This is a genomic window from Rhodococcus sp. DT1 (assembly GCF_049844875.1).
Classification (GTDB): domain Bacteria; phylum Actinomycetota; class Actinomycetes; order Mycobacteriales; family Mycobacteriaceae; genus Rhodococcus.
Map to the genome: position 1 here is coordinate 534290 of NZ_JBNCLW010000002.1, position 55095 is coordinate 589384.

At 67.9% G+C, this 55095-nt stretch carries 60 protein-coding genes and 1 pseudogene (1 of these 61 running past the window's edge); 43 read left to right on the forward strand and 18 right to left on the reverse strand.

Features of this window, described 5'->3' with window-relative positions:
- Together ACLQ3J_RS06725 and ACLQ3J_RS06730 are read left to right on the forward strand one after the other, a co-directional pair.
- The coding region (locus tag ACLQ3J_RS06725; RefSeq protein ID WP_425902627.1) for an NAD-dependent epimerase/dehydratase family protein at positions 1-1039 on the forward strand (1039 nt) is incomplete at its 5' end.
- A gap of 76 nt (positions 1040-1115) precedes the next feature.
- On the forward strand, positions 1116-1385 hold the full coding sequence (locus tag ACLQ3J_RS06730; protein ID WP_169619336.1) for a hypothetical protein: 270 nt from the start codon (positions 1116-1118) through the stop codon (positions 1383-1385).
- Between the two features lie 31 nt (positions 1386-1416).
- Here ACLQ3J_RS06730 and ACLQ3J_RS06735 read toward each other — a convergent pair whose 3' ends face one another.
- On the reverse strand, positions 1417-2457 hold the full coding sequence (locus ACLQ3J_RS06735; RefSeq protein ID WP_425902628.1) for an iron-containing redox enzyme family protein: 1041 nt from the start codon (positions 2455-2457) through the stop codon (positions 1417-1419).
- Positions 2458-2532: 75 nt separating this feature from the next.
- On the opposite strand from ACLQ3J_RS06735, the gene ACLQ3J_RS06740 reads away from it, so the two are divergent.
- The 3 genes from ACLQ3J_RS06740 to ACLQ3J_RS06750 all read left to right on the forward strand — a co-directional run bounded on the left by ACLQ3J_RS06740 (position 2533) and on the right by ACLQ3J_RS06750 (position 4985).
- A complete protein-coding gene (locus ACLQ3J_RS06740; RefSeq protein WP_425902629.1) occupies positions 2533-3390 on the forward strand; it encodes an SDR family oxidoreductase in 858 nt (285 codons plus the stop codon).
- Between the two features lie 63 nt (positions 3391-3453).
- Entirely contained in the window at positions 3454-4434 is a 981-nt protein-coding gene (locus tag ACLQ3J_RS06745; protein WP_296549641.1) for a helix-turn-helix domain-containing protein, read from the forward strand.
- Entirely contained in the window at positions 4431-4985 is a 555-nt protein-coding gene (locus ACLQ3J_RS06750) for a dihydrofolate reductase family protein (protein WP_296549642.1), read from the forward strand. The genes ACLQ3J_RS06745 and ACLQ3J_RS06750 overlap by 4 nt, the downstream gene beginning before the upstream one ends.
- A 40-nt stretch (positions 4986-5025) precedes the next feature.
- Here the strand turns inward: ACLQ3J_RS06750 and ACLQ3J_RS06755 are convergent, their stop codons facing one another.
- Positions 5026-5487, reverse strand: coding sequence for a DUF6328 family protein (locus ACLQ3J_RS06755; protein WP_296549649.1), 462 nt, complete (start codon positions 5485-5487; stop codon positions 5026-5028).
- Between the two features lie 213 nt (positions 5488-5700).
- Here ACLQ3J_RS06755 and ACLQ3J_RS06760 point away from each other — a divergent pair, with 213 nt between their 5' ends.
- Entirely contained in the window at positions 5701-5922 is a 222-nt protein-coding gene (locus tag ACLQ3J_RS06760; protein WP_169619340.1) for a hypothetical protein, read from the forward strand.
- 63 nt (positions 5923-5985) lie between these two features.
- Here the strand turns inward: ACLQ3J_RS06760 and ACLQ3J_RS06765 are convergent, their stop codons facing one another.
- The 3 genes from ACLQ3J_RS06765 to ACLQ3J_RS06775 are packed head-to-tail and all read right to left on the reverse strand — an operon-like array spanning position 5986 to position 7997.
- Positions 5986-6846, reverse strand: coding sequence for a polyphosphate kinase 2 family protein (locus ACLQ3J_RS06765; protein WP_425902631.1), 861 nt, complete (start codon positions 6844-6846; stop codon positions 5986-5988).
- A gap of 27 nt (positions 6847-6873) precedes the next feature.
- Positions 6874-7200: a DUF4873 domain-containing protein gene (locus ACLQ3J_RS06770; RefSeq protein ID WP_425902633.1), complete on the reverse strand. Its 327-nt coding sequence runs from the start codon at positions 7198-7200 to the stop codon at positions 6874-6876.
- Between the two features lie 56 nt (positions 7201-7256).
- Positions 7257-7997 carry a TetR/AcrR family transcriptional regulator gene (locus ACLQ3J_RS06775; protein WP_425902634.1) on the reverse strand — a complete coding sequence of 247 codons (741 nt, stop codon included), beginning with the start codon at positions 7995-7997 and terminating at the stop codon, positions 7257-7259.
- A 114-nt stretch (positions 7998-8111) separates the two neighbouring features.
- Between ACLQ3J_RS06775 and ACLQ3J_RS06780 the strand changes: the two genes are divergently transcribed.
- From ACLQ3J_RS06780 to ACLQ3J_RS06805, 6 genes are all read left to right on the forward strand, one after another.
- On the forward strand, positions 8112-9365 hold the full coding sequence (locus ACLQ3J_RS06780) for a DUF445 domain-containing protein (protein ID WP_206036429.1): 1254 nt from the start codon (positions 8112-8114) through the stop codon (positions 9363-9365).
- A gap of 124 nt (positions 9366-9489) precedes the next feature.
- Entirely contained in the window at positions 9490-9999 is a 510-nt protein-coding gene (locus ACLQ3J_RS06785; RefSeq protein WP_422424601.1) for a helix-turn-helix domain-containing protein, read from the forward strand.
- Position 10000: 1 nt separating this feature from the next.
- Complete coding sequence (locus tag ACLQ3J_RS06790) at positions 10001-10930, forward strand: heparin-binding hemagglutinin (protein WP_169619349.1); 930 nt, start codon at positions 10001-10003, stop codon at positions 10928-10930.
- A 67-nt stretch (positions 10931-10997) separates the two neighbouring features.
- A complete protein-coding gene (locus ACLQ3J_RS06795) occupies positions 10998-11288 on the forward strand; it encodes a DUF2516 family protein (RefSeq protein ID WP_169619351.1) in 291 nt (96 codons plus the stop codon).
- 111 nt (positions 11289-11399) lie between these two features.
- Positions 11400-12347, forward strand: coding sequence for an AurF N-oxygenase family protein (locus ACLQ3J_RS06800; protein ID WP_422424592.1), 948 nt, complete (start codon positions 11400-11402; stop codon positions 12345-12347).
- A 95-nt stretch (positions 12348-12442) separates the two neighbouring features.
- Positions 12443-13483 (forward strand): alpha/beta fold hydrolase, encoded by a 1041-nt coding sequence (locus ACLQ3J_RS06805; RefSeq protein WP_169619354.1) that lies wholly within the window; start codon positions 12443-12445, stop codon positions 13481-13483.
- A gap of 45 nt (positions 13484-13528) precedes the next feature.
- Here ACLQ3J_RS06805 and purU read toward each other — a convergent pair whose 3' ends face one another.
- The 3 genes from purU to ACLQ3J_RS06820 are packed head-to-tail and all read right to left on the reverse strand — an operon-like array spanning position 13529 to position 15906.
- The gene (gene purU, locus ACLQ3J_RS06810; protein ID WP_169619356.1) at positions 13529-14416 is read right to left on the reverse strand and encodes a formyltetrahydrofolate deformylase; all 888 of its coding nucleotides are present in this window, start codon (positions 14414-14416) and stop codon (positions 13529-13531) included.
- Positions 14417-14473: 57 nt separating this feature from the next.
- On the reverse strand, positions 14474-15373 hold the full coding sequence (locus tag ACLQ3J_RS06815) for a class I SAM-dependent methyltransferase (RefSeq protein ID WP_422424589.1): 900 nt from the start codon (positions 15371-15373) through the stop codon (positions 14474-14476).
- Positions 15370-15906, reverse strand: coding sequence for a GNAT family N-acetyltransferase (locus ACLQ3J_RS06820; protein ID WP_169619610.1), 537 nt, complete (start codon positions 15904-15906; stop codon positions 15370-15372). Before ACLQ3J_RS06820 ends, ACLQ3J_RS06815 begins: the two co-directional genes overlap by 4 nt.
- 64 nt (positions 15907-15970) lie before the next feature.
- Between ACLQ3J_RS06820 and deoC the strand changes: the two genes are divergently transcribed.
- Positions 15971-16636: a deoxyribose-phosphate aldolase gene (gene deoC / locus ACLQ3J_RS06825; RefSeq protein WP_169651287.1), complete on the forward strand. Its 666-nt coding sequence runs from the start codon at positions 15971-15973 to the stop codon at positions 16634-16636.
- A 7-nt stretch (positions 16637-16643) separates the two neighbouring features.
- On the opposite strand, the gene ACLQ3J_RS06830 is transcribed toward deoC, so the two are convergent.
- Positions 16644-17396: an LmeA family phospholipid-binding protein gene (locus tag ACLQ3J_RS06830; protein ID WP_169651286.1), complete on the reverse strand. Its 753-nt coding sequence runs from the start codon at positions 17394-17396 to the stop codon at positions 16644-16646.
- A 103-nt stretch (positions 17397-17499) separates the two neighbouring features.
- Here ACLQ3J_RS06830 and ACLQ3J_RS06835 point away from each other — a divergent pair, with 103 nt between their 5' ends.
- Positions 17500-18117, forward strand: a complete 618-nt coding sequence (locus ACLQ3J_RS06835; RefSeq protein WP_169619364.1) for a type IV toxin-antitoxin system AbiEi family antitoxin domain-containing protein — start codon at positions 17500-17502, stop codon at positions 18115-18117.
- 16 nt (positions 18118-18133) lie between these two features.
- Here ACLQ3J_RS06835 and ACLQ3J_RS06840 read toward each other — a convergent pair whose 3' ends face one another.
- The 3 genes from ACLQ3J_RS06840 to ACLQ3J_RS06850 are packed head-to-tail and all read right to left on the reverse strand — an operon-like array spanning position 18134 to position 19993.
- Positions 18134-18922 carry a class I SAM-dependent methyltransferase gene (locus ACLQ3J_RS06840; protein ID WP_169651285.1) on the reverse strand — a complete coding sequence of 263 codons (789 nt, stop codon included), beginning with the start codon at positions 18920-18922 and terminating at the stop codon, positions 18134-18136.
- A gap of 7 nt (positions 18923-18929) precedes the next feature.
- The gene (locus ACLQ3J_RS06845; protein ID WP_378528535.1) at positions 18930-19430 is read right to left on the reverse strand and encodes a DUF2505 domain-containing protein; all 501 of its coding nucleotides are present in this window, start codon (positions 19428-19430) and stop codon (positions 18930-18932) included.
- A 53-nt stretch (positions 19431-19483) separates the two neighbouring features.
- Entirely contained in the window at positions 19484-19993 is a 510-nt protein-coding gene (locus ACLQ3J_RS06850; RefSeq protein ID WP_169619370.1) for a DUF2505 domain-containing protein, read from the reverse strand.
- A 71-nt stretch (positions 19994-20064) separates the two neighbouring features.
- Here ACLQ3J_RS06850 and ACLQ3J_RS06855 point away from each other — a divergent pair, with 71 nt between their 5' ends.
- Complete coding sequence (locus ACLQ3J_RS06855) at positions 20065-21111, forward strand: UDP-N-acetylmuramate dehydrogenase (RefSeq protein ID WP_425902758.1); 1047 nt, start codon at positions 20065-20067, stop codon at positions 21109-21111.
- Positions 21112-21131: 20 nt separating this feature from the next.
- On the opposite strand, the gene ACLQ3J_RS06860 is transcribed toward ACLQ3J_RS06855, so the two are convergent.
- On the reverse strand, positions 21132-21881 hold the full coding sequence (locus ACLQ3J_RS06860; RefSeq protein ID WP_169619372.1) for an SDR family NAD(P)-dependent oxidoreductase: 750 nt from the start codon (positions 21879-21881) through the stop codon (positions 21132-21134).
- Between the two features lie 116 nt (positions 21882-21997).
- On the opposite strand from ACLQ3J_RS06860, the gene ACLQ3J_RS06865 reads away from it, so the two are divergent.
- From ACLQ3J_RS06865 to ACLQ3J_RS06875, 3 genes are all read left to right on the forward strand, one after another.
- Positions 21998-23191 carry an epoxide hydrolase family protein gene (locus tag ACLQ3J_RS06865; RefSeq protein WP_425902637.1) on the forward strand — a complete coding sequence of 398 codons (1194 nt, stop codon included), beginning with the start codon at positions 21998-22000 and terminating at the stop codon, positions 23189-23191.
- An 11-nt stretch (positions 23192-23202) separates the two neighbouring features.
- Entirely contained in the window at positions 23203-23856 is a 654-nt protein-coding gene (locus ACLQ3J_RS06870; protein WP_425902638.1) for a TetR/AcrR family transcriptional regulator, read from the forward strand.
- 305 nt (positions 23857-24161) lie between these two features.
- Positions 24162-25472, forward strand: coding sequence for an ROK family protein (locus tag ACLQ3J_RS06875; protein WP_425902639.1), 1311 nt, complete (start codon positions 24162-24164; stop codon positions 25470-25472).
- A gap of 26 nt (positions 25473-25498) precedes the next feature.
- Here the strand turns inward: ACLQ3J_RS06875 and ACLQ3J_RS06880 are convergent, their stop codons facing one another.
- Entirely contained in the window at positions 25499-26569 is a 1071-nt protein-coding gene (locus ACLQ3J_RS06880; protein ID WP_296549444.1) for a tocopherol cyclase family protein, read from the reverse strand.
- 36 nt (positions 26570-26605) lie between these two features.
- A complete protein-coding gene (locus tag ACLQ3J_RS06885) occupies positions 26606-27379 on the reverse strand; it encodes a PIG-L family deacetylase (protein ID WP_296549445.1) in 774 nt (257 codons plus the stop codon).
- A gap of 127 nt (positions 27380-27506) precedes the next feature.
- On the opposite strand from ACLQ3J_RS06885, the gene ACLQ3J_RS06890 reads away from it, so the two are divergent.
- The 6 genes and pseudogenes from ACLQ3J_RS06890 to ACLQ3J_RS06915 all read left to right on the forward strand — a co-directional run bounded on the left by ACLQ3J_RS06890 (position 27507) and on the right by ACLQ3J_RS06915 (position 33988).
- Positions 27507-28688 carry an MFS transporter gene (locus ACLQ3J_RS06890; RefSeq protein WP_240951929.1) on the forward strand — a complete coding sequence of 394 codons (1182 nt, stop codon included), beginning with the start codon at positions 27507-27509 and terminating at the stop codon, positions 28686-28688.
- Between the two features lie 5 nt (positions 28689-28693).
- The gene (locus ACLQ3J_RS06895) at positions 28694-29524 is read left to right on the forward strand and encodes an alpha/beta fold hydrolase (RefSeq protein ID WP_169619384.1); all 831 of its coding nucleotides are present in this window, start codon (positions 28694-28696) and stop codon (positions 29522-29524) included.
- An 82-nt stretch (positions 29525-29606) separates the two neighbouring features.
- A complete protein-coding gene (mshA, locus tag ACLQ3J_RS06900) occupies positions 29607-30941 on the forward strand; it encodes a D-inositol-3-phosphate glycosyltransferase (RefSeq protein ID WP_169651279.1) in 1335 nt (444 codons plus the stop codon).
- Positions 30938-31489, forward strand: coding sequence for a YbjN domain-containing protein (locus ACLQ3J_RS06905; RefSeq protein WP_422425178.1), 552 nt, complete (start codon positions 30938-30940; stop codon positions 31487-31489). Before mshA ends, ACLQ3J_RS06905 begins: the two co-directional genes overlap by 4 nt.
- Before the next feature lie 374 nt (positions 31490-31863).
- Positions 31864-32190, forward strand: a pseudogene (locus tag ACLQ3J_RS06910) (transglycosylase family protein); the annotation flags it as partial.
- A 211-nt stretch (positions 32191-32401) separates the two neighbouring features.
- Positions 32402-33988, forward strand: coding sequence for a 4-coumarate--CoA ligase family protein (locus tag ACLQ3J_RS06915; protein ID WP_169619392.1), 1587 nt, complete (start codon positions 32402-32404; stop codon positions 33986-33988).
- A 76-nt stretch (positions 33989-34064) separates the two neighbouring features.
- Here the strand turns inward: ACLQ3J_RS06915 and ACLQ3J_RS06920 are convergent, their stop codons facing one another.
- The gene (locus ACLQ3J_RS06920; RefSeq protein ID WP_425902641.1) at positions 34065-35870 is read right to left on the reverse strand and encodes a hydroxysqualene dehydroxylase; all 1806 of its coding nucleotides are present in this window, start codon (positions 35868-35870) and stop codon (positions 34065-34067) included.
- A 141-nt stretch (positions 35871-36011) separates the two neighbouring features.
- Here ACLQ3J_RS06920 and ACLQ3J_RS06925 point away from each other — a divergent pair, with 141 nt between their 5' ends.
- From ACLQ3J_RS06925 to ACLQ3J_RS06935, 3 genes are all read left to right on the forward strand, one after another.
- The gene (locus ACLQ3J_RS06925; protein WP_169619396.1) at positions 36012-36761 is read left to right on the forward strand and encodes a phosphoglyceromutase; all 750 of its coding nucleotides are present in this window, start codon (positions 36012-36014) and stop codon (positions 36759-36761) included.
- A 153-nt stretch (positions 36762-36914) separates the two neighbouring features.
- Positions 36915-38093: a sensor histidine kinase gene (locus ACLQ3J_RS06930; protein WP_296549448.1), complete on the forward strand. Its 1179-nt coding sequence runs from the start codon at positions 36915-36917 to the stop codon at positions 38091-38093.
- Between the two features lie 58 nt (positions 38094-38151).
- Positions 38152-38841 carry a response regulator transcription factor gene (locus ACLQ3J_RS06935; protein WP_169619400.1) on the forward strand — a complete coding sequence of 230 codons (690 nt, stop codon included), beginning with the start codon at positions 38152-38154 and terminating at the stop codon, positions 38839-38841.
- 18 nt (positions 38842-38859) lie between these two features.
- Here ACLQ3J_RS06935 and ACLQ3J_RS06940 read toward each other — a convergent pair whose 3' ends face one another.
- Positions 38860-39660, reverse strand: coding sequence for a hypothetical protein (locus ACLQ3J_RS06940; RefSeq protein WP_425902759.1), 801 nt, complete (start codon positions 39658-39660; stop codon positions 38860-38862).
- 45 nt (positions 39661-39705) lie between these two features.
- On the opposite strand from ACLQ3J_RS06940, the gene ACLQ3J_RS06945 reads away from it, so the two are divergent.
- The 10 genes from ACLQ3J_RS06945 to ACLQ3J_RS06990 all read left to right on the forward strand — a co-directional run bounded on the left by ACLQ3J_RS06945 (position 39706) and on the right by ACLQ3J_RS06990 (position 48362).
- Positions 39706-40659, forward strand: coding sequence for a Ppx/GppA phosphatase family protein (locus ACLQ3J_RS06945; protein WP_169619402.1), 954 nt, complete (start codon positions 39706-39708; stop codon positions 40657-40659).
- Positions 40656-41906, forward strand: coding sequence for a hypothetical protein (locus ACLQ3J_RS06950; protein ID WP_425902643.1), 1251 nt, complete (start codon positions 40656-40658; stop codon positions 41904-41906). Before ACLQ3J_RS06945 ends, ACLQ3J_RS06950 begins: the two co-directional genes overlap by 4 nt.
- Before the next feature lie 7 nt (positions 41907-41913).
- Complete coding sequence (locus ACLQ3J_RS06955) at positions 41914-42870, forward strand: sugar phosphate isomerase/epimerase family protein (protein ID WP_425902645.1); 957 nt, start codon at positions 41914-41916, stop codon at positions 42868-42870.
- Between the two features lie 92 nt (positions 42871-42962).
- Positions 42963-43655 (forward strand): MerR family transcriptional regulator, encoded by a 693-nt coding sequence (locus tag ACLQ3J_RS06960; protein WP_425902647.1) that lies wholly within the window; start codon positions 42963-42965, stop codon positions 43653-43655.
- A complete protein-coding gene (locus tag ACLQ3J_RS06965) occupies positions 43652-44494 on the forward strand; it encodes a thioesterase family protein (RefSeq protein ID WP_425902648.1) in 843 nt (280 codons plus the stop codon). The genes ACLQ3J_RS06960 and ACLQ3J_RS06965 overlap by 4 nt, the downstream gene beginning before the upstream one ends.
- Before the next feature lie 79 nt (positions 44495-44573).
- Complete coding sequence (gene proC / locus ACLQ3J_RS06970) at positions 44574-45410, forward strand: pyrroline-5-carboxylate reductase (protein ID WP_425902649.1); 837 nt, start codon at positions 44574-44576, stop codon at positions 45408-45410.
- Positions 45411-45566: 156 nt separating this feature from the next.
- On the forward strand, positions 45567-45806 hold the full coding sequence (locus tag ACLQ3J_RS06975; RefSeq protein ID WP_169619414.1) for a helix-turn-helix domain-containing protein: 240 nt from the start codon (positions 45567-45569) through the stop codon (positions 45804-45806).
- Positions 45807-46004: 198 nt separating this feature from the next.
- Positions 46005-46106 carry a 30S ribosomal protein bS22 gene (locus tag ACLQ3J_RS06980; RefSeq protein ID WP_003402602.1) on the forward strand — a complete coding sequence of 34 codons (102 nt, stop codon included), beginning with the start codon at positions 46005-46007 and terminating at the stop codon, positions 46104-46106.
- A 193-nt stretch (positions 46107-46299) separates the two neighbouring features.
- Positions 46300-47373, forward strand: a complete 1074-nt coding sequence (locus ACLQ3J_RS06985; RefSeq protein ID WP_425902671.1) for an NAD-dependent epimerase/dehydratase family protein — start codon at positions 46300-46302, stop codon at positions 47371-47373.
- Positions 47370-48362, forward strand: a complete 993-nt coding sequence (locus tag ACLQ3J_RS06990) for a lysophospholipid acyltransferase family protein (protein WP_425902673.1) — start codon at positions 47370-47372, stop codon at positions 48360-48362. The genes ACLQ3J_RS06985 and ACLQ3J_RS06990 overlap by 4 nt, the downstream gene beginning before the upstream one ends.
- Positions 48363-48398: 36 nt before the next feature.
- Here ACLQ3J_RS06990 and ACLQ3J_RS06995 read toward each other — a convergent pair whose 3' ends face one another.
- The gene (locus tag ACLQ3J_RS06995) at positions 48399-49352 is read right to left on the reverse strand and encodes an HAD family hydrolase (protein ID WP_378608299.1); all 954 of its coding nucleotides are present in this window, start codon (positions 49350-49352) and stop codon (positions 48399-48401) included.
- Between the two features lie 205 nt (positions 49353-49557).
- Here ACLQ3J_RS06995 and ACLQ3J_RS07000 point away from each other — a divergent pair, with 205 nt between their 5' ends.
- The 6 genes from ACLQ3J_RS07000 to hemB all read left to right on the forward strand — a co-directional run.
- A complete protein-coding gene (locus tag ACLQ3J_RS07000; RefSeq protein WP_425902674.1) occupies positions 49558-49848 on the forward strand; it encodes a glutaredoxin family protein in 291 nt (96 codons plus the stop codon).
- A gap of 158 nt (positions 49849-50006) precedes the next feature.
- Entirely contained in the window at positions 50007-50852 is an 846-nt protein-coding gene (locus tag ACLQ3J_RS07005; RefSeq protein WP_378608295.1) for a redox-sensing transcriptional repressor Rex, read from the forward strand.
- A complete protein-coding gene (locus ACLQ3J_RS07010; RefSeq protein WP_169619422.1) occupies positions 50849-52273 on the forward strand; it encodes a glutamyl-tRNA reductase in 1425 nt (474 codons plus the stop codon). Before ACLQ3J_RS07005 ends, ACLQ3J_RS07010 begins: the two co-directional genes overlap by 4 nt.
- Entirely contained in the window at positions 52270-53280 is a 1011-nt protein-coding gene (hemC, locus tag ACLQ3J_RS07015) for a hydroxymethylbilane synthase (RefSeq protein ID WP_296549449.1), read from the forward strand. The genes ACLQ3J_RS07010 and hemC overlap by 4 nt, the downstream gene beginning before the upstream one ends.
- A gap of 63 nt (positions 53281-53343) precedes the next feature.
- The gene (locus ACLQ3J_RS07020; protein ID WP_378608289.1) at positions 53344-54909 is read left to right on the forward strand and encodes a uroporphyrinogen-III synthase; all 1566 of its coding nucleotides are present in this window, start codon (positions 53344-53346) and stop codon (positions 54907-54909) included.
- A gap of 45 nt (positions 54910-54954) precedes the next feature.
- Positions 54955-55095: the beginning of a porphobilinogen synthase gene (gene hemB, locus ACLQ3J_RS07025; RefSeq protein WP_169619428.1), read on the forward strand. It continues 837 nt past the right edge of the window; 141 of the gene's 978 nt are visible here — the first part of the coding sequence; its start codon is at positions 54955-54957; its stop codon lies off the right edge, out of view.

The following is a 55095-nucleotide window of genomic DNA, read 5'->3' on the forward strand; positions in this document are numbered from 1 at the left end:
GGGGGGTCCCGGGGGGGGGGGGGGTCGCGCGCGGTGCCCCCACCCCCCCCACTCCAGGGGGGCGGCCCGCCGGATACCTCCGGCGCGCGGCCCCTATCTTTCTGCGCGCTGGTGTCGCGTCGACCTCGCGGAGCCCGAGTCGTACGGGGTGCTGCGGCGGCAGATGTCCGGCGCCGATGCCGTCGTCCACCTTGCCTGGGGATTCCAGCCGTCGCACCGGCGAGAATACTTGCGGCGCACCGCAGTCGAGGGAACACGCGCCGTGTATTCGGCGGCAGCGGACGCCGGCGTACCGCACGTGCTGCACATGTCCTCCGGCGCGGCGTACTCGCCGGGATCGTACGGCCGGCCCGTCGACGAGTCCTGGCCGACGACGGGAATACCCGGCTGTGCCTACAGCGTGGACAAGGTGGCGGCCGAAAGGGTGCTCGACGAATTGTCGGGTGCGCCCGGTGCGCCGGATCTGCTGCGGCTACGCCCGGGATTCATCGGGCAATACGCAGCGGGGTCGGGTCTCGCCCGATACGTGCTGCCGGACGCGGTGCCGTCCGCGATCACCCGCCACGTCCCGGTGCTGCCCGTCGACCGGAGGCTCACGATCCCCGCGGTGCATGCCGACGATGTGGCCGCGGCAATCGACTCGGCACTCCGACGTCGTGCTGTGGGCGCGGTCAACCTGGCCTCGCCGGTGCCCGTCGGCGCCGAGGACTTCGCCGCACCGTTCGGTTGCTCTACCGTCCACGTTCCCGCACGGCTGCTCTCCGCGGTGGCCGACGCCGGTTGGCACGCCCGGCTTCAGCCGGTTCAGGGAAGCTGGGTCGACCTGGCATACGCCACCCCCATGCTCGGATGCGAGCGGGCGTCCGCAGTGCTCGGCTGGGCGCCGCGGCATTCCGGTCCCGCCGTCTGGGCGGAGACGATCGCCGGCATGCGTGCGCGTGGTGGAACCTGCAGTCCGGTGTTGCGTGCGCGCTCCGCGCGGGAACTCCTCGCTGTGCTTCTCGGACGTGGTCCGATCGGACGCCGGATTCCGCCTTGACCGGATCACACTGCGGGGGAGCCTGTTTCTCGATTGCCCGAGTTTTGTCGGGCCGCACGAAGGGGTACAAACCACTATGACCAACACATCGAGGCACGAGCCGCCGACCACCGGCTCCCGGGTAGCGGGATGGATCGGCTACGCGTGCGTTCTTGCCAGCATTGCTGTCGTCGCCATGGCGCTCTTCGCTGCAGGAGACGGGTTCGCCGGCTGGACGGTGGTTGCCGTCGTCATCGCTGCGGCGCTCCTCTCGGCCGGCGCGGCGTTGATCACGATCAATTTCCGTCACCGCCGGCTCCACGGTTCGGGTGGAACCCCGACCCACGAGCCGGGCGTCCTCGACTGACGCGGCTTACCCGTCGGACCGCTCCGGTGGATCAGCTCACGGGCTGGTCCACCGGAGCGATGTCGTCGAGGGACGCACGAAGCGTCGTCGAACCCTTCGACCAGTTGTCCAGCAGGTGGTGTGCGAGGCGGCCTTCGAGGAACTCCGCGGCCTCCGCGCCGAACACGATGTCGCTCGCGCAGCGGGGGTCGGCCGCGATCATGTCACCCACCACGTCGTGCCGAAGCACCAGTTCGTGCACGGCATCCGCTTCGATGTGCTCGGTGTAGAACGTGACGCACGCGGGGTCTGCGCCGAGACGTTCCAGGGCCGACGCCATCCGCCGGGCACTCGGAGCCGTGGTGATCTCCGCAGCGGTGAACATCCCCACGAGCATCGGCATGTGCGCCCGGTGCAGCCCGCACAGCGACATGAAATTGACGGTCGCGAGGGTGACGGCCGGCACGGCGTCGAGATAGCCGAGGTAGCTCTCGTCGAGGTCGGCCGCTTTCAGCAGATCGGCGTACAGGCGGGAGTGCATCCTGTCGGCGCGACCACCGCCGTATTCGTCGAACTCGACCGCGACGAGTGCCGCTTTCGCACGTCCCCGCAGGCGAGGAATGGCGAACGCGTGCGGATCCGCTTCCTTCAGGTGGTAGATCGAGCGGTGTACGAAGAACTCGCGGATCTGGTCCCAGGTGCCGCGTTCCGCCAGTTCGTGCGACACGCCCCAGGCGTCCTTCGGCTCGCGGTAGAGCGCGTCGAACGTCGCGTCCGTGTCGTCGCCGACCGGGACGTCGGCGCGCAACTGTGCGAGGAACAGACGCTCGAGGTCGGCGCGCAGTCCCAGGGGTCCCGGCGCCCACTCCCACGACGCGTCGACACCGTCGAAACCGCGGTAGTGCAACTCGTAGAGCACGGTCAGGGCCAGTTGCACGTCGTCGCCGTACGGGTCGGGCTCACCGACTGCGATCTGCCAGGCCGCGGCGTCGGCGGGACGGGCCAGCCGTTCGACGACGGCGGCGGAGATCGGCCCCCGCGGGGTCGGCAGAGAAGCGGCGGACAGGTCACACGGCCGGATCACATCAGACATACGTGCCGGTTACCCCTGGCGGGCCCGGCGGAAACGGATACGTGTGCCCACCGGCGCAGGGGGTAACCGCTCGCTATGGCAGACGACAAGGAACGGAAACCGCACACCATCGACTATCCGGGCGATACGACCGACATGGCGGAACGCCCCCGCGACGAGATGCGCGACTATCGCGGCAGGGACTTGCTCGCCGGCCGGCGAGCGTTGATCACCGGTGGTGACTCCGGGATCGGCCGGGCGGTCGCGGTGGCCTTCGCGAAGGAAGGTGCGGACGTGGCGATCGCCTACCTGGAGGAACAGGAGGATGCCGAGCACACCGCCGCTCTCGTGGAGGCGGAAGGACGCGCATGTCACCTGTACCCGGGAGATCTCGCGGACCCGGCTCACTGCCGCACGGTTGTCGCCGAGGCCGCGGCCGCCATGGGCGGTCTGGAGATCGTCGTCAACAATGTCGGTACCCAGCAGCCGGTCGACGACTTCGCGGAACTCGACGACGAACAGTGGCGAAGGACCTTCGCCGTCAATATCGACAGCTTCTTCCATGTCACCAAGGCGGCGCTGCCGCACCTTCCCCGGGGCGGCGTCGTCATCAACACCGCCTCGATCAACGGGCTTCGCGGGAACAAGACACTGATCGACTACTCGGCGACCAAGGGCGCCGTGATCGCGTTGACCTATTCGCTCGCGCAGGCACTGAGCGACCGGGGGATCAGAGTCAACTGTGTCGCGCCGGGACCGGTGTGGACCCCGCTGATTCCCGCGACGATGGACGCGGAGAAGGTGTCCGAGTTCGGTCAGCAGGCACCGTACGGCAGGGCCGCGCAACCCGACGAGATCGCGCCGTCGTACGTCTTCTTCGCCTCGGCGACGATGTCCTCCTATTACAGCGGGGAAGTGCTGGCTCCTATCGGCGGTGAGACGCTGCCCGGGTGACTGTCGGCCGGATTCGGCAAGAACGGTCAAGCGCGACCGCACGAAGGTCGTCAGACTTGTCCTATGTCCGAAACCCGGCTGTCCGAGCCCCGGCGCGACCGCTTACGTGAACTCCTCGACGCGGTGCTCGACGAGAACAACGTCAACCTCGAACAGATGGCGCAGGGGGCGTACGCGTCCCCCTGGCACTTCACACGCCAGTTCGGTGTCGGTACCGGGGAGTCCCCGGTGGCCCTGCGGCGGAGAGTGATGCTCGAACGCGCGGCCTGGCAACTGGCCAACGGCGCCGGTGTCACCGATGCCGCGTTCGGGGCCGGTTACAGCAGCGTCGAAGGGTTCGGGCGCGCGTATGCACGCGCGTACGGATATCCGCCCAGTGCGACGACGAGGACGTCGTCGCAGGACGGTCGTGCTCATTGGCTCACGGCACCGAACGGAGTGCATTTCCACCCGCCCATGAACCTGTGGCTCGAGGACGGGACCGTCTCCGCCGGGAGGCATTCCGGCTCGGAGGTCGTGGCGCACCTCGTGCATCACGACCTCGACGACACGCGTGCGCTGCTCGAACTCGCCCGAGAACTCGACGAGCCGGAATACGAGCGCAATCGTTTTCCCGGACTCGTGGTGCTCGAATGGGACGGTCCGGAGGAGTCGATCGGACGCGTGCTCGGGAATCTCGTGTGGACCAAGGAGATCTGGCTCGCATCGATGGCGGGAGACGACCAACCCGACCGTGGTGGGCACGACCCGGAATCCCTCCTCCGCCGGTTCGACGAGGTCGCGACGAGATGGGCCGACGCCGTGCGGGACATCGACCGCCGCGGAGCATGGGGCGACCGGCTGATCGACGCACTCTGTGAACCGCCGCAGAGCTTCGTCCTCGGTGGAGTCGTCGCACACGTGCTCACGTTCTCGGCGCATCGGAGGCAACTCGTCCGTCACATGCTCCGCGCCGCCGGCCGCAGCGTCGACCACGGCGATCCCCTCGACTGGCACTTCACTTCTGCCGCCTTCGCACCCGGATCGGAAAGGACCATGCCATGACCCGCATGAGCTATTTCACCGCAAGTACTCTCGACGGTTTCCTTGCAACAGTGGATGATTCGCTCGACTGGCTGCTTTCACGAGAGACCGACGAGGGAGGCCCTGCCGGGTATCAGGAGTTCATCGCGGGGATCGGAGCGATGGTGACGGGATCCACGACCTATCGCTGGGTGCTCGACCACGAGGGAGTCGACAAATGGGAGTACGACATTCCGTGCTGGGTGTTCACGCACCGAGGTGACCTTCCCGTCGCGAGCGGACCGAACGGGCCGGGGGACATCCGCTTCACGCAGAGCGACGTCCGCGAGGTCTACGCCGAGATGGCCGACGCGGCCGGTGGGCGGGACCTGTGGATGGTCGGTGGCGGGGATCTGGCGGGCCAGTTCGCCGAGCACGGTCTGCTGGACGAAGTGATCGTCTCCATTGCTCCGGTGACGATCGGTGCGGGTAAACCCTTGCTGCCGCGGCACGTCGAGATGCGATTGAGAGAACTCGATCGCAACGGAGAGTTCGCGGTGCTTCGCTACGACGTGCTGCGCGACGCGGACTGACAGCGCTCACCAGGAACCGGCGCGCCGACGACAGCGAGGCTCAGGACCCGTCGATCGGGCTGTGTGGCCGGGAACGGACCCGGAACCGCCACGGGTACAGCAACCACGCCCATACGAACAGCAGGGTGGTCACTCCTCCGATGATGAGGGCGACGATGTCACCGAGAAGGATTCCGACCACGAGGACGACTGCGCCGGTGAGGGCAACACCGAGAAAGACGATGCCGGCGAGCGTGAACACGTGCGCGGTGGCAACGAGTCGCGGAAGTTGTCCGCGGCGAAACAGAATGCGATGCATCACGACGGGCGCGACGAGGAACACCGTAGCGAAGACGGAGGCGAGCAACGTCACGAGGTAGACGCCGTACTGATATGTGGACAGGTCGTCGAATCGGGCCTGGAACGGCAGGGTGAGCAGCAGGCCGGTGAGCACCTGGACGCCGGTCTGCACGACCCGCAGTTCCTGGAGGAGGTTCGACCAGTTCCGGTCGAGGCGTTCGATGGGCGTCTCGTTGCGCCCGTCCGGGCCTACCGCCTCGCGACCGAACCTGGAACCGGGGTCACCCGTGTCGTCCGGGGTGGTCACGGGGCGACCGGGGGGAGCGCAGAGCGCGGAGCGTACATACGATCGTATGGTGCCACCTTGTGACCTCGCTCACGCGCGGGTAGCGTCGGCGGGGACGGATGACACCACCCGCTGGGAGGGAGTTCGGCCATGAAGCTCAACCTTTTTGTCGCGTGGGTCGGATACGGATTGGTGCTGATCGCAGTACTGATGATCGCCCTGGCGCTGTTCGCCGCGGGCAGCGGCCACGAGGCAGGGGCTCTGGCCAGCACCGTCGCGGTGTTCGTGGCCTTGGCGCTGGCAGTCGGAATGATGGCCGGAACCGTCCGGCGAGACCGCAGGAAACACCTCGACACGCCACACCTCTTCTGACGGGCCTCCCTCTTCTGACAGGCCCACAGCTTCTGACGTGCAATCACAACTCGCGGTGGCCGGTCAGGCCTCCGCGAGTCGCCGTTTCTCGACCTCGATATCGAATGTCGGTTCGGGCCAGTCCAGGTCGAGCCGCTCGAACGCGTCGATCAGCAACTCTGTGACGGCAATACGGCTGTACCACTTGCGGTCGCACGGAATGACGTACCACGGCGCGAGGTCGGTGTTCGTCTTGTCGAGCATGTCCTGGTAGGCCTCTTGGTACTGCGGCCAGACGGCTCGTTCGGTCACGTCGGACGGGTCGTATTTCCAGTACTTGTCGGGTCGCTCGAGCCGTTCCGTGAGCCGCTTCTTCTGCTCGTCGAGCGAGACGAACAAGGCCACCTTCACGATGGTGGTTCCGGTGTCGGTGATCTCCCGCTCGAACTGGTTGATCTCGTCGTACCGCCTGCGCCAGACATTCTCGGGAACGAGGGATCGCACCCGCGCGACGAGTACGTCTTCGTAATGCGACCGGTCGAACACGCCGAGCTGGCCACCTCGGGGAAGGGCTTTGTTGATGCGCCACAGGAAATGGTGGCGCTTCTCTTCGGGTGTGGGGACTCCGAACGCGGTGTGGTCGACTCCCTGGGGATCGACGTGGCCGATGACGTGGCGCACCATGCCGCCTTTGCCTGCGGTGTCCATCCCCTGCAGGATCAGCAGCACCGACCGGGGGTCTCCGCCGCGTCCGTTGGCGAACAGCTTTCCTTGCAGGTCGGACAGGACCGCGCCGCGTTCCTCGAGGAGGCGTTCCCCGAGGGCCTTGTCACCGTCGAATCCCGGTGTGCTGTTCGTGTCGAGTTCGGCGACGCGGGTTCCGGGACCTGCTCGCAACGCCTCGACCACCGGAGTGTGCCAGGGCGCTTCGTTTTTCGTTCCCATGCGACGAGCCTGCCATACGGCGAGGGATCAGGCGGGATGGTCTCCGTAGGGCGGCCTGGAGATGCCGTCGACCATGTGACTGCCCCACAGGTCCGTTTCGGTGATGCGGGCGACTGCCGGCCCGTCGGATCCGGGCACCGTGATGGTCACCTCGGTTCCGGGACGGAGTTCGGTTCCGGGCGGGAGCGACACCGCGAGGCGTCGTAGCCTGCCGCGCCACACATGGCGGCCGAGCAGGGGATCGAAGCGGCCCGACAGTTGCACGTCGATCGTCGCACGCTCGTCGGCCACCACGACGTCGGCGGGCCCTCGGTAGCCGGCGGCGTCGTCGTGGTCGGTATCAGGCTCTGACATGCCCCGGACTATACGTGCAACTCTTGGTAACAGTAAAGCGGTTCGGGGATGTCCGTTCAGCGCGCCGGATCCTCGGGCAGCAGCGGATGGGGCTGGGATTTGAACCGCTTCGGCGAACCCGCCACTGCGGCAATTCCCGTGATGCCGCCCCACACCATCATCGTGAGGTAGTCGATCAGGTCCTCGGCTGTCATCGACTTGTTCGAAATCCACCAGTGCGTGGCGAGCTGGATCGAACCGACGATGCCGTACGCCCAGGGCACCGACCCGCCCGAGTCCATTTCGAGCAGACGAAGCCGCTCGCCCAGGACGGTCGCCACCAGTTCGGCGATCATCCGTTCGGAGTCGGCGACCACGTCACGGCTCGCCGACGAGCTGTTCGACATGACGTACAGGTAGACCTCGGGATCGGTGCCGACCGTTTCGACGTACGCCGAGATCGCCACTCGGGTCAGTGCGTATTCGTCGAGATCCTCGGCGACAGCGGCGTAGATGCGCGGGGCGAGAATCGTCTCGACGTACCGCATCATCGTCGCGCTCGTCAGGTCGTTCTTGTCGGCGAAGTACCGGTACAGAACGGTTTTGGAGACGCCGATCTCGGTCGCGATCTCGTCCATGCCGATGTCGTGCCCGCGCGCCCGGATGGCGTTGATGGTGCCGTCCACGAGCTCCTCGCGCCGGGCGATCTTGTGTTCGTGCCACCGGCGTTTACGGCCGTCCTGCTTCGTCGGTAGGTCCTCGGTGGTGCGGGAGGACGAAGGCGTCTGGGGCAGGTTGCTTGACACTGTGCGGCACATCCGTTCGGTTCGATCGTCGGCTCAGTCTACGGTGAGCGCCTCGCCCGCACCGGTCATGCGTCGCGCATTCGCGCCCGCAGGGCAGAACTTGGGCACAATCGAGGGGTGCAGTTCATGAATATCGATGATGACGTCAAACGCCGCGACCTCCGCCGGATGAAGACGGTCGCAACCGGGTTCCTGGTCGTGGCTGCCGTCATCTACCTGTTCTGTCGATGGCAGGAGACCCGCGGGGCGGGTCCGTGGGTGGGGTATGTGCGCGCCGCGTCGGAGGCCGGGATGGTCGGCGCGCTCGCCGACTGGTTCGCCGTCACCGCGCTGTTCCGGCATCCGATGCGCATTCCCGTCCCGCACACCGCGATCATCAAGAAGAAGAAGGATCAGCTCGGCGCGAGCCTGAGTTCGTTCGTCGGCACCAATTTCCTGGCGCCCGAGGTGGTCTCGGCGAAAGTCGAATCGGCGCAGATTCCCCTGCGTGTCGGGACATGGATGGCCGAACCGGCGCACGCGGAGCGCGTCGCGAAGGAAACCTCCACGGTCCTGCGTGGAGTGGTCGGTGTGCTGCGCGAGGACGACATCCAGCAGATCATCGACAACACGATCGTCAAGCGGATCGCGGAACCGGAATGGGGACCGCCGCTCGGGCGCGTGCTCTCCGAACTCGTCGAAGAAAATCGGCATCTGCCCCTGGTGGAGATGCTGGCCGAACGCGCACACCAGTGGGCTATGGGCAGCCAGGAAACAATCGACCGGGTCATCAGCCGGGATTCCCCGTCGTGGTCGCCGAAGTTCGTCGACCTGCTGCTCGGAGAGAGGATCCACCGTGAACTCGTGGAGTTCACATGGAAGGTCCGATCCAACCCGGACCACGAAGTGCGCCTGGCGGTCAACAAGTTCCTCGCCGACTACGCACGTGATCTGCAGAGCGACCCGGCGACGATCGCCAAAGCCGAAAAGGTCAAGGCCGAGATCATGGGCCGCGACGAAGTGACCCAGCTGGCGGGCGCTACGTGGCGTACCGCGAAGCGGATGATTCTCGATTCGGTCGACGATCCGAACAGCACGCTGCGCACGAAGGTCGCCGAGAACGTCATGGCTCTCGGTGTCCGGCTGCGGGAGGATCACGAGTTGCGCACGAAGGTCGACGGCTGGTTGCTCGACGCGGTGCGCTTCGTCGCGTCCAACTACGCCGACGAGATCACCTCGGTGATCCGCGAGACCGTCGAGCGCTGGGACGCGGAAGAAGCGAGTCGCAAGATCGAACTCGCGGTGGGCCGGGACCTGCAGTTCATCCGTATCAACGGCACCGTGGTCGGTTCCTTGGCGGGTCTCGCCATCTACACGATCTCGGAGCTGCTGTTCGCGTGATCCCGGTCACTTGCTAGCAGGGTGCTTGCTACAGCTAGCACCCGTGCGTACCGTGAGAGTCGTGTCCACCGATGACAGTCGAGACGACCCCCGCCCGGGCACCGGCAAGAGTGCGAGCAGTGCAGTGAGCCCGAGCAGTACCGGGAACCCGAGCGACCGCCCCGACACCGGCGACGGTGTCGCGGACGGAAGCAGCGCCGGGCCGGGGGATATTGCGGCACGCGTGGTGAATTCTGCTGCGCAGGACATCGGAAGCTTCATTCGGGCGCAGCGAGAAGGAGCGCAGGTTTCGCTTCGGCAGCTGTCGAAGCTGGCCGGCGTCAGCAACCCGTACCTGAGTCAGATCGAGCGTGGCTTGCGCAAGCCTTCGGCCGAAGTGCTCGCGCAGATCGCGAAGGGGCTCCGGTTGTCGGCCGAGGTGCTCTACGTGCGGGCCGGAATTCTCGAAGACCGGCCCCAGAGTGCCTTTCGGGATGCGCTTCTGGGAGATCCGCTCCTGACCGAGCGGCAGCGGCAAGTTCTGTTCGACATCTACGACTCGTTCTGCCGTGAGAACCAGGCGGCTCTCACCGAGACGGCACCAGAAGCCGGGAGCGACATCCGGCACCAGACAGACTTCGACGAGGAGAACTGACATGACCGATCCGAACGCAGCAATCCGTACCTCACTCTTCGCGGCCGTCGGCGCAGGCGATGCCGTCGTGCACGCGGTGGCCGACGTCGTCGCGCAGGTTCGCGAGCGCGCCGAAAACGCACAGGTCGACGTGAACGACCGCGTCGGGACCGCGCGCGAGAAGCTCAACACCCTTCCTGCCGACCTGACCGAGACCGTCGAGTCCCTCCGGGAACGCCTCGCGGGTCTGCCCTCCGAACTCCCCGAAGACATCGCAGAGCTGCGAGAGCGATTCACCGCCGACGAGCTGCGCAGCGTGGCCGAGGCGTACCTCAAGGTGGCGTCCGACCTCTACACCGCTCTCGCGGAGCGTGGCGAGCAGACCATCGAGCGCCTCCGCAAGCAACCCGCCGTCGAAGAAGGTCTCGAGCGGGCCGAGGCAGCGTTCGGAGATGCCGTCGAGCTCACCGAAGAAACGCTGGGAACAGTGGCGCGCCAGACGCGTGCGGTCGGCGAACAGGCTGCCAAGCTCGCGGGTCTGGCGGCCGGCCGGATCTCCGACACCAGCGAAGGCGTCGGCGAAGCCATCTCCGACGCCGGTGACGAAGCCGCGCTCCGGGTGCTCGAACTCGGAGATCAGGCGCGAGAGGCCGGATCCGACGCCGCGAACCGCGTCGACTCGGCGAAGTCCGAAGTGGGCAAGACCGCCGATGAGATCACCGAGTCGGTCGAGGATGCGGTGGCGCCCGAGCCGGTAACGCCCGTCACCACGACGCCCGCGAAGAAGGCTCCGGCAAAGCCGGCCGCGAAGGCTCCCACGCAGCCGGCCGCGAAGGCCCCGGCACAGCCGGCCGCGAAGGCTCCGGCGAAGCCGGCGGCCAAGGCTCCTGCTCGTCCCGCAGGCAAGACGCCCGCCAAGAAGGCCGCGCCGCGCAAGTCCAGCGGCTCCTGACGGCCGACCCGTTCCGACCGGCTCCCGCGCCTCACCGCGCGGGAGCCGGTTCTCGTAGACTGGGGGAGTGACGAATGTCGATTCTCTCGCCGGTTTGATCATCCTCGTACTGCAGGTCATCGCGATCGCGGGAGCCGGGTTCGCGCTCTTCCATGCTGTTCGCCAGCCCAAGGAAGCATTTCCCGCCGTCGACAAGCTCACCAAGCCCGTATGGCTCGGCATCCTGGTCGCAGCATTGCTGGTGCTGATCCTGTTCGGCGCTGTCGGCCTGCTCGGCATCATCGCGGTCGTCGCGGTGTGCGTGTACCTCGTGGATGTACGGCCGCGCGTCGAAGAGGTTCAGCGCCGCCGCTGGTAGCCCGCTCGGTCACCGCTCCCGGTCGCTCAGGACCGCTCGTGCCTTGACAAGTGTGATCCAGATAATGACACTTCGAGTAACGGGTAAATCTCCGAGACGAGGCGGTCGGCCATGACTCTCACCCGCACGAACCGAGCACGCGACACCCACGCCGCTGCCGCGACGAGCGACAACACGCACGACGCCGAACGGCAGGAGACCGCGCAGCGGCTTCTCGAGTCGTCCGCGCGACTGTCCTACGATCCGGCGTTCGAGATCGACTGGGACGCCCCCATCCTCGAGGGCAGATACGGCATGACCCCCGAATGGTGCAGCCTCTACGGCACCGACCTGTGGGAACGCATGACCGAGGAACAGCGCATCACTCTCACCAACCATGAAGCGGCGAGCATCGCCGGTACAGGCATCTGGTTCGAGATGATCCTCATGCAGATGCTCGTACGCGATCTCTACCGCCGCGACCCGTCGACGCCGTACGTCCAGTTCGGGCTCACCGAGATCGCCGACGAATGCCGGCACTCCGTGATGTTCGCGCGGTCGGCACAGCGGTTCGGCGTGCCCTCGTACCGGCCCAAGCGCTGGATCCGGGAAGGCGGGCGCATCTTCAAAGCGGTGGCCAACGGCGCCCTCGCCTACGGTGGCACCCTGTTCGCCGAGGAAATCCTCGACATGATGCAGCGCGACTTCATGCGGGACGAACGGGTTCAGCCACTCACCCGCACGGTCAGCCACATCCACGTCGTCGAGGAGTCACGGCACATCCGTTACGCCCGCGAGGAGACACGGCGCCGAGCGGGGCGTGCCACACGGCTCGAGCGCGCGTGGATCCGTCTCCATCTCGGTGTGAGCGCCTACTTCGTCGTCACCAGCCTGGTGAACGACCGCGTGTACGCCGCAGCAGGACTGGACGTCGCCGAGGCGAAAGCCGCAGCGCGGGCGAACACCCACTACCAGGACAGGCTGCGGCTCGGGACCCGCCGCACGATCGAGTTCCTCGACGAGGTGGGCTTGGTCGGCGGCCCGTCGACACTTCTGCTGCGCAAGGCCCACGTCCTCTGAGACACAGTCCTCTGAGACACAGTCCTCTGAGGCCCGGCCCTCTGGCGCCCGGTACACCACCGCACCCGCACGACAACACAACAGGAGAACGATCAGTGAAGAAGCCGTCCCGTACGACGTGGCCGATTGCAGCCGGAGTGGCACTCGCCGTCGGAGTCGCGGCAGGGGCGGCCGCCTCACGGCGGCGGCGACGCACCGTCGTCCGCGCGGAAGACGTCTCGCCGCACGCGCTTCTCTCGCCCCCGTCCCTCGAGCCGGACACGATCGAGGTCCAGACCGACGACGGGGCACGCCTGAATGTACTGGCCTACGGGGATCCCGAGGCGCAGACCCTGGTCTTCTGCCACGGCTGGACGTGCAACGCGGCGTACTGGACTCCGCAGATCAACGCGTTCGCGGAGAACTACCGGGTGGTTGTCTACGATCAGCGAGGCCACGGCAACAGCGACGCGGGCGCACGGCCTCTCGGAGCGGACGTGCTCGCCGACGACCTCAACTCGGTGCTCGACGCCACCGTGCCGGCCGGGCGCACAGCGATCCTCGCGGGCCACAGCATGGGCGGCATGAGCATCATCGCGTGGGCCGAGAAGTATCCCGACCAGGTCGACCGTCGCGTCGCCGGTGTACTGCTGGCAAGCACCGGCACCGACAATCTCGTCGCGGATTCGGCGATCGTGCCGCTACCCCAGCGCTTTCCCAAGGTGCCCGTGCCGGTCGCCCGGCGCGTGATGGGTGCGACCGTTCCGCTCGTCGAATCGTCCGTGACCACCCGGGCGCTGCGCTACATCGCGCTGTCGCCGAACGCGAGCGGCGCGGAAGTGGCCTTCTGCCAGCAGATCGTGCTCGGCTGCCCGCCGCGCACCCGCGGCGGCTGGGGACACGCACTCAGTGCACTCGACATCCACGAGGGCCTGCAGAACCTCACGGTGCCGACCACCGTCCTCGTGGGCACCGCCGATCGCCTCACCCCGCCCGTCCATGCCCGGCGACTCGCCGCCGTACTCGAAGAAGCAGGCAACCTCGAGCGGCTGGTCGTGCTCGACGGTGTGGGCCACATGAGTTCGGTCGAGGCGATCGACCGCGTCAACGACGAACTGCTGCATCTCGTGGGGAAGGCGCAGGCGCTCGTCGGCTGAGCGGCCGGCGCCGAGGGGCGGAAGCGAGCGCCGGGACGGCCGGAATCAGCTGAAGACCACGGTCTTGCTGTCGTGCACCAGAACTCGATCCTCGAGGTGCCAGCGCAATCCGCGGGCGAGCACGAGCTTCTCGACGTCGCGGCCCTGGCGCACCATGTCGTTGACGCTGTCGCTGTGGCTGACCCGGATGACGTCCTGCTCGATGATCGGCCCGGCGTCGAGTTCGGCGGTCACGTAGTGGCAGGTCGCCCCGATCAGCTTCACGCCGCGAGTGAACGCCTGGTGGTACGGGCGAGCGCCGATGAACGACGGAAGAAAGCTGTGGTGGATGTTGATCGCGCGACCCGCCCAGTGCTCGCACAGCGACTGCGGCAGCACCTGCATGAAGCGAGCGAGCACCACCGCGTGCGGATCGTGGGCGTCGACGAGTTTGCGTACCTGTTCGAACGCCGGTCCCCGCTCGGCGGGGTCCTTCGGGAACGACACGTAATGGAAATCGATGCCGTGCCGACGCGCGACGGACTCGAGTTCCGGATGATTCCCGATGACCGCGCACACATCGGCTTCGAGTTCGCCGGCCGCGACCCTGCCCAGGATGTCGTGCAGACAGTGCGCTTCCTTGCTGACGAGAAGCACGACACGCTTGCGCTTGCCGGTGTCCGAGAGTGTCCATTCGGTTTCCGGGCCAATGGCTTCGGCGACCGCGGCGAATTGGGCGCGCAGTTCCTCGATCGAGAACGGGATCGACGAGGCGCGCACAGCCTGGCGTGTGAAGAACCAGCCACTGTCCTGGTCGGCGTGGTACGCCGCTTCCATGATCGAACCGCCGACGTCCGCGAGGAAGGTCGAAATCCGGGCGACGATCCCGGTTGTGTCCGGGCAGCCCAAGGTCAGGACGTAGCGGCGGTTGTCGGTCGAGGAAGCAAGCGTCATGGATCCGATTCTCTCAGGTGCCCCGAATCCGTTTTCCGCGGACGGGGTCCTTCGGCCTCACATCGGCGGCGGAGGGCGCCGGACGGTCGCGGTGCCGACGAGAGTAGTGGCGTCGACGGTGTGGATACCCCGCGCGGTGATCGTCTCGGCCAGGTCCTGCTTCACCGAGTCCACCTGCCCCGCATCCAATCCGGACAATGCCATCCGCCATCCGGTGCCCGCGACGAGCGCCCAGCACAGGTCCTCGGTCGCCGGGATCAGGTTGGACAACGTCCGGACCTCGACCGAGTGGGAACCGGCGGCGGCGAGCCACGTCTCGAGTGCGGTCGAGGTGTCGATGCGGCGCAGCGGTGAGCGGTCGTATTGCGGCGCGCGCTCGGCGAACTCGGGGGAGTGCCGGGCGGCGACCTCGAAGACCGCGTCCCGCAGGTCGCTCATCGCGTCCGCCCGCCATACCGTGACCCCCACGCGTCCACCGGGCCGAACCAGGCCCACGAGCCGTGAGAACGCGGCGTCCATATCCGGGAGGAAGAACACTCCGTAGGAGATCGCGAGGGCGTCGTAACCGGCTTCCGGTACGTCGGAGGGCGCTTCCCACAGGGTGACGTCGGCGCACACGAAATCGATGTTGGTCAGGGCGCGGGTCTCGGCGACCAGGCGGCCGCGCTCGAGCAGGTCGTCGGAGAGGTCGACACCGTGTACCCGCCCGGTGGGCCCGACCGCCATCGCGGCGGGAACAGCCGACGCGCCGGCGCCGCAACAGGCGTCGAGGACGGTGTCCCCGGCACCGACTCCGAGCTGGAAGACGAGCGCCTGGCCGGCCGGTCCCCACAAGGTGGGCGTGAGTATCTCGAAGTCGGTGCTCGCGGCATCGAACGTGCGCGCGGTCTCGGCGACTCCGCTGCCATCCGGGTGGTTCGCCCCGGTATCGGGTGGACGATTCTCCTCGGTGTTCACGACCCTGCCCCGCCGAGTTCGTAGAACGCGGACGGATACCGGAACTCGCCCGTCATCTCCGGCCGGTAGCCGGTGAGCGGGCGCGCCTGCAGGTGCGACGCCCATTCCGGAACGTCGGGGGTGATCCCGAGATCCGCCGCGGGCACGAACCCGAACCGCGGGTAGTAGTCGAGGTGGCCGAGCAACACGACGATCGACTCGTCGAGCGCGTCGGCAGCACCGAGCACAGCGTGCATCAGAGCCGAACCGATCCCGAACCTTGCCATGTCGGGGAGTACCCCGATCGGCCCCAGCGCGAGGGCCGGATACCCGCCGACATCGCCGCGGGTCGCACAGACGTGACCGACGATGCCGTTCGTCGCGTGCTCGCACACCAGTGAGAACGGGGGCAGCCAGTGGGGCCCGGCGCGGAGGGTGTCGACGAGGCCGGGCTCGACCGGGACGAGGCCGGGCGGGGTGACGGCGGCGAAGGCCCGGCGATGAACCTCGTACACAGCACCCGAGTCCGACGGCAGTTCCCGGCGAATGATCACCCCGCAAGTCTGGCCGCACCGCGCGTGACCGGCAACCTCTTTTGCGGTGTGGAAAGCTGGCGTCATGTCCGACACCACGCTCACCCGCTCGCGGGTCGCCGCGATGATCGACCACACCCTGCTGGCTCCGGAGGCGTCGTCGCAGGCGGTGCGCGCCCTCGTCGACGAAGCCCGGGAACTCGGCGTGTACGCGGTGTGCGTGTCGCCCTCGATGCTTCCGCTCCGTGCCGAGGGCCTGGTGATCGCGACCGTCGCCGGTTTCCCCTCGGGCAAGCACCACTCGCTGATCAAAGGGGCGGAAGCCCGCCTCGCGGTGGAGGAAGGGGCCCGCGAGGTCGACATGGTGATCGACATCGGCGCGGCTGTGGCAGGGGACTACAACGCCGTTCTCGCGGACATTCTCACCGTGCGCGAGGCGATCGGGTTCGATCCAGTGCTCAAGGTGATCATCGAATCCGCTGCGTTGTCGGACGAGGCGATCGTCGAGGTGTGCCGCGCGGCCGCGAATGCCGGAGCGAACTTCGTGAAGACCTCGACGGGTTTCCACCCCGCCGGTGGTGCCACCGAGCACGCTGTGCGGCTGATGGCGGAGACGGTCGGTGGCCGTCTCGGTGTCAAGGCGAGCGGCGGAATCCGCACGGCGGACGCCGCCGTCCGCATGATCGAAGCGGGCGCGACGCGCCTGGGGCTCTCGGGGAGCCGGGCCGTCCTCGACGGCTTGCCCGACTGACCGCCTGTTACACGAGCACGCCGCACGAACCCTGGTCCTGCTGCTGCTGCGCTCCTTCCGGGTTCTCCGGGAGCACGTAACTGCCGCCCTCGAGGGTGAGTTCGACGCCGGCGTCGGTGACGGACACAGCGGTCGCCTTCATCCCGAGCGGGTACTGCTGCAGCCCCGAGGTCAGGATCTCCACGATCCCGTCCACGAGCGAGGTCGGCAACCCGAAGCCGAGAACCGAGGCGTCGACCGTCTGGACGGCGACCGCTCCGTCGGTCACGGTGGGCCGCACCGTGAATTCCGCGAGACCGTCCCCGCCGACGACGAACGTCAGCGTCCCGGCGGCGGGATCGGCGGTGACATCGCTGACCAGTCCGCCCACCGACTGCGCTTGCACGGTCGCGAGGATGCCGCTGGTGGGCCACGTGACCTCGGCGCTGGAGCTTCCGATGGTGCCGGCACCCTCCGCGGATTCTCGCAGGTCCACGTTCCGGACGACCGCGTGCACCTGCATCTCCTCGGCTGGGCCGAACGCGGTGTCGTCGCTGTCGAGGGTGACGGACGGAACCTGCTTGTCGACGAGCTGCAACAGGACAGGTTTCCAGCTCAGGTCCACGTCCACACCGGTACCGAGTTCACTCTCGAACGACTGAGCCAGGCAGGTCGTGGCGCGATTGCGGACGTAGACCTCGGCGCCCACGAGTACCGCGACGAGGGCGGCGACGAGAACGACGGCGATCGTGACGAGTCGGGTGCGGTTCCTTTGCGTCATGGTCGAGATTGTTCAGCACAAGTCTGAGGAAGCTATGAGCACACGCACACTCGTTGGCCCGAATCTGTGAGCTACACCACAGGAGTTCGGTAGGCTGGCGACCATGACAGGGTGGGCGGATTCAGAGAGCGGCGCATCCGGGCAGGTCGATCCCGACAGCCTGTTGCGGCAGCTCGCCGTGGCTCAGGCCGGGTATTTCACCGCGCGTCAGGCTACCGGGAACGGCATCGGTACCGACGGCTTCCGGCCCCGCATCGAAGCGGGTCTGTGGATCCGGATCGACACCGACCTGTTTCGGATGAGCGACAGTCCGCAGACGAAGTTCGACGAATTCGCACGGTGGTGTGCCTGGTACGAAGGCGCCGCGGTCGTCTCACACCAGAGCGCCGCCGACCTGCACGGCATGGGGCACCTGCAGCCACGCTTCCTGCACCTGTCCACGCTGGATCAGCGCACGGTCCCGAGCAACCGGCTGGCGCTGCACCATCGGGTGCTGTCGGACCGGGACTGCGAAGTCGTCGGATGTTTCCGTGTCACGACGCCCGCGCGGACCGCTGTGGACCTCGCGGCCGGCGGAGTGTCGCAGGAGGTGCTCGACGAACTCGTGGGAGACGCGATCACACTCGGGCGTGTCGACTCCGACGAACTGCACGCCGCGGTCGCAGGGGAGCCCGCCACCGTGGCCGATCGCATCGCACTCGCATTGCTGTCCGCCGGCTGACCGGCAGCAGTCTCGCTTACACCGGGGCCATCGCGGGGGCGACGACACTCCACGGCACCGACAGCACACAATCGCGCATGCGACGGCGCTGCGCCTGCACCGGCACCCCTTGCTCGCGGAGATGCTCGAGCGTCGCGCGCCACCGAACCCGAGGGCCGAAGGATGCGTACGGAGCGGCCGTGGCCCATGCCCGATCCGCTGCCTGCAACAACTCGTGGATGCCTTCACCCTGGATGTTCCTGTGGATCAAGGCCTTCGGGAGTCGTTCGGCGACATCCGACGGCGTGGACACATGGAAGGGACTCCATGCCAGGGTCAGCGAGAGCGGACCGTCCTCGTCGAGCAGGACCCACGCGCAACGGCGGCCGAGTTCGTCGCAGGTTCCGTCGATGAGCAGCCCGCCGGGGGCAAGTCCGGCTCGTAACTGTGCCCAGGCCGAATCCACCGCATCTTCCGGATACTGCCGAAGCACGTTGAATGCGCGCACGAGGTTCGGGCGTAGTCCCGCGAGTTCGAACCCGCCACGCGCGAACTCCACCCCGTCGCGCCCAGGTACCACCCGGTCGGGATCGATTTCGAGGCCCACCATGCGCACATCGGGGCGCACCGTCCGGAGACGGGCCGCGAACTCCAGCGTGGTGACCGGCATCGCGCCGTAACCCAGATCGACCACCAGGGGATGGGCTGCCTCCGCGAGCGCGCCCACAACGGTGGGGTCGTGCATCGCCCAGCGGTCGCTGCGCCGCAATCTGTTGATCCCGGTGGTGCCGCGAGTGACGACACCGACCGGGCGCTGTCCGCGCACCCCCGGGCTACTGCCGGCCGAGCCAGTCGGTGGTGATCGCCGCTTCGACGGCGAACACCTCGACGAGATTGGTCAAGATCAGGTCTTCGAGTTTTCCGCCGACGAGCGGCAGATGGACTTTTGCTTCGGACGTGGTGCGCAGGGTGGTCCCGTCCTCGTGACCGAAGAGGTCCATCGTGCCGGTCAGTCGCCCGGGGCCGGCCGGCACGGACGCTTCGTAGCGTCCCGAAGAGCACTCGCCGAACGGGCCGTAGCTTTCCGTCCGGGTGATCACCATGTCTTTTTTCATGACGGTCCGGGCAAGATCGGGAAGATCGGCACGCGGGATGACATGGTGCAGCACGACGTGGATGCCGCTCTCGGAAACCGTGAATTCCTCGACGTGATTCTCGGAGTATTTGCGCATCTCGCGGGTGCGCGCTTCCCAGTGGTCGCGGTCGGCGAGCGCCCCGTAGACCCGCTCCGGTGGATACGGGAAGCGGGCAGAGTAGTCGATACGCCGGGACACGGCAGGTCAGGGTACCGCCCGGCCCAGGCTACGACGAAATCGTGGTCGGACCGTCAGGCAGAGCGGTCGCCTTCGAGCCACGACGCGGTGAAGGTCTGTTCCGCGGTGAACAGGCCGACGAGTTCGTCGACGATGAGACCTTCGATCTTGGAGCCCAGGAAAGGGATCTTCACCTCGACCCGGCCCTCGATCACGACCATCGACTCGTTGCCGTCGCCCTGGAGGGTGAAGGTGCCCTCCACGTGTCCGGGCATGCCGTCGACCCGTGCGGAGAACGTGCCCTGCGCGCGGTCACCGGTGAGCGGACCCCACGACTCCTGGCGGTGGATCACGAGGTCGCCCGGCCGGATGCTCGTCACGACGCTCGGCAGTTGCTCGGCCGGAATGGCCTGCTGCAGCGTGAGGTCGATGGTGCCGTCGCCGGTCTCGACCGACTCCACTGCTGCGCCGGGCCCGCCCACCTCCGTCAATCGGGTGTGCCAGTACTGCGGGTCGACGAACGCCGCGTGCACCGCTGCCGGCGAGAACGAGTAGGTCACAGAGTGGTCGATAGGGCTGCCCATGCGGGGCACGCTACCGTTTGCAGGTGCTCGATCCACGACTCAGGGCACGGCTCGCCGACGCGGGGGCCGTGATTTCCGAACATGTACCGCTGTCCACCTTGACGACGCTGCGTCTCGGAGGGCCCGCCGAGTACCTCGTCGAATGCACCTCCACGGACGTGCTGGTGGAGATGATCCGCCTCCTCGACGAGCAGAAGGTGCCTGTTCTGCTGCTTGCCGGCGGCTCCAACCTGGTGATCGGTGACGACGGCTTCGACGGTGTCGTGGTGCGCATCGCGACCGGTGAGATCACCGTGACCGAGTCGGTGGTGCGCGCGGACGCCGGGGCTGTATGGGACGCCGTGGTCGAGGCGGCCGTGACCGCCGGAGTGGGCGGGCTCGAGTGCCTGTCGGGGATTCCCGGATCCGCAGGTGCGACACCGGTGCAGAACGTCGGTGCCTACGGCGTGGAGGTCGGGTCGCTCCTGCGCCGGGTGCGGCTGCTCGACCGTCGCACGGGTGAGACCGGGTGGGTCGAGCCCGCCGCTCTGGGACTCGGCTACCGGACGAGCATTCTCAAGCACTCGGACCACGCCGTCGTCCTGGAAATCGAACTCGACGTGCGCGCCGACGGGATGAGTGCACCGCTCGGGTACCGCGAACTCTCGGTCGCGCTCGGCGCTGAGCAAGGTGAACGCAGACCCACGGCACAGGTCCGCGACCACGTGCTGGGGTTGCGGCGCGGCAAGGGCATGGTGCTCGATCCGGCCGACCACGACACGTGGAGTGCCGGGTCGTTCTTCACCAATCCGGTCGTGCCGGACGAGCGCCTCGGCGGAGTGCTCGAGGCGATCGCTTCTCGCGTCGGACCGGACGTTCGTATTCCGCAGTACCCCGCGGACGGGGGCACGAAGCTGTCGGCGGCGTGGCTCATCGAGCGCGCGGGATTCGCGAAGGGATTTCCCGGGCCGGAGGCGCCCGCGAGCTTATCCACGAAACACACTCTCGCGCTGACCAATCGGGGCGACGCGACGACCGCGGATCTCCTGGCGCTCGCGCGGCAGATCCGTGATCGCGTCGAGGACGTGTTCGGAGTGCGCCTGCACCCCGAACCCGTCACCGTCGGCTGTGAGATCTGAAGCGGACTCGGTCCGCCGGACTACTCCGTGGTGCGGTGAAAACGTCCTGCGCTCGCCTGGTCACGTGGCTTGACGACGATCTGATCGAGATTGACGTGCGACGGCCGTGACGCCACGAAGCCGATGATCTCGGCGATGTCCTGAGCGACGAGGGGGGTGATCCCCTCGTACACCTTGTCGGCACGCTCCTGGTCGCCCTCGAAGCGCACCAAGGAGAACTCCGTCTCGACGGCGCCGGGCGCGATCTCGGTCAGGCGCACGGGCAAGCCGAGCAGTTCGCCGCGCAGCGTCCGGTGCAGTACGGCCTGGGCGTGTTTCGCGGTGGTGTACCCCGAGCCGTTGTCGTACGCCTCCAGCGCCGCAACCGAGGTGATGGTGACGATGAGCCCGTCGCCGGAGGCGATGAGCTTGGGGATGAGCGCCTTGGTGACCCGCAGCGTGCCGAGGACGTTGGTCTCCCACATCCAGCGCCAGTCGTCCTCGTCGGCTTCGGCGACCGTCGCGAGTCCCTTCGCGCCGCCCGCGTTGTTGATCAGGACGTCGACACGGGGAATGACGGTCGTGAAGGCATCGACGGAATCCTCGTCGGTGACGTCCAGTTCGAGTGCGGTGCCACCGATTTCGTCGGCGAGTCGCTCGAGCCGGTCGAGTCGGCGTGCTCCGACCACGACGTGGAACCCCTGGGCAGCGAGGGTGCGTGCGGTGGCCTCGCCGATGCCGGACGATGCTCCGGTGACGACGGCGATGCGGGAATCGGGGGAGATGGTCATGGCTCCGATCGTAATGTCGTGCGAGTCGGGCAGGTCGCCGGACAGGGAACGGCCGGTTTCGGGAGGTAGCGGCAACGAGGACCGGAATCGTCCGGAATAGGGGTCAGGCTCTTGTCATGACTACTTCCACCACGCGTGTCGCCCCGTTCCGCATCGACATTCCCCACAGCGCCCTCGACGACCTCCGTTCTCGCCTCGATCGGGCGCGCCTGCCCACAGCGTTGCCGGGCGACGACTGGTCGACGGGGGTTCCCGTGAGTTACCTCGCCGAGCTCGTCCGCTATTGGCGCAACGAATACGACTGGCGCGCAGCGGAAGCGAAGATCAATGCGCTTCCACAGTTCACCACCGAGATCGACGGCCAACGGATCTGGTTTCTCCACTTCAGGTCCCGGCACGAGAATGCGACACCCCTGCTGCTCACTCACGGGTGGCCGGGATCGGTGCTCGAATTCGTCGGACTCGCGCCCCTCCTGACGGACCCTGCGGACCCAGAGGATGCTTTCCATCTGGTCGTTCCGGCGCTCCCCGGATTCGGATTCTCCGGCCCGACCTCCGAGGGTGGCTGGACTACGGACCGCATCGCGCGGACGTGGGTCGAACTCATGACACGGCTCGGCTACGAACGGTTCGGAACGCACGGCGGAGACCTCGGCGCCGACGTGTCCCCGGAAGTCGGAAGGGTGGCACCGGACCGGGTCATCGGCGTTCATACGAACGGTGGCCCGGGGCCGTACCCCGTTGTGCAGGACGACAACGACCTCGCCGGTCTGACCGAACTCGAACTGCGCCGGGTTGCGGCGGTTCAGGAGTTCATGACCGAGCAGTCCGGCTACTACACCATCCAGGCAACACGTCCTCAGACCCTTGCGTACGGGCTCGTCGACTCGCCGGTAGGGCAACTCGCCTGGATCATCGAGAAGTTTCGCGAATGGACCTGGCCCCGTGAGGCACTTCCGGAGGAGGTGGTGTCCAAGGAGTGGCTGATCACGAACGTGATGTTGTACTCGCTCACCGGTACAGCGGGAAGCGCCGCGTATGTCGGTTACGCGCAGGGCGGGGACGGGGGCTGGGGTGAAGCCAAGCCGAACTCCGGCGTCCCGACCGCGGCGATAGTGTTCGCCGGCGACGTCGGCGTCCGCCGTTTCTCCGAGACGGAGAACACCATCGTCCGGTGGGTCGACGTCGACGACGGCGGCCACTTCGCCGCCCTCGAACAACCCGACCGGCTGGCTGCGGATATGCGTGAGTTCTTCCGGTCGCTGACCTCCACCCGCGTCCGACCTGCGAAGACGGCGGGTCGGCGCTAATGTGAGCGCCCATGACGACCACTCGGGGGCGTTACAGCTCGGGGGAGCAGACCCGTATCCGGCTCGTAGAGGCCGCCGAACGACTCTTCGCGCGTCGTGGTTACGACGGGGTCACCCTCGCGGACATCCGTAAGGCCGCCGGCCAGCACAACTCGTCGGTGATCGGATACTACTTCGGCACGAAGGAAGGGCTGTTGCTGGCGGTGTTCACCCACCGACTTCCTTCGGTGGACTCCGAGCGCGCCGCGCTGCTCGCGGAGATGCTCGCGGAGAAGGGCCGGTTGTCGACGCGGGATGCGTTGTGGGCGATCGTGAAGCCGCTCGCCGGCACGATCGGCCGTAACAACCGTTACGTCGCCCTGCTCGACCGGCTGATGCACAGCGACCGGTTCTGGTGCGACATACCCGGCGCGCATCCGTGCGCGGGGGCGACCGGAAGGGATGCGGATCTCGCTCTCCGGACATCGATCGGGCACCTTCCGGACGACATCGGGACCCAGCGACTGGACCTGGTGTACGGCAGCATCCTCGGACGTCTCGCGCATTACGACCGGCGCGGGCTTCCCCCGACACGGACCGAGTTGACGGCGCTCGTCGACGCGTGGGAGGCGTTGCTCCTCGCTCCGGTCTCGGACGAAACCCACGACGCCCGCCGCGCGTCGTGAACCGTTCGGCCTGCCTACAACTGGACACCCGCCGGTTCGGGCGATAAGTTCGACCCCATGTCGGTCGGCCCTACCTCCACTCCGCGCGTCACATACGTGACCGCCGCGTTGGGATCACGGCTGCCTCTGGCGCGCGAACTCTGTTGTCGCTGCTGCGGAAAGTAACTCCGCGCCGATCCTGATCCCGTTCTCACGGATCTCTTCACCGGACGTGGCCACACGTCGTCGGTATTCGGTGCGTCGACCTTCGTCTTTCGCCCTTCCCGGATGCCGATCACGCCCGGGGCCAGCAGCAAGGAACAGCCGTGAGCGCTCCCACTCTCTCCCCGTCCGCACTTCTCTCTCCGCGCCCGTCCGCACCACGTAGCGGTTCGCGCACCGTCGCACCGGCCCGCAGCCGCACTACGATTCGCACCTCGCAGCAGGTCAGGATCGTGCCACCCGATCTCAAGATCGCCGACGGTACGGGCGCCTCGGTCTTCCGGGTCGCCGCCCAGCGCGGCCCGATCTCCCGCGACATCATCGCGAAGGTCACCGGGTCGAGCATCGCCACCGTCAACCGCCAGGTCTCGGCGCTCCTCGCCGCGGGCCTGCTCCGCGAACGCGCCGACCTCGTCGAGTCCGGTGCGATCGGCCGCCCCCGGGTGCCGGTCGAGGTCGATCACGAGCGGTATCTCACCGTCGGCATCCACATCGGTGCCGTGACCACGGGCATCGTCGCGAGCGATCTGCGCGGGCGCATCATCGGGGCCGTCGAGGTGCCGACCCCGACCGGTGACCAGAACCTCGCGCTCGCGTCGATCACCGCCAGCGCCAGAGCTTTTGCGGCCCGCTGGCACCGTCGGGCGCCCCTGTGGGTCGGCGTCGCGCTGGGAGGCCGCGTCGATTCGGTGACCGGGCTCGCCGACCACCCTCGCCTGGGATGGTCCGGTGCGCGGGTCGGTGCGGTTGTCGGGGGTGGGTTCGGTCTGCCGGTGTCCGTCGCCGCACACGTCGAGGCGATGGCGGCCTCGGAACTTCTTCTGACCCGCGACCGCGACGCCGCCGACCTCAAGGGCACGAGCCTGTACTTCTACGCACGGGAAACGGCCGGCGTCGCCCTCACTTTCGACGGCAAGGTGCACACGCCGGCTGGTGGGCCCGGGTCGATATCGCACTTGCCCACCGGCTCGTCCGCGTCGTGCGCCTGCAATGCCACCGGCTGCCTCGAGGCGACGGTGAGCGACCACGCGGTCGCACAACGGGCGCGCGCCGACGGGATTCTCGGCGACGGCGACGAGACGACCGTCCAGGCCGTGTATCGCCTCGCGCGGGCAGGGTCGGCGCCCGCCCACGATCTGCTCGTCGAGCGGGCCACCGTCCTCGGGCGCACCGTCGGAATGCTCCGGGATCTGTTCAACCCGGACCGCGTGATCCTCGGTGGTCAGGCGTTCACCGAGTACCCGGCCGCGGTGCCGCACGTCGCCGATGCATTCGCTCGGTCGTCGACCCTGCCCCGCAAGGACATCCGCATCACGGGGTTCGGAAACCGGGTGCAGGCGCACGCAGCCGGGGTGGTGTCGCTGAGTTCGCTGTACTCCGACCCGCTCGCCGCCATGCGACGAGCGGCGGGGTAACCCGAACCCGGTTCGCACACGGCCCGTCAGAGCAAGGGGGGTCCGTCCGTGGCGGCGGAGTCCGCTCCCCGCCGGTCCAGTTCGGCTCGGGCCCGGTCGAGACCGCCGTGCTCGAGTGCGGCAAGCCGAGACTCGCCGGACCATACCGTCTTCCCGCGCTCACGCACGGTGACACTCATCGATCCCGCGAGATGTTCGATCGCCCCGGGTACGTTGCGCCGCTCGGCGGGCAGCGGAACCGGGAGTACGTGGGCCGATCCGATGGGTGAGGCCGCCTCGATCTCGATACTCCACCGGCGGTTCCGTCCCTGTAGCGACCAGGTCTCGTCCGTGACGGTGGCCCGCACGGGCGAGGTCACGGGATTGCCCAGTCGCACCACCGGTCCGCCCGGCAGCGCCACGACGACGGCGGTCACCTCGGTACGCAGGGGGCCGGAATGCACCTGGCCGCCGGCGAACGCCACACACGCCTCGGGATCGGCGAATCCCTGCGCCTGTCCCCACCACCACGATTCAGGGAAACCGCCTTTACCCCAGTTCTTTTCGCCGTAGACCTGTGCGCCGTCGAGGTCCCACTTCTCGTCCCCGAGTACCGCGTACCCTTCGGCGCGGGCGCCGAGAAGCCACGGATGCCAATACTGATTCAATGCCGGAACCGTCTGGAACACGCTCGACCCGCCGAATCGGCGCCGGGGCCAGGGGAGGGTGGGGACGATCCGGACGTCGAGTCGCCCGTCCTCACCGAGGTCCATCAGGACACGGTCGGGGTCACCACGGAATGCCGATCCTGCTGTCGCTCCCAGTTGCGCCACGTCCGCTGCTGCTTCGGGATGCGTAGTCGTACGCAGGAATCCGTTGGGATGCGCGGCGAGACCCAGAGTTGCCCAATGCCCGTCGTCGGAGCGGTTGACGCCGCACAGTGCGATGATCACCCGCCCGGTGTCGGGCTGTGTGAACCGCCAGAAGTAGCCCTCCATCGCGACGCCGTGCGCGACGAGGGGGTTGCCGAACGGAAGATCTGCGCCGGTCGCACGATAGCGCTCGAGCAGCGACCTGTTGTTGCTCTCACGCGTCGCTCGGCGTCCTCGATGTTCCATCGGTTCTCCTTCTCGTCGGTACGGCACGTCGTATCTCTAGAGTGGAAGCGAAGTTTCGTGGAGACCGGGCGGAGCCCCCCGCAGCCGGAACCATTCGGTGCCGAACGCGGCCCTCAACTCTTCGTCGCTCATACCCAGCATGGGGCCGAAATCGCCGATCTGCGACTCGTGTGCGTGCATCGCCGCACGTTTGGCGGCGATCGCTGCGGACACGTCGACCGCGGTGGTCAGTTCACTCTCCGGCAGGCCGAATGCGTCGAGGTCCGGCGGCCGCGCGCCCTCCGCCATGTCGGGGATCGCCGCGAACAGCCGCTTCAGGTGGTCACGGTTCATGGAGGACTCGTACACGGCGTGATGCCCGGTCTGTGCCTCCGCCCGGACACCGACGCGGTGCACCTGAATGTGATCGGGGTGCCCGTACCCCCCGTTCGGGTCGTAGATCGTCACCACGTCGGCACGCTCCTCCTCGATCACGGCTGCGAGGCGCGCCGCCGCCTCCTCGACGTCGACGCGAGCGAACGCGCCGGGGGCATCGTTGGCCGGTGTGCCCGCCATCCCCGAGTCCGCGTACCCGAAAGTGACCAGCCGCGACACTCCGAGGGCCTCGGCGGAACGTTCGACTTCGCGGATCCGTCGGTCGGCGAGGCTCTCTCCCGGGGCGAGCAGCCCGTCCGGGTGCTCGCCTTGTGCACCGTCGGTGGCAACGACGAGTACGACCCGGTGCCCCGCGTCGGCCGCCAGCCGCATCGCACCGCCTGTGGTGAACACCTCGTCGTCGGGGTGCGCGTGAAAGCATAAGAGGACGCCCATACCGTGAATGCTGGCACGGATAACTGTTCCGTGGGGTTACCCGGGCCGGAAGCGACCCGGGACGGCGAGGGCCGGGCATATCGACATCCCATCAGAGAAGAGAACGAGAGCACACGTGTCACAGAGGCTGGGCGGCTCGTACCGCGAGTTGTTCACCGCGCCGGGATCGGTGGCGTTCTGCGCGGCCGGATTCGTGGCGCGGTTGCCGATCGCAATGGTCGGAATCGGAATCGTCACCATGTTCTCGCAGCTGCGAGGCAATTACGGACTCGGCGGCGCGTTGTCCGCAGTGTTCGCCTTGTCGTACGCGTTGTTCACACCGCTGGTGTCGCGGGCCGTGGACCGGCACGGGCAACGCCGGGTACTGCCCGCTGCCGCGGTCGTCAGCGCCACGGCGATCGTCGCAATGCTCGCGGGCGTGCGCCTCGAGGCTCCCGTCGCGTTGCTGTTCGTGTGTGCGCTCCCCGCCGGTCTGATGCCTACGATCGGCGCGATGGTCCGCGCACGATGGACCGAGTTGTACGGCGGTACGGCCCGGCTCCGGACGGCGTTCGCGCTGGAAGCGGTGATCGACGAGGTGTGTTTCATCGTCGGCCCGGTGCTGTCGGTGGGGCTCGGAGTGGCGGTGTTTCCCGAAGCCGGCCCGCTGCTCGCCGCGATCCTGCTGCTCGTCGGAACCTTCACCCTCGCGGGGCTGCGAAAGACCGAACCGCCCGTGCATCGGCACCGCTCGGACACGCCCGGCGTCAAGCTGCTCCGCTTGCCCGCGTTGCTGGCGATCATCGCGATGATGGTCGCGATCGGTGTGGTCTTCGCTGTGATCGACGTCGTTGCGGTCGCGTTCACCGCCGAGCGGGACGCGCCCGGCGCCGCGACCTTCGTGATCGCGCTGTTCGCGACGGGCTCGGCCCTGAGCGGCCTGGTGTTCGGGTCGCGGGTGGCGCATTCCGCGCCGGCACGGCAGTTGCTCATCGCGACGGCGGCGCTGTCCGTCCTGCTGTGGCCGCTGCTGCTCGCCGGCACGGTTCCCGTCCTCGCGGTGCTCTATCTGATGGCGGGCTGCGCGATCTCGCCGGCCATGATCGTCGCCACCTCCCTGACTCAGCAGATCGTGCCCGCGCGTCAGCTCACGGAGAGCATCACGTGGACCGTCGCGGGCCTCGGCGTCGGTGTGGCCCTGGGGTCGGCGGCAGTCGGCCAGGTCATCGATCACGTCGGCGTCACCGCGGGGTTCGGAGTCGGTATCGCCGCAGGTCTGGTCGCTGTGGCCTGCGCCACGGGGATCCATCTGCGGTCCCGGATACAGTGACGCGCATGACAGTCCGCGAAGTCCTCAGCGCCGACGGCACCCCACTCGTGTACCGCGCGTTCGGCCCCGCCGATGCGCCACCGCTCGTGCTCCTGCACGGCTGGGCGCAGTCCTCGACATGCTGGGGCGACGGCGTCCTCGACGCGCTCGCCCGGAACTTCCGGGTGATCGCCGTGGACCTTCGCGGCCACGGATACTCGGGGGCACCCGAGCGCGGTTACGACGACAGCAAGGCCTGGGCCGGAGACGTCGATGCTGTGTTCGCCGCGGAGGGCGTGTCCGAGCGCAACCCCGCCCTCCTGCTCGGCTGGTCCTACGGCGGCCTCGTGATCTGCGACTATCTCGCTGCGCACGGTTCCGCCGCCGTCGCCGCCGTCATCCTGGTCGGCGCGGTCACGAGCCTCGGCCGCGGCGAGAAGGGCGGGCGGGTCGGCCCCTCGATGCGTGCCGCGATCCCGGGTGCGATGTCGGAGGACCCGCGCGACGCAGTGAGCGCGCTGGGCTCGTTCGGGAACGCCCTGACCGGTGCGGCCGAAGGCACGGGAGTCGCGTCGCAAGCCCTGCTCGGCGCGAGTCTGAGTACCCCGCCGCGCGTTCGCTCCGCGCTGTTCGCCCGGACCGTGAGCAACGACGACCTGCTGTCGGACCTCGAGGTGCCGGTGCTCGTGCTCCACGGTTCGGACGACTCGGTGGTCGACGTCTCGGCCGCGCACCACGTCGCCTCGCTGGTGCCGCGCGGGACCACCTCCATCTGGGACGGAGTCGGCCACGGACCGTTCGTCGAGGATCCGGACCGGTTCGTCGACGAGGTGACGCGGTTCGCGCAGTCCCGATAGCGGCAGTGCCCGGAGGGGCGCCGACGGCGCTCGTGCACGAGGTCGCTGCTCGCGTCGATCTGCCGCAGGGCAGTATGGAGGGGTGACCTCCCAGCCCAGCCGTCCGCAACGCGTGGCCGTGATCTCGGTTCACACCTCCCCGCTGGCGCAGCCCGGCACAGGGGACGCGGGAGGCATGAACGTATACGTCTTGCAGACCGCGATCCAGCTCGCACGTCGCGGTATCGAGGTGGAGATCTTCACCCGGGCCACGTCGTCGTCGGATCCTGCCGTGCAGCAGGCCGCGCCCGGCGTCCTGGTCCGCAACATCGCGGCGGGGCCGTTCGAGGGCCTCGACAAACACGACCTGCCCACCCAGCTGTGCGCGTTCGCGGCTGGAGTGCTCCGCGAGGAAGCGCGTCACCCGCAGGGGTACTACGACCTGGTCCACTCTCACTACTGGCTCTCCGGTCAGGTGGGCTGGCTCGCGCGCGACCGGTGGGGCGTGCCGCTGGTCCACACCGCGCACACCCTGGCAGCGGTCAAGAATGCGTCGCTCGCCGCCGGCGACACCCCGGAGCCCGCCGCCCGCCAGATCGGCGAACAACAGGTCGTCGCCGAAGCCGACCGCATGGTCGCGAACACCGCCGACGAAGCGGCCCAGCTCGTGCGGATCTACGGGGCCGACCCGTCGCGCATCGACGTGGTGGCTCCGGGGGCCGACCTGTCGCGCTACCGCCCCGGCGACCGCGACGCGGCGCGTGCGGAACTCGGGCTCGATCCCCGTGAGACCGTCGTGACCTTCGTCGGACGCATCCAGCCGCTCAAGGCGCCGGATGTGCTTCTTCGGGCGGCCGCGCGTGCCGTCGCCGACGCCCCGGATCTTCCGCTGAGGGTGCTCGTCGTCGGCGGACCGTCCGGTACCGGGCTGGAACGTCCTGATGCGCTGATCGAGCTGGCCTCCGAACTGGGCATCGCCTCGCGTGTCACCTTTCTGCCACCCCAGCCGGCCGACCGCCTCGCGCAGGTATACCGCGCGTCCGATCTCGTTGCGGTGCCGAGCTATTCGGAATCTTTCGGTCTCGTGGCCATCGAAGCGCAGGCATGCGGCGTTCCGGTGCTCGCGGCGAACGTGGGCGGACTCGGCGTCGCGGTCCGCGACGGGCAGACCGGTGTGCTCGTCGACGGGCACCGCACCGACGACTGGGCGGCGGCCCTACGGTCGCTCGTGAGCGACCCCGGGCGGTTGCGAACTCTCGCGGCCGCAGCGCCGAAGCATGCCGAGGGCTTTTCCTGGGAACACACGGCAGAAGGATTGATCGACAGCTACCGGAAGGCAGGCATGAGACGAAACCGGGCGTTCGGGACGAGCGAGCACGCACTGCGACGGCAGCGCGGGCTGTGGAAGCTGCGGCGCACCGGGGGAGTCAAGGCATGACCGAGCAGTTGATCGAACGCATCGAATCCACCTTGCGGGACCGGGAAATCGACTTCTCCCGCAAAGAAGGCGGTCATGTCGTCGTCGACCTGCCGGGCGAGAACAAACTCAAGACCACGGTTCTGCTCTCGGCAGGCAACCATGGCGTGCGCGTCGAGGCGTTCGTCTGCCGCAAGCCCGACGAGAACTTCGAAGAAGTCTTCCGGTATCTGCTGCGCCGGAACCGCCGCCTCTACGGGGTGGCGTACACGCTCGACAAAGCGGGCGACATCTACCTCGTCGGGCGGATCGCCGAGCATGCCGTGACCCCCGAGGAACTCGACGCGGTACTCGGACAGGTCCTCGAAGCCGCGGATTACGACTTCAACATCATCGTGGGTCTCGGTTTCGTCTCGTCGATCAAGCGGGAGTGGGAGTGGCGCGTCTCGCGCGGCGAACCGTTGCGCAATCTGGAGCCGTTCCGGCACCTGATCGAGGAGCAGACCGGTACTCCTTTCGACCCCGCACCGCGCAACAACGAGGCCGGAACCGACTCCACCGAGCCGTGATCCGCGCCCGTTTTGCGAGGCATGCGGTGGTCCTTTCTGTGACGCTGCACACATAACGGCGGCGTGAACCCGATTCCTCGGGCCGCGCATTTTCCGCTCGACCTGGGAAGTTACCTTCCTGTGTCCGAATTTCCTGAACGTCCGTGCAAGAAAACTGCGACGTGACCGCTCCGTGATGAGCGCTTACCGTCGTTGTAGGCCCGAAATCAACGGGCGTTACGCACCGGCCCCGCCGCAGCTTTCTGCCCCGCGGGTTGTTCGGATTCACAAGCTCAGGGCAGAGCGAGACACGCGATCACCGGAGCGGCACCGACCGACCGGATTGCCCGGCATATGCCGTCTCGCGAGCAACGCCACGAGAGGATTCATTTCACATGGCAAAGTTCGACATCAAGCGCACCCTCGGTACCGTTGCCGCCACCGCAGCACTCGTCGCCACCCCCTTCGCCTTGGGTACCGGAACGGCGAACGCAGCGTCCGGTAACTGGGATGCCGTCGCGCAGTGCGAGAGCGGCGGAAACTGGGCGATCAACACCGGAAACGGCTACTACGGCGGTCTGCAGTTCTCGCAGAGCACCTGGGAGGCCTACGGCGGTACGGGCTACGCGCACAACGCGTCTCGTGAGGAGCAGATCCGCATCGCGGAGAACGTGCTCGCGGGCCAGGGTCCGGGCGCATGGCCGGTCTGCGGCCAGTACCTCTGATCCTCGGATCGAGAGCGCACAACCCAGCTTGTGACGAGCCCTGCACGCGAAATAGTTCGCGTGCAGGGCTTTTCGTCCTTTTTCAGGCTCGGTGTCTTCCGGTGATCAGGGCCACGATTCTGCTGTGAGGTCTCTCACAGTCGTGCGGTATCGTTGCCCCGACGGTACGGCACCTGCGTGCCCTCGAGATCCGCTCGGAGGAGAACACATGAGTTTCCGCAGCCCTTTTCCCGACGTCGAGATACCCGACCTCAGCGTCTACGACTTCCTCTTCGGGTCCATCGACGAGGCCGATCTCGATCGGCCCGCGCTGATCGACGGCCCGTCCGGGGACGTGACCGACTATCGCACCCTCATCGGTCAGGTCGACGGGATCGCCGGTGCGCTCGCCGCCCGGGGTATCGCGGTCGGAGACGTCGTGGGCCTGCTCTCACCCAACGTTCCGGCGTTTGCCTCCGTATTCCACGGCATCCTGCGTGCCGGTGCCACCGCCACTACGATCAACGCGCTGTACACCGCCGCGGACATCGTCAAGCAACTCGAAGACTCCGAGGCCAAGGCTCTCGTGACGGTCTCGCCGCTCCTGCCGCAGGCAGCGGAAGCGGCGAAGGCTGTGGGAATCCCCGACGACATGCTCATCGTTCTCGATGGCGCAGAGGGTCATCCGTCGCTCAGGGACCTGCTCGCCGAGCGCGCTGCGGCTCCCGACGTGAGCTTCGATCCGGCGACGCATCTTGCTGTGCTGCCGTATTCCTCCGGCACCACCGGCCGCCCCAAGGGCGTCATGCTGACACACCGCAACCTGGTCGCCAATGTGTGCCAGATCAATCCGCGCATGGGGATCGGACCGCAGGACAGGGTGCTGGCGGTGCTGCCGTTCTTCCATATCTACGGCATGACTGTGCTCCTCAATGCGGCCTTGTCGAATCGGGCAGCGCTGGTGACGATGCCGAAATTCGACCTGGTCGAGTTCCTCGGTCTCATCGCCGACCGCAAATGCACCTACGTGTTCATCGCCCCGCCGGTCGCGGTGGCGCTCGCGAAGCATCCGCTGGTGGACCAGTACGACCTCTCGAGTATCCACACCGTGTTCTCCGGCGCGGCGCCGCTCGACAAGGCGCTGGGCGGTGCGGTCGCGGCGCGGCTCGGCTGCAACGTCCGGCAGGGTTACGGAATGTCCGAGATGAGTCCGGTGTCGCACGCAATCCCGTTCTCGGACAACGAGACCGAACTGGATTCTGTCGGGCCGGCGGTCGCCAACATGGAATGCAAGATCGTCGATCCCGTGACCGGTGAGGAAGTCGAGTACCCCACCGGCGAAGGAGTCTCCGAGCCTGGCGAACTGTGGTGCAAGGGCCCCAACATCATGGCCGGATACCTGAAGAACGACGAGGCGACCGCCGAGACTCTCGATGCGGACGGGTACCTGCACACCGGGGACATCGCGACCGTGGATGCGCAGGGGGCCGTCAGGATCGTCGATCGGCTGAAAGAACTCATCAAGTACAAGGGCTATCAGGTGCCGCCCGCCGAACTCGAGGCGTTGCTGCTGACCCATCCGCAGATCGCGGATGCTGCCGTGATCGGTGTCACCGACGACGAGGGCGAAGAGATTCCGAAGGCGTTCGTTGTGCGGCAGCCCGATTCGTCTCTCACGGAGCAGGACGTGATCGAGTTCGTCGCCGAGCGCGTGTCTCCGCACAAGAAGGTCCGGCAGGTGCAGTTCATCGACGTGGTGCCGAAATCTGCCGCGGGCAAGATTCTCCGTAAGGATCTGCGCGTCCCGTCCGCGTAGGAACCGGAACGGGACAGGGTCCGGACGCGCGTGCGACCCCTCGTCGCTGCGTCCGGGCCCTGTCCGGGGACCTTCGTCACCCTGCGAGGATGTGCGGCAACCCGGCGTGAAAGCGGTCCGCATCGACGCGACGGAACGGCTCGAGTTCCGGAGGTTCGTGCAGGCGGTGCATGGCGGGCGGTTGCGCCGTGGATCCCGAGGCGACGAGCAGGGCAGAGACGGCGGCACGCGCGGACTCGTTCGCTGATTCCATGGTGGCCAGGTCGATGTCCGTCCGCACGTAGTCGCCGGCGAGGAACAGGTTGGGAATCGCCGTGTGGGCGTCCGGCCTGTTCTTCCACGAGCCGGCGGTGTTGATGAGCAACGGCGTGTCGTTGGTGTTGTGTCCGCTCGCGGCGTTCCAGCGGACCCCCGGATCGAGGAACCACGAGACGAGGTCGTCGTCGCGCAGCACGGGTTCGCCGACATCGTTGAGGCAGCGCTGCATCTGCACCCACGTCTCGCGGGCGATCTCGTCGGGGGTGCACTCCTTGGCGGTTTTCCCGTAGAGGATTCCGGGAGTGTCCCAGTCGGAGATGTCGACGGACAGGCAGTCGTGGGCGCTCCCGTCGCCGTACCGCGCGGCGAAATCCCCTCGCCAGAACTGTGCCTGGCTGATCGAGGTGAGTGCCCACGGGGTGCCGAGATAGGCCACGTGTCCCTGCGCGATTCGGGTGGGTGCACGCAGGAAGTACTGGATACCGACCATCCAGTCCGTCGTGAGGTTGCGCATGAGTTCGAGCCGGGGATCGGCGTCGAGGACGGCCGGAGACCACAGCGGCACCGCGCGCTCGACGGGCATCGCCGCGACGAACCAGTCGGCGTCGGCAACGGCACGATTCCCCGAGGAGTGCGCAACCCGGGCCGCGGTGACCCTGCCGCCCGCGAGGTCGAACTGATCTGCACGCCAGCCCATTTCGAATTTCACCCCGCGCTCGCGCAGGAGCGCTGCCCACGGGTCGATCCAGGCTTCGTTCGTCGGTGCCGAGAGCAGGCGGTCGAGGTGCCCGTAAGACGGTACGGTCCCCAGCGCGTTCCAGACGAACGCCTGGCCCATGATGCCGATCGTGCGGGTCGACACCGTCTGCGGACGGGCCGCGACGAGTTGCCGCGTCAGCGCGGAGACGAGGATGTCGCGGTAGCCCTGCGACTTGCCGTCTGCTTCCAGGGTCTGCGACCACGTCTGGTGTTCCCACTCGTCGTTGCGGCGTTCGAGGCAACTGGTCAGGAACATCACCAGTTTGCGTGCGAACACCGCGAGTTCGTGTGGGGGGATGGCACCGCCGAGGGAGAACGCGGCACCGAGCGACTGCTGCAGTGAGTCGAGATCGTAGACGTCGAGTCGCAGCGGGCTGATCGAAGCCGGTGCGGTGAGGTCCGGGCCTCCGGGCATCGACATCCGGAAGGCCGGGCCCGACACCAGGTTGTCGAACACTCCGTTCGGGTTGCCGGGAAACGGGATTCGCCGCATCGTCTCCGGGATGTGCTGATAGAAGCCGGGGAAGAACCGGAACCCGTGCTCTCCCGGTAAGTCGAGGCGGCCGCCACTGCCGGTGCCGGGGGACGGGATGCTGCGTGCCTTGCCGCCGAGTGCCGTCGGCTCGTAGACGGTGACGTCGAATCCGCGCTCGACGAGTTCGTGGGCGGCCGTGAGTCCGGCCATTCCGCCGCCGAGGATCGCGACGCGACGGCCGGTCGAATGGACCGCGGGCGCCCTCCGCACCGGGTGGGGCGCCCTCGCCCCCGGCGGACCGGCCCCGGCAGCGGGTGGCAGCGCGGCGGCGGCGCCGAGCGCACCCAAGGCGGTGAGGACGGAGCGACGGGACAGGCGTGCGTCGGACATGGAACCCCCCAGTTCGGCGACGACGGCGACAGCCGTGCGGTGCGTTCCCGTGACGACATTGGCAACGCACGTTGTCAAATATGGCCGATGATTGGCCCTCCCGTGGGCGAAATCGACGTCGCACCGTGTCAGGATTGGACCATGAGTATCGGAACACTGGTTCTGCTCCGCCACGGCGAGAGCGAATGGAACGCGATGAACCTCTTCACCGGCTGGGTGGACGTGCACCTCACCGACAAGGGCGTCGCCGAGGGCAAGCGTGCCGGCGCGCTGCTCGCGGAACAGGGTGTCCTGCCCGACATCGTCTACACGTCGCTGCTGCGCCGTGCGATCAGCACCGCGAACTTCGCCCTCGACGCCGCCGACCGGCACTGGATCCCCGTCGTCCGGGACTGGCGACTCAACGAGCGTCACTACGGCGCGCTGCAGGGCAAGAACAAGTCCGAGATCAAGGACGAGTTCGGTGAAGAGCAGTTCATGCTGTGGCGCCGCAGCTACGACACGCCGCCGCCGCCGATCGAGCCGGGCTCGAAGTACAGCCAGGACACCGATGTCCGGTACGCGAATCTCGACGAGGTTCCGCTGACCGAGTGCCTGAAGGACGTCGTCGAGCGGTTCATCCCGTACTGGGAGTCGACGATCTCGCAGGACCTGCTCGCCGGAAAGACGGTGCTGGTCACCGCGCACGGCAACTCGCTGCGTGCGCTCGTCAAGCACCTCGACGGTATTTCCGATCAGGACATCGCGGGCCTGAACATCCCCACCGGCATCCCGCTCCGTTACGACCTGGACGAGAACCTCCGCCCCCTCAACCCGGGCGGAACCTACCTCGACCCCGAGGCCGCCGCTGCCGGCGCCGCGGCAGTCGCCAACCAGGGCGCGAAGAAGTAGTGCCGCCGCCGTGCCCGCGCGCGACACGTCTCGTGCGGGCACGGCAAACGGTGGATGAACAACCGGACAATGCCCGCAAAAAAGGGCGTGACGTGCAGTGAACGTCATCGACCCGGTGTCGTCCGCCGTGCCGGTGTTACTACGATTCTCATCGTGAGTGTTACGCAGGCGGTCCTGCTGGCAATCGTTGCCGCGGTCCTCGGCGCCGTTCTCGCGCTGGCGGTGTCGCAATCGACCCGGCGACGCCGCGCCGCCGAGCGCGACGACGCGGGTCCCACCATGGCGGATGTTCTCGATCGCGTGGTCTACGGGTCCGCGACCGGTATCGCCGTCGTGGACAAATTCCATGACGTGATCCTGTTCAACCCCCGCGCAGAAGAGCTCGGGCTCGTGCGCAACCGTCTCGTCGAAGATCGCGCATGGGCGGTCGCCACCCGGGTCCTCCAGACGGGTGAGCCTCTCGAACTCGACCTCGGTCCCAAGACGCCCCACGGCCGCGACCACATCGCAGTGCGCTGCGTGGCACGAATACTCCTCGACGACGACCCCAGGTTCGTCGTCCTCTACGCATACGACGACTCCGAGCACGTGCGTATGGAAGCAACCCGCCGAGACTTCGTCGCCAACGTGAGCCACGAGTTGAAGACGCCGGTCGGGGCGATGGGACTGCTGGCCGAGGCTCTGCTCGAATCTGCCGACGACCCGGACAGCGTCCGGCATTTCGGCCGGCGGGTGCAGAGCGAGGCTGTCCGCCTCGGCAACCTGGTCACCGAATTGATCGCCCTCTCCAAGCTCCAGGGCGCCGAGAAACTCCCGGATCTCGAAGTCGTCGACGTCGACACGGTCATCGAGGAGTCCCTCGCGCGCACCCGTCTGACCGCGGAGAACGCCGACATCGAGATCACCACCGACAAGCCCTCCGGATTCGAGGTGCTCGGCGACCGGACGCTCCTCGTCACCGCGCTGACCAATCTCATCGCGAATGCGATCGCCTACTCGCCGCCGGGCTCACCCGTATCGGTGAGCCGTTCACTGCGCGACGGGAAGGTCGCCATCGCGGTCACCGACCGCGGAATCGGCATCGAGAAGGACTACCAGGAGCGCGTGTTCGAACGATTCTTCCGCGTCGACAAGGCCCGGTCGCGCGCGACAGGCGGCACCGGTCTGGGTCTCGCGATCGTCAAGCACGTCGCCGCGAACCACAACGGCGAGATCACCCTGTGGAGCAAGCCCGGAACGGGATCGACCTTCACCCTGCTCATCCCCGCCCACGTGGAGGGGGACGTCGACGACAATTCGATGGCGGACCGTGAAAGCGGAGTCGGCCGGTGACGGACAACGCGACCCGGAGACCCGGGTGGCTCCCACTGAACGTACGGAGGACCAGGCAGTGACGCGTGTGCTGATCGTCGAGGACGAGGAATCGCTGGCGGATCCACTCGCCTTCCTGCTGCGCAAGGAAGGATTCGAGGCGACGATCGTGGGCGACGGGCCCTCCGCGCTCGCGGAGTTCGATCGCGCGGGGGCGGACATCGTCCTGCTGGATCTGATGCTGCCCGGCATGAGTGGCACGGACGTGTGCAAGCAATTGCGCAGTCGCTCCGGTGTCCCGGTGATCATGGTGACCGCTCGCGACAGCGAAATCGACAAGGTTGTCGGTCTCGAACTCGGAGCCGACGACTACGTCACCAAGCCGTACTCGGCCCGCGAGTTGATCGCCCGGATCAGAGCGGTCCTGCGGCGGGGCGCCGAGGCCGAGGTCGAGAGTGGACAACCCGACGGGGTGCTCGAGGCAGGACCGGTGCGCATGGACGTCGACCGCCACGTCGTGCAGGTCAACGGCGAGCCGATATCGTTGCCGCTCAAGGAATTCGACCTCCTCGAATACCTGTTGCGGAACTCGGGCAGAGTGCTCACCCGAGGGCAGCTCATCGACCGCGTGTGGGGCGCCGACTACGTGGGCGACACCAAGACACTCGACGTCCACGTCAAACGTCTGCGGTCGAAGATCGAAGCCGACCCTGCGCGACCCCAGCATCTGCTCACGGTTCGCGGACTCGGCTACAAGCTCGAGGAGTGACGAGCACCCCGCACGCCGTCAGGAGTGGTTGTGCGCGGCTGTCGTCGCGGGGTGGACTGCGACGAGTCCCAGACCCTGACGTCGCCGGCACAGACGTGCCAGTTCGTCGTAGACGGCCGCACCGAGGAGTTCGGTGAGCTCGGGCGCATAGGACTGCCACACCGGACGTTCGCCGACGTGGGCGTCGGGGGAGCCGGAGCAGTACCAGTCGAGGTCGTGCCCACCCTCGCCCCAGCCTCGCCGGTCGTACTCGGTGATGACCGTCCGCAGGATGTCGGTTCCGTCGGGACGCTCGATCCAGTCCTGGGTGCGCCGGATCGGGAGCTGCCAGCACACGTCCGGCTTCATCTCGAGCGGTTCGATACCGCGCCGCAGGGCCATCTTGTGCAACGCGCAGCCGACCCCGCCCTCGAACCCGGGCCGGTTGAGGAAGATGCACGCGCCCTTGTACCGGCGAGTCCGGAGCGCGGGTTCGTCCTCGAGTTCGTCCTCTTCGAGGAAGCCCTTCTTGCCGAGCCCTTTGTCCATGAACTGCCAGTCGTCGGGCGTGAGATGTTTCACTGCCTTCTCCAGCTTGACGCGGTCGTCCTCGTCGGACATGAACGCGCCGTGCGAGCAGCACCCGTCGTCCGGGCGGTCGGCGATGATGCCCTGGCAGGCAGGTGTGCCGAAGACGCACGTCCACCGGGACAGCAGCCAGGTCATGTCTGCTGCGATGAGGTGCTCGTCGTTGTCGGGGTCGTAGAACTCGACCCACTCCCGCGGGAAATCGAGGGGAACCTCCGGGGCCGGATCGAGCTTGCGTGGGGCGCCGGGCATACCTGCTGTCACAGGTCTCGACGGTAGACCCAGTAACGTGTTGATGTGCGCTTAGGGGTACTCGACGTCGGAAGCAATACCGTTCACCTACTTGTGGTGGACGCCCATCGTGGCGGCCATCCCACACCTATGAGTTCTACCAAGGCGACACTGCAGTTGTCGGAGAACATGGACGACGCAGGCGACATCACCACTCGGGGCGCCGATCGGCTGGTGGAGACGGTCGCCGAATTCGCAAGCATCGCCCGGACCTCGGGGTGCGGCGAGCTCATGGCGTTCGCCACCTCGGCGGTGCGCGACGCCGGAAACTCCGACGACGTGCTGGACCGCGTGCGCCGCGAAGCCGGGGTTTCTCTCGACGTGCTGTCGGGCGAACAAGAAGCGCGGCTGACGTTTCTCGCGGTGCGGCGCTGGTACGGGTGGAGTGCCGGCCGCATCCTGAACCTCGACATCGGCGGCGGTTCGCTCGAGTTGTCGTTCGGTGGGGACGAGGACCCGGACGTCGCGTATTCGCTCCAGATGGGCGCCGGGCGTCTCACCCGTGACTGGTTCCCCGAGGATCCGCCCGGCAAGCGGCGGATCGCCGCGCTCCGTGACTGGCTCGACGCCGAACTCGTCCAGCCCACCAAGCACCTGCGCCACGCCGGCGATCCCGACCTGTGCGTCGGCACCTCGAAGACCTTCCGGACGCTCGCGCGGCTCACCGGGGCCGCGCCGTCGTCGGCGGGTATGCGGGTGCAGCGCACACTGACCGCGAGCGGCCTCCGGCAGCTCATCGCATTCATCTCCCGGATGACCACGGCCGACCGCGCCGAACTCGAGGGTGTGAGCTCGGACCGGTCCCAGCAACTCGTCGCGGGAGCGCTGGTCGCCGAGGCGAGCATGCGCGCACTCGGCGTGGAAACATTGCAGATCTGCCCGTGGGCATTGCGCGAAGGCCTGATTCTGCGGAAGCTCGATACCGACATGGGGGGCGAACTGGTGGTGACTGCCGGATGACCGAGAATCGGAGAAACGACACGGGGCAGGTCTCCGTTGCCGAACTGCTGGCCCGTAACGGCCAGAAGGTGAACTCGCGCAGTGGTGGACGCCGTCGGCGTGGCACGAGCGGCGGAATCTCCGTCGCCGAGCTGACCGGCGAAATCCCCATCACGCGGGCCGCCGACTCCGCGTCCGCCGGGACACGATCGGCCGACGCGGCACCACAGGTGCCGAAGGTCGAGCCGGTGGCGCCGTCCGTCCCCCGGGTGGAATTCGTCGTTCCCGAAACTCCGCGCGTCGAGCCCGTCGTGCCGGTCACTCCCCAGGTCGAGGTCCCCGAACTCGTCACCCCGGCACCGCCGTCGGCGACGGAGCTGACCACCGTGACCGCGCGCCCCGAATTCGGCTCGCCGACAGCAACACCCAAAAGTGGCCTCGGAGCCAAGCCCACCATCGCTTCCCGTTCGACCTCCGCTCCGCGAGGCGCGACGTCCGGCTCCCGCGGCTCGGCGCCGTCGGCAGCCGCGGTGCGGGAAGCACCGAAGGTCGAGTCGCCCACCGAAGTGATCCGGCCGGCCGCACTTCCTCGCCGGGCCCGCGCGCACCTGGGCATATCGGCACCGGACACCCAGAGTGCGCCCATACCCACCCCGCGGGGTGGGGAGGTCGCCGAGCCGCGACTGCTGTCGGGTCCCGCCAGCGACCTGCAAGGCACCGGCACCGAGGACGAGAACGACCCGACCGACACCTACGGCTTCGCCGAGCCGGTCGGGGATGCGCGGAAGGGCGCGCCGGCCTCCGCGGCCGGCGACGGTGCCGACGCTCCCGCACGGGGCAAGCGTCGCCGGAAGAACACCGAGGACGTCCCCGAAAAGGCCTCCCCGCGAAAGGTCGCCCCGGCGAACCCGTCCGACGTGGACGAGCAGACGAGCGGCCGCACCTCCCGGGAAGACCGGACGGACGACGCCTCACAGGACGGTGCAGACGGCGAGCCCGGCGGCAGCAGCCTCAAGCAATGGGCCCTGCTGATCACGGAAAGCGTTGCCGCGGTGGCCGCCGGAGCACTGTTGTTCAAGGGGTTCGAGAAGCTCTGGGACATGATGCCGTGGGTCGCATTCGGCCTGGCGTTGCTGGTGATCGTGGGTCTCGTCGCGCTGGTGCGGATTCTGCGCCGCACCGACGACATCGCCAGCCAGCTCATCGCTCTGGCGGTGGGCGTGTTCGTTGCGTTCGGACCGCTTCTGTTCCTGATGCCCAACGGGTGATGATCCGATGATGACGGCGAACGGCATACGGGTAGGGCTGTCGACCGCGTCTGTGTACCCGGAGAACACGGAAGCGGCCTTCCGATTCGCGGCGGACCTCGGATACGACGGTGTCGAACTCATGGTGTGGGCCGATCCCGTCAGCCAGGATCTCGGTGCAGTCGAGCGACTGGTGCGCAAGTACGGAGTGCCGGTCCTGGCGGTCCATGCACCGTGCCTGCTCATCTCCCAGCGAGTCTGGGGCGCCGACCCGGTTGCGAAGCTCGAGCGATCGGTGCGGGCCGCGGAGATCCTCGGCGCGGCCACGGTGGTGATCCATCCGCCGTTCCGCTGGCAGCGTCGATACGCGGACGGTTTCCCGGACCAGGTCGCGGCGCTCGAGGACACCAGTGACGTATCCGTCGCGGTAGAGAACATGTTCCCGATGCGTGCCGACGTCCTGCTCGGCGGTCGTGAGCGTGGAGCCGAACGCCTCCGGCGCCGCGGACCGGGCCGGGCGGTGTCCACTTTCCGGCCTTCGCTCGATCCGACGGACACCGGATTCCCGCACTACACGCTCGATCTGTCGCACACCGCGACGGCCGGAATGGATCCGATGGCATTGGCCGACCGGATGGGGGACGGGCTGACCCACCTGCACCTCGCGGACGGCCGCGGATCGCCGGTGGACGAGCATCTCGTCCCGGGGGACGGCACCCAGCCGTGCGCGGACATGTGCCGTCGACTCGCGGACAGCGACTTCGCCGGACAGGTCGTGCTCGAGGTGAGCACACAGAGTGCGCGCACCCGGGCGGAACGCTCGGCCATGCTCGCGCGGTCCCTCGAGTTCGCGCGCCGGCACCTTGCCCGGCCGGCACGTCGCGCACTGACCTCGGGTCCGGAGCATCTGCGCCTCACGGAGGTTGCCCGGATACCCGCGCAGTCGGACGACGCCGACGCCGGCGACCAGCAGGGCGACGCCTGACACGACATCCCACCCGCTGTCGGGTACTGCTGTCTGCCGAGATTGGATAGCTGTAGTATCCATTATCGACCGAGGGTGAAAGGGGTCGATCCGTGCGCATCTCCGAACTCGCCTCGCGCGCTCGCGTGCCGCTCCCCACGGTGAAGTACTACCTGCGCGAAGGGCTGCTCATGCCCGGCCGGGTAACCAGCGCGACGCAGGCGCAGTACGACGACCGGCACGTCCGGCGGCTCGGTCTCGTCCGTGCCCTCGCCGCCCAGGGTCTTCCGCTCGACAGGATCAAGACGATCGTCGCGCTCGCGGACCATCCCGGAGACGACCTGTTCGAGGCGCTCGGCAAGGCGATCGCCACGCTCCCGCCCTACGTCCACGAAGAACCCGGGAACACCGGCGGCCCTACCCGTGGTGAGGATCCCGAATATCCCCGCGCCAGGCGCGTGCTCGAGCGTCTCGGCCAGCTCTACGACCCCCGGTTCGCGGCCGTCGCGCAGCTCGAACACGCGCTTGCGGCTCTCGACGCCGCCGGGCTCCCGATGTCCGGGCGCCGCATCGACGCGTACGGCGAGCACATCCGGGAGATCGCGCGTTTCGAGGTCGGAGCCCTGCCCACCGCCTCGCCGCACGAGACCGTCGAGGCCGCGGTGCTCGGTACCGCACTGTACGAGCCGGTCCTCACGGCGATGCGCCGTCTCGCCCATCAGCACCTGGCGGCGGGACTCTTCGTGCCCCCGCACGAGACCCCGAGTAGAACCACCGGCAAGTCGAACACCGAGGAGAACCCGTGAGCACGGCCCATTCCCATCCTTTCCGCGACCTCGTCACCGTCACCGCGACAGGCGAGAACGCCTGGCAGGCGCATATCGACCCCCTGTGGACGATCGGGCCGAAGGTGCACGGTGGCTGCATGCTCGCGGTGTGTGCCGCCGCTGCACGCCGGGAAATCCTCGATGCGGGTGCGGATGCGGCCGTGCAACCGCTCGCCGTCAGCGCCTCGTTCGTCTCCGCACCCGATCCGGGCGAGGTGGACCTCACCACGACCCTGCGCAAGAACGGCCGGCAGGTCGGGGTCGTCGACGTCGAACTCGCACAGGGAGGCCGCGTGGCGGTCCGTGCGAGCGTGACCCTCGGTGTCCCGGACGGCGGTGAGCCGCTCCACACCGTGCCGCACCGCACGAGTTCGCTGCCGGTGGAGCCGGTCGCGGACGCGGTGGCCGTGACCCCCGACCATCCGATGGGTCGGATCGTCAAGTTCGCCGGGCTCGCGAATCTGCATATCGACGGGTCGACCGCACATTTCCTGGCCGGGAAGGAGGGAGAGCCGTCGGTGTCGATGTGGACGCGCCCGCGTCCGGACGACGAGACCGATGTCGACACCGCCGTACTGTTCGCGCTCATGGCAGGCGACATCTCCGCCCCCGTCACGATGAACCGGGGCATGTTCGGCTGGGCGCCCACCGTCCAGCTCACCGCATATCTGCGCCGCGTGCCCGCCCCCGGATGGCTGCGGGTGACGGCGGAGAGCAGTGTGCTGGGCAACAAGTGGTTCGAGGAAGACCACACCGTGGTCGACTCCACGGGCGCGGTCGTCGTGCAGTCGCGCCAGCTCGCGATGATCCCGCGCTGAGGCAGCGCCGCAAGGCGGTGGTTGCCGACACACGACCTGCGATACCGGACGGGCGGCGCGTCGTGGCAGGCTGTCACCTATGACGAGAATTGCTGTGATCGGTGGCGGAAAGATCGGCGAGGCCCTGATCTCCGGACTGCTGCACAACGGCTTTGCGACGAAGGATCTCGTCGTGGCCGAGAAGTACCCGGAACGTGCACAGGAACTGGCCGCGGAGTACTCGATCCGCGTCACCGACAGCACATCCGACGCAGCCGAGGGTGCCGACGTCGTGGTCGTCGCCGTCAAACCCAACGACGTCGACGCGGTGGTCACGGCGTTGTCGTCGGCGGACCTCGACAGCGAGAACGAACAGATCCTGGTTTCTCTCGCTGCCGGTGTCACCACGGCGCGCTACGAGAAGAAGCTTCCGGCGGGCTTCCCCGTCGTCCGGGTGATGCCCAATACGCCGATGCTCGTCGGGCAGGGCGCGAGCGTTCTGGCCGCGGGCCGGCACGCTCGGCAACAGCACCTCGACACCGTCCGGGAACTCCTCTCCACAGTGGGCACCGTGTCGGTGGTGCCGGAAGCGCAGATCGACGCCGTCACCGCTGTCTCCGGTTCGGGTCCCGCCTACTTCTTCCTCGTGGCCGAGGCCATGATCGACGCGGGTGTCGCGGTCGGGCTCACGCGCGCGGTCGCCACCGAACTCGTCGTCCAGACGATGACGGGCTCGGCGGCGATGCTCGCGCAGTCGGGGGAGAACGCCGCGGACCTGCGTGCCGCGGTCACTTCACCGGGCGGGACCACCGCGGCCGCTGTCCGGGAACTCGAACGCGGGGGCGTCCGCAACGCCTTCTACGAGGCGATCGACGCCGCGCGCGCCCGCTCGCAACAGATCGGCAGTGCGCCCGAACCGGGGCCGGGCACCGCGTAAACCCCTCATTATGGGGTGTACCGGATCGGGAGTCCGGGAAAATACCGGTCGTCATCGTCGCACAGGAACCATTCGTCACGCTAAGCTCGAAACAGCACGTGCGTGTCTGTTCCGCCGGAGGGGAAGCCGGCGGCGCGGACGTGCCGGAGGTGTGTAATGGCTACAGGAAACACGCCGTCGAAGGGTCAACAACCCCAAGACGGACAATCGGTTCTCGCCGGTACCCAATTCCTGACGGTCGCCGAAGTGGCGGCGTTGATGAGGGTGTCGAAGATGACCGTCTACAGGCTGGTCCACAGTGGTGAACTACCCGCGGTGCGCGTCGGACGCTCGTTCCGAGTGCATGCGAAGGCGGTTCACGACTACCTGGAGACATCGTATTTCGACGTCGGGTGACGGATCGTCGAAGGCAGTCGCGTCACGGAGCGGACCTCGGTTTCACCAAGGCGTACCCGCCCCGGTACGATTGCTTTTCGTCGTACCGGCGGCCGGTGTCGTGAGGCGCTGAACTCAACGAGGGCCAGCGTCGACATACATCAGGCGTACGTCACCGGCGTGCGTAGGAACGCTATAAGAAACGTGAGGGATGCCCACATGGGTTCTGTGATCAAGAAGCGCCGCAAGCGCATGTCCAAGAAGAAGCACCGCAAGTTGCTCCGTCGCACTCGCGTGCAGCGTCGCAAACTCGGCAAGTAAATCTCTGAGCTTGCCGATGCCCGCCTCCTTCACGGTGGCGGGCATCGCTTGTATCCGCGTCCGGTCACCGGACCGCGGTTGGCGGCATCGCCCCGCGTGTAATGCGCGTATGCCGAACGCGCCGTATTGTGGCCGCATACCGTGAGGACCGCGACAGCGTAATAGCTCGCTGGTGTCACAGGCAGGGGTGGATGTGAGTTCGCAGGGGCGGGAAGCAGAGCAATCTCGTGTGGTGCTCGTCACCGGTGCGAGCAGGTTCCTGGGCGGCTACCTCGTCACACGGCTGGCGCAGAATCCCGATATCGAACGGGTGATCGCAGTCGATACGCAGTCGCCCACCAAAGACATGCACCGGCGGATGGGCCGCGCCGAATTCGTCCTCGCCGACATCCGGAACCCGCTCCTCGGCAAAGTTATCCGCAACATGGACGTCGATACGGTCGTGCATGCGTCGGCCGTCGCCAAAGCTCCCAAGTCCGGCAGTCGTGCAGCGATGAAGGACATGAACATTCTCGGCGCCATGCAACTCTTCGCCGTGTGCCAGAAAGCGCCGTCGGTGCGCAAGGTCGTGCTGCGGTCGTCCTCGGTCGTCTACGGGTCGAGCGCCAAGGACCCGGCGAAGTTCACGGAAGAGATGAGCGCCCGCCGCCGGCCCACCGGGCCCTTCGCCCGGGACATGATCGAAATCGAGGGCTACCTGCGCGGCCTGGCCCGCCGCCGCAGCGACATCGCGACGACGATCCTGCGACTCGCCCCGACCGTCGGGAGTCGGTTGCCCGGTTCCGTGTCGAGCTATCTGACCTCGCCGCTGGTCCCCAGCGTGCTCGGCCGCGACGCGCGGCTGCAACTTCTCCACGAGGAAGACGCCCTCGGCGCCCTCGAGCGTGCCGTCGTCGGCAGGGGGCCGTCCGGAACCTACAACATCGCCGGCGACGGGATCGTCATGATGTCGCAGGCCGTCCGCCGGGCGGGTGGCGTGACGGTGCCGATGCCCTACGCGCTGTTCCGCACCGCGGGGCACGCGCTCATGGGTTCGGTGATGAAGTCGTTCACGAAGGAAGAACTCGACTATTTCCACTTCGGTTGTGGTCTCGACACCACGCGCATGCGCACCGAACTGGGCTTCGAGCCGCGTTGGACGACGCGGGACGCGCTCGACGACTTCGCGCGGGGCATCGGCCTCACCCGGGTGATGAAGACCGAATGGGTGGACAAAGCCGAGTCGATGGTGCTGTCCGCCCTGGGAGAGCGAACGGAGGTTCGATGACACAGGTTGCCAAGGTGATCCCGCTGCACGCCGGTTCGCGTCGTCCGGCGGGCGGAGGCACGCACCGCACCGTGACGCCGGGTCCTCCCGAGCGGAAGGGAAGCGAGGCGAAGCAGTCCGTCGATACCGGTGGACTGCTCGACGACTTCCGTGATGCCCTCATCGCCCAGGTCATCGGTACGGCCGAATTCGTGCGGCGGCGCATGACCGGCGATTACGAGGTCGACGATTTCGGCTTCGACCCGCATTTCGCCGACAACGTGGTCCAGCCCGTCCTGCGTCCGCTGTTCGAGAAGTGGTTCCGGGTCGAGGTGCGCGGTGTCGAGAACATCCCCACCGACGGGCGCGCGCTCGTCGTCGCCAACCACGCCGGGACGTTGCCTCTCGACGCGCTGATGACCTCGGTCGCGGTGCGGGAACGCGCGGGACGGCCGCTGCGGATGCTCGCCGCCGATCTCGCGTTCGACATGCCGGTGGTCGGGACGGTCGCACGCAAAGCCGGCCACACCCTCGCGTGCCACCCCGACGCCGAACGGCTGCTGCGCGAGGACCAGGTGGTCGCGGTGTTCCCGGAGGGCTACAAGGGTCTCGGGAAACCGTTCAAGGAGCGCTACAAGCTGCAACGATTCGGCCGCGGTGGATTCGTGTCGGCGGCGCTCAAGACCCACGCCCCTATCGTGCCGTGCTCGATCGTGGGTTCGGAGGAGATCTACCCGAACCTGGCGGACCTGACGTCGCTCGCGCGTTTGCTGGGTCTGCCGTATTTCCCCGTCACGCCGCTGTTCCCAGTGCTCGGTCCGCTCGGGATCATTCCGCTGCCGTCCAAGTGGTACATCGAATTCGGCACACCGATCGCCACCGATGTGTACGACGAAGTGGCAGCCGACGACCCGATGGTGCTGTTCGAGGTCACCGACCACGTGCGGGAAACCATCCAGCAGACGCTCTACAAACTGCTCACGCGCCGCCGCAACGTCTTCCTCGGTTAGAGCTTCCTCCGGCCCGTCGGTGCAGTGGTGCGACCGTCAGTTGCGGTCGCGGCGACGCCCGACCATCACGGCGACCGCACCGCCGGCCGCTCCGAGGCCCAGCGCGGTGGGCACCCCGACCTTCGCGGCTTTGCGGCCCGTCCGGAAATCCCGGATCTCCCATCCCCGCGTCCGCGCGACCTGCCGGAGATCGGGGTCCGGGTTGATCGCCACAGCGGTCCCCACGACCGACAGCATCGGCAGGTCGTTGTGGCTGTCGGAGTACGCGGTGCACCGTTTGAGGTTGAGGCCTTCACCGATGGCGAGCGCACGCACGGCGTGCGCCTTGCCGAGACCGTGCAGGATGTCGCCGACGAGCCGGCCGGTGAACCTGCCGTCCTCGGCTTCCGCGACGGTGCCGAGCGCACCGGTCAGACCGAGCCGTTTCGCGATGACATCCGCGAGCTGGACCGGTGTCGCGGTGACCAGCCAGACCTGCTGACCGGCGTCGAGGTGCATCTGCGCGAGCGCGCGGGTGCCGGCCCAGATCTTGTCGGCGATGATCTCGTCGTAGATCTCTTCGCCGAGGCGCCGGAGTTCCTCGGTGGAGCGCCCCTGCACGAACGACAACGCCTTGTCGCGGCCGATGGCGACGTCGTGGGCATTCTCCTTGCCGGTGACGCGGAACTTCACCTGCTGCCACGCGAACTCGAACAGGTCCGACTTCCGGAAGTAGTCGCGCGCGACGAGTCCGCGCGCGAAGTGGATGATCGACGCGCCCTGCACCATGGTGTTGTCGACGTCGAAGAACGCGGCCGCGGTGAGATCGCGAGCCGGTGGCGCGGCATCGAGATCGGGTTCGGGTTCGGTCCGTGACTCCTGCATCGCGAGGGCGGCATCGGCACTCGCCGCGCCCGCGAGGTTGGCGCGCACCTCTTCTTCGCTCGGGCCGAACTTCCGCGACAGCAGTCGCCGGCCGGGCCTGATGATCCGCGCCCATGTTTCGCCCATGCCCCACCCGTAGGGAAACGAACCTGCTGGCACTCGCACCTCCGGTGTCGCGACGGCCGGGTCCTCCCACCCGTCCTGATCACGGGTGACCCGCGCCCAGCGTAGCCCGTACGCGACGCACGCCCGAGGATGCGCACCGAGGAGGAACAACGCGGTGGTGAGGGTGTGACGTTCATCTCGACGGCCGATGGCGCACAGTGGACGCATGACCGATGATCGTTTCCGCGACCCCGACGCGTCCGCACTCCGTCACGACGTCACGCTTCTGGTCCGTGCCGGGTGTGCCGCCTGCGAGCCCGCGCACCGGCAGCTCGAGCAGCTCTGTGAAGAGTTCGGGCTGCAGGTCACCTGCATCGATGTGGACGAAGCTGCCGCAAGGGATCCCGAATTGCGTGCCGAATTCGGTGACCGTCTGCCCGTCGTCCTGCTGGACGGGCGGGAGCACAGTTATTGGGAGGTGGACGAGGCGCGACTGCGTGCCGATCTGGCCCGCTGAGCGGACCCTCGTCGGCCGTGACGCAGGTGAGAAGCACATTCGGGGGCCTTCGAGCAACTTTGTGCATGGCTTCACAAGCGGTTACCGTGGGGTGAACGAAATCCCCGGATCACCGTGAGGCCAGACGTGTGTCCACAGGCCGGACGAGGAGCCACAACGTGACGCAGTTGCACCCACCGCAGGGCGAGGACGCCCGCGGTACCGCCGACTCCGGCGGGGGTGCCGCTCCCGTTGTCCCGGTGAGGGATATCCCCCAGGCTACTGTGACGCGTCTCGCGACCTATCTGCGGGTCCTCGGAGCGCTCGTCGAAGCAGGCACTCTGATCGTGTCGAGCGAGGAACTCGCGTCCGCCGCCGGGGTCGGTTCGGCCAAACTCCGCAAGGATCTGTCGTTCCTCGGACCGAACGGCGTGCGGGGGGTCGGATACGACGTCCTGCGCCTGCAGTCGCGTATCGAAAACGCTCTCGGCCTCGACCGCGGACACCGCGTCGTGCTGGTCGGTGTGGGCAACCTGGGTCGTGCGCTCGCCCGGTACCCGGGCTTCGATCGGCGCGGGTTCACCATGGCGGGCCTGTTCGACGCCGATCCCGCGATCGTCGGAACCCGCGTCGGCGACCTGATCGTCCGGCATGTCGACGCGCTCGAAGAGGACGCCCGCGAACTCGGTGCCACCATCGCAGTCGTCGCGACTCCCGAAGACGTCGCCCAGCACGTGTGCGACCTGCTCGTGCGGTCGGGCGTCCGGAGCGTGCTGAGCTTCGCCCCGATCGAACTGGATGTGCCCGACCACGTCGAGGTGCGCCGGGTCGACCTCGCCGTGGAGATGCAGGTGCTGTCGTTCAACAGCACTCGCCACGACGAACTCGTCCGAACCGCAGACGGCGCCCGGGCGTCCGGTCTCGCGCGAGTGTCCACGCAGAGTTCCGCTCGGCGAACCCAAACAGGTAAGGCGGGCCCACTGGGTCCGGCCGTGACCAGAAACGGATCGGTGATCGCGCCGTGAGTGTTCTCCTCGTCGGGATTTCGCACCGGAGTGCTCCGGTCTCGATTCTCGAGAAGGTGGCGGTCGCAGATACCGACCGCCCCAAGCTCACCGACAAGATGATGGCGTCCGGCCGCATCTCCGAGGCCATGATCGTCTCGACCTGCAACAGGGTCGAGGTGTACACGGTCGTCGATGCGTTCCACGGCGCCCTGTCGACGGTCGGTGAGTTGCTCGCCGAACATTCGGGGCTCGACCTGGCCGAACTTCAGAAGCACGCCTACGTCCGGTACAGCGAAGCCGCAGCCGAGCACCTGTTCTCCGTGGCCAGCGGACTCGACTCGATGGTGGTCGGCGAACAGCAGATCCTCGGGCAGATCCGCACGGCATACGCGTCGGCCGATGCCCAGCAGGCCGCCGGCCGGACCCTGCACGAACTCGCGCAGCAGGCGCTGCGCGTCGGCAAGCGGGTGCACTCCGAGACCGGGATCGACTCCGCCGGCGCCTCGGTGGTGTCGGTGGCTCTCGACAAGGCCTCGGCATTCCTCGGAGGTGACGGGCTGCGCGGCCGCACCGCCGCGGTGATCGGTGCCGGTGCGATGGGCGGCCTCGCCGTCGCGCACCTCACCCGTTCCGGCGTCGGCACGATCGTGCTGGCCAACCGCACGCGTGAGCGCGCCGAGCGACTTGCCGAGACGGCCCGTGCCAACGGCGTCGAGGCCGACGTCGTTGCGTTCGACGATCTCGCCTCCGCACTGTCGCGCGTCGATGTCGCCGTGACCTGCACCGGCGCAGTCGGAACGGTGGTCACCCTCGCCGACGCGCACCGTGCGCTCGCACAGCCAGGACGCGGCGAGCGTCCCCTGGCGATCTGCGATCTCGGTCTGCCGCGCGACGTGGAACCGGCTGTGGCCGGTCTGCCCGGCGTGACGGTGTTCGACATGGAGTCGCTGCAACGCGATCCTGCCGCCGGTGCCGCGTCCTCCGACGCGGAGGCCGCGCGCGCGATCGTCGCGTCGGAACTGTCGCAGTACCTCACCGCGCAGCGGCTCGCCGAGGTCACCCCCACGGTCACGGCACTGCGTCAGCGTGCAGCCGAGGTCGTCGAGGGCGAACTGATGCGTCTGGAGTCACGCCTGCCCGATCTCGAGGACACGCAGCGTGACGAGGTCGCACGCACCGTCCGGCGAGTGGTGGACAAACTGCTGCACGCGCCGACCGTGCGGGTGAAGCAACTCGCCTCGACCCCCGGCGGCGACCAGTACGCGGAAGCTCTGCGCGAGCTGTTCGAGCTGCGTCCGGGCGCGGTCGACGCGGTCGCCACCCCGACCAAAGAACTTGGGTCGCTGACCGACCCGACCATGGCGACGGACCTGTCCGCCGCACTCGACCCTGCGGTCACCACTGAGCTGCAGGCCCCACGAAAGGACGGCAAGGCATGAGCACCGAAGCCGCTTCGGCAACCCGGATCGACGCACCCGGGCAGCGCCGCACCTTGCGGATCGGCACCCGCGGCAGTGTGCTCGCCACCACCCAAGCCGGAACGGTGCGCGACGCGCTGGTAGCCGCCGGGCATCCCGCGGAACTCGTCATCATCACGACGAAGGGTGACGTCACGCCGGGCCCCGTCCAGCGGATCGGCGTCGGCGTGTTCACCGCCGAACTCCGTGAGGCGCTGCTCAACGGCGAGGTCGACATCGCAGTCCACTCGTACAAGGACCTGCCCACCTTCCAGGACCCGAAACTCGTCGTCGCGGCAGTGCCGCCGCGGGAAGATCCGCGCGACGCGCTCGTCGCCCGCGACGGTCTCGTGCTCGGTGAGCTGCCGTCGGGCTCGAAGGTCGGGACCTCCGCGCCCCGCCGTCGCGCCCAGCTCGCCGCGCTGGGACTGGGCCTCGAGCTCGAGCCGCTGCGCGGCAACATCGACACCCGCATCGGCAAGGTCGACTCCGGCGAACTCGACGCGATCGTGATCGCGCGCGCCGGGCTGTCGCGCATCGGCCGGCTCGACCGGGTCACCGAGGCGCTCGAACCGGTACAGATGCTGCCTGCACCGTCGCAGGGGGCTCTCGCGGTGGAGTGCCGCTCCGACGATGCCGAGACGATCGCGTTGGTCGCGCCTCTCGACGACGCCGCCAGTCGCGCCGCTGTGGTCGCGGAGCGGTCGTTGCTCGCCGAACTGGAAGCCGGCTGCACGGCTCCCGTCGGGGCGCTCGCCGAGGTCGTCGAGTCGATCGACGAGGACGGGCGCGTCTTCGAGGAGCTGTCGGTGCGAGGCTGTGCCGCCGCGCTCGACGGTTCGGACGTGCTGCGCGCGAGCGCGGTCGGCGCCCCCGAGCGTGCCGAGGAACTCGGCCGTGCGGTGGCCCGCGAACTGCTCGAACTCGGTGCCCGGGGCCTGATGACCGCCGACGGCATACTGCCCGAACAGGCCACGGCGGATGATTGACGTGGCCGTGTTGTTCCCCCTTTTTTCCCTTACCGCAGATTTGACCGCACTGGAGAATGACCGATGAGCCGAGTCCGTAAGAACACTCCCGGACGGATCCTGTTCGTGGGATCTGGACCGGGCGATCCGGCACTGCTCACCGTGCGCGCGCACGACGTGCTCACGGGTGCCACCATCGCTTTCACCGACCCCGATGTCGACAAGGGCGTCGTTGCGCTCGTCGGGACCGATCACGGCACCGACCCCGAGACGGGGGAGCCCGTCGCCGAGGTCCGGCCCGCCCTGGGCGAGCCCGCCGAGGTGGCGAAGACGCTCGTCGCGGAAGCCAAGGCGGGACGCGACGTCGTGCGCCTGGTCGCAGGCGATCCGCTCACGACCGACTCGGTGATCGCCGAGGTCAATGCCGTCGCCCGCACGCAGGTCGTCTTCGAGGTTCTGCCGGGCCTGCCCGCCGGATCGTCGGTGCCGAGCTACGCGGGCATGGCCCTCGGCTCGTGTCACACCGAGGTCGACGTGCGCGGCGAGGTCGACTGGGCCGCGCTGGCCGCGGCTCCGGGCCCGCTCGTCCTGCACGCCACGTCGGGGCATCTGGCCGAGACCGCGAGCGCACTCGTCGAGCACGGACTCGCGCCCCAGACTCCCGCTGCGATCACGGTGCGCGGCACCACGCGTCAGCAGCGCACCGTCGAAGCGACCCTCGCGACGCTCAACGACGCGGGTTCCGAACTCGTCGGCTCGCTCGTCGTGACCGTCGGCAAAGTGGTCTCGCAGCGCAACAAGATGTCGTGGTGGGAGTCGCGCGCCCTGTACGGCTGGACCGTGCTGGTGCCCCGCACCAAGGAACAGGCCGGGGAGATGAGCGATCGTCTCGTCACCCACGGCGCCATTCCGATGGAGGTGCCGACGATCGCGGTCGAGCCGCCGCGCAGCCCGGCGCAGATGGAACGTGCGGTCAAGGGTCTCGTCGACGGCCGCTACCAGTGGGTGGTGTTCACCTCCACCAACGCGGTGCGCGCCGTGTGGGAGAAGTTCGAGGCGTTCGGTCTCGACGCTCGTGCGTTCTCGGGCGTGAAGATCGCGTGTGTCGGTCAGGCCACCGCCGACAAGGTGCGCTCGTTCGGCATCATCCCCGAACTGGTTCCGAGCGGAGAGCAGTCCAGCGAAGGCCTGCTCGCGGAGTTCGCGCCGTACGACGACGTGTTCGATCCCGTCAACCGGGTTCTGTTGCCCCGGGCCGACATCGCGACCGAGACGCTCGCCGAGGGTCTGCGTGAACGCGGCTGGGAGATCGACGACGTCACGGCCTACCGGACCGTCCGGGCGGCGCCGCCGCCGGCGTCGACCCGCGAGATGATCAAGACCGGAGGGTTCGACGCGGTGTGCTTCACCTCGTCGTCCACGGTCCGCAACCTCGTGGGTATTGCCGGAAAGCCGCACGCGCGCACCATCGTCGCGTGCATCGGACCGAAGACGGCCGAGACCGCGATCGAGTTCGGCCTGCGCGTGGACGTGCAGCCCGAGACCGCTCAGGTGGGACCGCTCGTCGAGGCCCTGGCCGAGCACGCGGCCCGGTTGCGCGCCGAAGGTGCGCTGCCTCCGCCGCGGAAGAAGTCCCGCGCCCGCCGCTGATCCCCGTACGGCGTGGTGTCTCTCCTGGAAGGTGATGTAGTCCGAATGTTTCCCGAGATTCGTCCGCGCCGGTTGCGCAGTACGCCGGCGATGCGTCGGCTGGTTGCCGAAACCTCCCTCGAGCCGCGGCATCTCGTGTTGCCGATGTTCGTTGCCGACGGAATATCGGAGCCTCGCGAGATCACG

Coding starts and splice junctions, on each gene's coding strand:
- ACLQ3J_RS06730 (WP_169619336.1), top strand. CDS start 1,116: ATGACCAACACATCGAGGCACGAGCCGCCGACCACCGGCTCCCGGGTA.
- ACLQ3J_RS06735 (WP_425902628.1), bottom strand. CDS start 2,457: ATGTCTGATGTGATCCGGCCGTGTGACCTGTCCGCCGCTTCTCTGCCG.
- ACLQ3J_RS06740 (WP_425902629.1), top strand. CDS start 2,533: ATGGCAGACGACAAGGAACGGAAACCGCACACCATCGACTATCCGGGC.
- ACLQ3J_RS06745 (WP_296549641.1), top strand. CDS start 3,454: ATGTCCGAAACCCGGCTGTCCGAGCCCCGGCGCGACCGCTTACGTGAA.
- ACLQ3J_RS06750 (WP_296549642.1), top strand. CDS start 4,431: ATGACCCGCATGAGCTATTTCACCGCAAGTACTCTCGACGGTTTCCTT.
- ACLQ3J_RS06760 (WP_169619340.1), top strand. CDS start 5,701: ATGAAGCTCAACCTTTTTGTCGCGTGGGTCGGATACGGATTGGTGCTG.
- ACLQ3J_RS06765 (WP_425902631.1), bottom strand. CDS start 6,846: ATGGGAACGAAAAACGAAGCGCCCTGGCACACTCCGGTGGTCGAGGCG.
- ACLQ3J_RS06770 (WP_425902633.1), bottom strand. CDS start 7,200: ATGTCAGAGCCTGATACCGACCACGACGACGCCGCCGGCTACCGAGGG.
- ACLQ3J_RS06775 (WP_425902634.1), bottom strand. CDS start 7,997: ATGTGCCGCACAGTGTCAAGCAACCTGCCCCAGACGCCTTCGTCCTCC.
- ACLQ3J_RS06780 (WP_206036429.1), top strand. CDS start 8,112: ATGAATATCGATGATGACGTCAAACGCCGCGACCTCCGCCGGATGAAG.
- ACLQ3J_RS06790 (WP_169619349.1), top strand. CDS start 10,001: ATGACCGATCCGAACGCAGCAATCCGTACCTCACTCTTCGCGGCCGTC.
- ACLQ3J_RS06800 (WP_422424592.1), top strand. CDS start 11,400: ATGACTCTCACCCGCACGAACCGAGCACGCGACACCCACGCCGCTGCC.
- purU (WP_169619356.1), bottom strand. CDS start 14,416: ATGACGCTTGCTTCCTCGACCGACAACCGCCGCTACGTCCTGACCTTG.
- deoC (WP_169651287.1), top strand. CDS start 15,971: ATGTCCGACACCACGCTCACCCGCTCGCGGGTCGCCGCGATGATCGAC.
- ACLQ3J_RS06830 (WP_169651286.1), bottom strand. CDS start 17,396: ATGACGCAAAGGAACCGCACCCGACTCGTCACGATCGCCGTCGTTCTC.
- ACLQ3J_RS06835 (WP_169619364.1), top strand. CDS start 17,500: ATGACAGGGTGGGCGGATTCAGAGAGCGGCGCATCCGGGCAGGTCGAT.
- ACLQ3J_RS06850 (WP_169619370.1), bottom strand. CDS start 19,993: ATGGGCAGCCCTATCGACCACTCTGTGACCTACTCGTTCTCGCCGGCA.
- ACLQ3J_RS06860 (WP_169619372.1), bottom strand. CDS start 21,881: ATGACCATCTCCCCCGATTCCCGCATCGCCGTCGTCACCGGAGCATCG.
- ACLQ3J_RS06865 (WP_425902637.1), top strand. CDS start 21,998: ATGACTACTTCCACCACGCGTGTCGCCCCGTTCCGCATCGACATTCCC.
- ACLQ3J_RS06870 (WP_425902638.1), top strand. CDS start 23,203: ATGACGACCACTCGGGGGCGTTACAGCTCGGGGGAGCAGACCCGTATC.
- ACLQ3J_RS06880 (WP_296549444.1), bottom strand. CDS start 26,569: ATGGAACATCGAGGACGCCGAGCGACGCGTGAGAGCAACAACAGGTCG.
- ACLQ3J_RS06885 (WP_296549445.1), bottom strand. CDS start 27,379: ATGGGCGTCCTCTTATGCTTTCACGCGCACCCCGACGACGAGGTGTTC.
- ACLQ3J_RS06895 (WP_169619384.1), top strand. CDS start 28,694: ATGACAGTCCGCGAAGTCCTCAGCGCCGACGGCACCCCACTCGTGTAC.
- ACLQ3J_RS06905 (WP_422425178.1), top strand. CDS start 30,938: ATGACCGAGCAGTTGATCGAACGCATCGAATCCACCTTGCGGGACCGG.
- ACLQ3J_RS06915 (WP_169619392.1), top strand. CDS start 32,402: ATGAGTTTCCGCAGCCCTTTTCCCGACGTCGAGATACCCGACCTCAGC.
- ACLQ3J_RS06920 (WP_425902641.1), bottom strand. CDS start 35,870: ATGTCCGACGCACGCCTGTCCCGTCGCTCCGTCCTCACCGCCTTGGGT.
- ACLQ3J_RS06925 (WP_169619396.1), top strand. CDS start 36,012: ATGAGTATCGGAACACTGGTTCTGCTCCGCCACGGCGAGAGCGAATGG.
- ACLQ3J_RS06940 (WP_425902759.1), bottom strand. CDS start 39,660: ATGCCCGGCGCCCCACGCAAGCTCGATCCGGCCCCGGAGGTTCCCCTC.
- ACLQ3J_RS06950 (WP_425902643.1), top strand. CDS start 40,656: ATGACCGAGAATCGGAGAAACGACACGGGGCAGGTCTCCGTTGCCGAA.
- ACLQ3J_RS06955 (WP_425902645.1), top strand. CDS start 41,914: ATGATGACGGCGAACGGCATACGGGTAGGGCTGTCGACCGCGTCTGTG.
- proC (WP_425902649.1), top strand. CDS start 44,574: ATGACGAGAATTGCTGTGATCGGTGGCGGAAAGATCGGCGAGGCCCTG.
- ACLQ3J_RS06975 (WP_169619414.1), top strand. CDS start 45,567: ATGGCTACAGGAAACACGCCGTCGAAGGGTCAACAACCCCAAGACGGA.
- ACLQ3J_RS06980 (WP_003402602.1), top strand. CDS start 46,005: ATGGGTTCTGTGATCAAGAAGCGCCGCAAGCGCATGTCCAAGAAGAAG.
- ACLQ3J_RS06990 (WP_425902673.1), top strand. CDS start 47,370: ATGACACAGGTTGCCAAGGTGATCCCGCTGCACGCCGGTTCGCGTCGT.
- ACLQ3J_RS06995 (WP_378608299.1), bottom strand. CDS start 49,352: ATGGGCGAAACATGGGCGCGGATCATCAGGCCCGGCCGGCGACTGCTG.
- ACLQ3J_RS07000 (WP_425902674.1), top strand. CDS start 49,558: ATGACCGATGATCGTTTCCGCGACCCCGACGCGTCCGCACTCCGTCAC.
- hemC (WP_296549449.1), top strand. CDS start 52,270: ATGAGCACCGAAGCCGCTTCGGCAACCCGGATCGACGCACCCGGGCAG.
- ACLQ3J_RS07020 (WP_378608289.1), top strand. CDS start 53,344: ATGAGCCGAGTCCGTAAGAACACTCCCGGACGGATCCTGTTCGTGGGA.